52 protein-coding genes and 8 pseudogenes (2 of these 60 only partly in view) are annotated in these 57671 nt (G+C 60.6%); 38 read left to right on the forward strand and 22 right to left on the reverse strand.

Translation table 11 applies throughout. From position 1 onward, the window contains the following. Both V1293_RS32850 and V1293_RS32855 read left to right on the forward strand, forming a co-directional pair. A pseudogene (locus V1293_RS32850) lies at positions 1-953 on the forward strand (recombinase family protein); its annotated part reaches 1 nt to the left of the window's first position; the annotation flags it as partial. Between the two features lie 263 nt (positions 954-1216). After that, positions 1217-1948, forward strand: a complete 732-nt coding sequence (locus V1293_RS32855) for a recombinase family protein (RefSeq protein WP_334517013.1) — start codon at positions 1217-1219, stop codon at positions 1946-1948. An 84-nt stretch (positions 1949-2032) separates the two neighbouring features. Here the strand turns inward: V1293_RS32855 and V1293_RS32860 are convergent, their stop codons facing one another. Then, positions 2033-2470: a hypothetical protein gene (locus V1293_RS32860; RefSeq protein WP_334515545.1), complete on the reverse strand. Its 438-nt coding sequence runs from the start codon at positions 2468-2470 to the stop codon at positions 2033-2035. Between V1293_RS32860 and V1293_RS32865 the strand changes: the two genes are divergently transcribed. Next, on the forward strand, positions 2469-3032 hold the full coding sequence (locus tag V1293_RS32865) for a thermonuclease family protein (RefSeq protein ID WP_334515547.1): 564 nt from the start codon (positions 2469-2471) through the stop codon (positions 3030-3032). The two genes, V1293_RS32860 and V1293_RS32865, sit on opposite strands and share 2 nt — an antisense overlap. Positions 3033-3672: 640 nt before the next feature. On the opposite strand, the pseudogene V1293_RS32870 reads toward V1293_RS32865, so the two are convergent. Beyond that, positions 3673-3879, reverse strand: a pseudogene (locus tag V1293_RS32870) (hypothetical protein); the annotation flags it as partial. A gap of 116 nt (positions 3880-3995) precedes the next feature. Here V1293_RS32870 and V1293_RS32875 point away from each other — a divergent pair. From V1293_RS32875 to V1293_RS32890, 4 genes and pseudogenes are all read left to right on the forward strand, one after another. Beyond that, positions 3996-4183, forward strand: a pseudogene (locus V1293_RS32875) (ArdC-like ssDNA-binding domain-containing protein); the annotation flags it as partial. Positions 4184-4185: 2 nt separating this feature from the next. Then, positions 4186-4592 (forward strand): annotated as a pseudogene (locus V1293_RS32880) (TrbI/VirB10 family protein); the annotation flags it as partial. A 421-nt stretch (positions 4593-5013) separates the two neighbouring features. Continuing rightward, on the forward strand, positions 5014-5562 hold the full coding sequence (locus tag V1293_RS32885; protein ID WP_334515548.1) for a haloacid dehalogenase: 549 nt from the start codon (positions 5014-5016) through the stop codon (positions 5560-5562). A gap of 780 nt (positions 5563-6342) precedes the next feature. Then, complete coding sequence (locus tag V1293_RS32890) at positions 6343-6519, forward strand: hypothetical protein (RefSeq protein ID WP_334515551.1); 177 nt, start codon at positions 6343-6345, stop codon at positions 6517-6519. 208 nt (positions 6520-6727) lie between these two features. On the opposite strand, the gene V1293_RS32895 is transcribed toward V1293_RS32890, so the two are convergent. The 3 genes from V1293_RS32895 to V1293_RS32905 are packed head-to-tail and all read right to left on the reverse strand — an operon-like array spanning position 6728 to position 13120. Further along, on the reverse strand, positions 6728-9634 hold the full coding sequence (locus tag V1293_RS32895) for an NHLP bacteriocin export ABC transporter permease/ATPase subunit (protein ID WP_334515554.1): 2907 nt from the start codon (positions 9632-9634) through the stop codon (positions 6728-6730). Beyond that, the gene (locus tag V1293_RS32900) at positions 9631-11847 is read right to left on the reverse strand and encodes an NHLP family bacteriocin export ABC transporter peptidase/permease/ATPase subunit (RefSeq protein ID WP_442894388.1); all 2217 of its coding nucleotides are present in this window, start codon (positions 11845-11847) and stop codon (positions 9631-9633) included. The genes V1293_RS32895 and V1293_RS32900 overlap by 4 nt, the downstream gene beginning before the upstream one ends. A 4-nt stretch (positions 11848-11851) precedes the next feature. Beyond that, entirely contained in the window at positions 11852-13120 is a 1269-nt protein-coding gene (locus V1293_RS32905; RefSeq protein ID WP_334515557.1) for an NHLP bacteriocin system secretion protein, read from the reverse strand. A gap of 254 nt (positions 13121-13374) precedes the next feature. Here V1293_RS32905 and V1293_RS32910 point away from each other — a divergent pair, with 254 nt between their 5' ends. The 7 genes and pseudogenes from V1293_RS32910 to V1293_RS32940 form a co-directional block, all read left to right on the forward strand. Further along, positions 13375-13959 (forward strand): hypothetical protein, encoded by a 585-nt coding sequence (locus tag V1293_RS32910; RefSeq protein ID WP_334515560.1) that lies wholly within the window; start codon positions 13375-13377, stop codon positions 13957-13959. A gap of 707 nt (positions 13960-14666) precedes the next feature. Then, complete coding sequence (istA, locus tag V1293_RS32915) at positions 14667-16208, forward strand: IS21 family transposase (RefSeq protein WP_334507423.1); 1542 nt, start codon at positions 14667-14669, stop codon at positions 16206-16208. 19 nt (positions 16209-16227) lie between these two features. Continuing rightward, the gene (gene istB / locus V1293_RS32920; protein WP_334507425.1) at positions 16228-16989 is read left to right on the forward strand and encodes an IS21-like element helper ATPase IstB; all 762 of its coding nucleotides are present in this window, start codon (positions 16228-16230) and stop codon (positions 16987-16989) included. Positions 16990-17461: 472 nt separating this feature from the next. Next, the gene (locus V1293_RS32925) at positions 17462-17653 is read left to right on the forward strand and encodes a hypothetical protein (protein WP_334515562.1); all 192 of its coding nucleotides are present in this window, start codon (positions 17462-17464) and stop codon (positions 17651-17653) included. Positions 17654-18282: 629 nt separating this feature from the next. Beyond that, on the forward strand, positions 18283-18462 hold the full coding sequence (locus tag V1293_RS32930) for a bacteriocin (protein ID WP_334515566.1): 180 nt from the start codon (positions 18283-18285) through the stop codon (positions 18460-18462). Positions 18463-19223: 761 nt separating this feature from the next. Continuing rightward, positions 19224-19397: a hypothetical protein gene (locus tag V1293_RS32935; protein ID WP_334515569.1), complete on the forward strand. Its 174-nt coding sequence runs from the start codon at positions 19224-19226 to the stop codon at positions 19395-19397. 264 nt (positions 19398-19661) lie between these two features. Further along, positions 19662-19754 (forward strand): annotated as a pseudogene (locus V1293_RS32940) (Ku protein); the annotation flags it as partial. Positions 19755-20969: 1215 nt separating this feature from the next. Here V1293_RS32940 and V1293_RS32945 read toward each other — a convergent pair. Continuing rightward, positions 20970-21225 (reverse strand): annotated as a pseudogene (locus tag V1293_RS32945) (transposase); the annotation flags it as partial. Positions 21226-21774: 549 nt separating this feature from the next. Between V1293_RS32945 and V1293_RS32950 the strand changes: the two are divergent. The 3 genes from V1293_RS32950 (at position 21775) to V1293_RS32960 (ending at position 22472) form a co-directional block, all read left to right on the forward strand. Beyond that, positions 21775-21966, forward strand: a complete 192-nt coding sequence (locus V1293_RS32950) for a hypothetical protein (protein ID WP_334515572.1) — start codon at positions 21775-21777, stop codon at positions 21964-21966. Between the two features lie 66 nt (positions 21967-22032). Then, entirely contained in the window at positions 22033-22227 is a 195-nt protein-coding gene (locus V1293_RS32955) for a hypothetical protein (RefSeq protein ID WP_334515573.1), read from the forward strand. A 53-nt stretch (positions 22228-22280) separates the two neighbouring features. Then, entirely contained in the window at positions 22281-22472 is a 192-nt protein-coding gene (locus V1293_RS32960) for a hypothetical protein (protein ID WP_334515574.1), read from the forward strand. A 799-nt stretch (positions 22473-23271) separates the two neighbouring features. Here V1293_RS32960 and V1293_RS32965 read toward each other — a convergent pair. Next, entirely contained in the window at positions 23272-24726 is a 1455-nt protein-coding gene (locus V1293_RS32965) for an acetamidase/formamidase family protein (RefSeq protein ID WP_334515576.1), read from the reverse strand. A gap of 774 nt (positions 24727-25500) precedes the next feature. On the opposite strand from V1293_RS32965, the gene V1293_RS32970 reads away from it, so the two are divergent. Continuing rightward, on the forward strand, positions 25501-26265 hold the full coding sequence (locus tag V1293_RS32970; RefSeq protein ID WP_334517016.1) for a Crp/Fnr family transcriptional regulator: 765 nt from the start codon (positions 25501-25503) through the stop codon (positions 26263-26265). 192 nt (positions 26266-26457) lie between these two features. Further along, positions 26458-26898, forward strand: a complete 441-nt coding sequence (locus tag V1293_RS32975) for a hypothetical protein (protein WP_334515578.1) — start codon at positions 26458-26460, stop codon at positions 26896-26898. Positions 26899-27189: 291 nt separating this feature from the next. On the opposite strand, the pseudogene V1293_RS32980 reads toward V1293_RS32975, so the two are convergent. After that, a pseudogene (locus V1293_RS32980) lies at positions 27190-27849 on the reverse strand (SOS response-associated peptidase family protein). A 257-nt stretch (positions 27850-28106) separates the two neighbouring features. Between V1293_RS32980 and V1293_RS32985 the strand changes: the two are divergent. From V1293_RS32985 to V1293_RS32995, 3 genes are all read left to right on the forward strand, one after another. Further along, on the forward strand, positions 28107-28304 hold the full coding sequence (locus V1293_RS32985; RefSeq protein ID WP_334515580.1) for a hypothetical protein: 198 nt from the start codon (positions 28107-28109) through the stop codon (positions 28302-28304). An 843-nt stretch (positions 28305-29147) separates the two neighbouring features. Then, positions 29148-29915 (forward strand): SDR family oxidoreductase, encoded by a 768-nt coding sequence (locus V1293_RS32990; RefSeq protein WP_334515582.1) that lies wholly within the window; start codon positions 29148-29150, stop codon positions 29913-29915. Between the two features lie 282 nt (positions 29916-30197). Next, positions 30198-30413, forward strand: coding sequence for a hypothetical protein (locus V1293_RS32995; protein ID WP_334515585.1), 216 nt, complete (start codon positions 30198-30200; stop codon positions 30411-30413). Here V1293_RS32995 and V1293_RS33000 read toward each other — a convergent pair. Continuing rightward, entirely contained in the window at positions 30410-31318 is a 909-nt protein-coding gene (locus V1293_RS33000; protein ID WP_334515588.1) for a LysR family transcriptional regulator, read from the reverse strand. The genes V1293_RS32995 and V1293_RS33000 overlap by 4 nt on opposite strands. An 85-nt stretch (positions 31319-31403) precedes the next feature. On the opposite strand from V1293_RS33000, the gene V1293_RS33005 reads away from it, so the two are divergent. Further along, positions 31404-32465 carry a YeiH family protein gene (locus V1293_RS33005; protein WP_334515590.1) on the forward strand — a complete coding sequence of 354 codons (1062 nt, stop codon included), beginning with the start codon at positions 31404-31406 and terminating at the stop codon, positions 32463-32465. 27 nt (positions 32466-32492) lie between these two features. On the opposite strand, the gene V1293_RS33010 is transcribed toward V1293_RS33005, so the two are convergent. Continuing rightward, positions 32493-33335 carry a nitroreductase family protein gene (locus V1293_RS33010; RefSeq protein ID WP_334515592.1) on the reverse strand — a complete coding sequence of 281 codons (843 nt, stop codon included), beginning with the start codon at positions 33333-33335 and terminating at the stop codon, positions 32493-32495. A 124-nt stretch (positions 33336-33459) separates the two neighbouring features. Here V1293_RS33010 and V1293_RS33015 point away from each other — a divergent pair, with 124 nt between their 5' ends. Together V1293_RS33015 and V1293_RS33020 are read left to right on the forward strand one after the other, a co-directional pair. Further along, a complete protein-coding gene (locus V1293_RS33015) occupies positions 33460-33867 on the forward strand; it encodes an acyl-CoA dehydrogenase family protein (protein ID WP_334515593.1) in 408 nt (135 codons plus the stop codon). Continuing rightward, positions 33864-34670 (forward strand): acyl-CoA dehydrogenase family protein, encoded by an 807-nt coding sequence (locus V1293_RS33020; protein ID WP_334515595.1) that lies wholly within the window; start codon positions 33864-33866, stop codon positions 34668-34670. The genes V1293_RS33015 and V1293_RS33020 overlap by 4 nt, the downstream gene beginning before the upstream one ends. Before the next feature lie 14 nt (positions 34671-34684). Here the strand turns inward: V1293_RS33020 and hemN are convergent, their stop codons facing one another. From hemN to V1293_RS33040, 4 genes are all read right to left on the reverse strand, one after another. Then, the gene (gene hemN / locus V1293_RS33025) at positions 34685-36037 is read right to left on the reverse strand and encodes an oxygen-independent coproporphyrinogen III oxidase (protein ID WP_334515597.1); all 1353 of its coding nucleotides are present in this window, start codon (positions 36035-36037) and stop codon (positions 34685-34687) included. 89 nt (positions 36038-36126) lie between these two features. Continuing rightward, a complete protein-coding gene (locus tag V1293_RS33030; RefSeq protein WP_334515599.1) occupies positions 36127-36990 on the reverse strand; it encodes an SUMF1/EgtB/PvdO family nonheme iron enzyme in 864 nt (287 codons plus the stop codon). A gap of 63 nt (positions 36991-37053) precedes the next feature. Then, positions 37054-38181 (reverse strand): copper-containing nitrite reductase, encoded by a 1128-nt coding sequence (nirK, locus tag V1293_RS33035; RefSeq protein ID WP_334515601.1) that lies wholly within the window; start codon positions 38179-38181, stop codon positions 37054-37056. 229 nt (positions 38182-38410) lie between these two features. After that, entirely contained in the window at positions 38411-39133 is a 723-nt protein-coding gene (locus V1293_RS33040) for a Crp/Fnr family transcriptional regulator (RefSeq protein ID WP_334515603.1), read from the reverse strand. Positions 39134-39348: 215 nt separating this feature from the next. Between V1293_RS33040 and V1293_RS33045 the strand changes: the two genes are divergently transcribed. The 6 genes from V1293_RS33045 (at position 39349) to V1293_RS33070 (ending at position 44662) form a co-directional block, all read left to right on the forward strand. After that, the gene (locus V1293_RS33045; RefSeq protein WP_334515604.1) at positions 39349-39789 is read left to right on the forward strand and encodes a pseudoazurin; all 441 of its coding nucleotides are present in this window, start codon (positions 39349-39351) and stop codon (positions 39787-39789) included. A 583-nt stretch (positions 39790-40372) separates the two neighbouring features. Continuing rightward, positions 40373-41551 (forward strand): NnrS family protein, encoded by a 1179-nt coding sequence (locus V1293_RS33050; protein WP_334515605.1) that lies wholly within the window; start codon positions 40373-40375, stop codon positions 41549-41551. A 358-nt stretch (positions 41552-41909) separates the two neighbouring features. After that, complete coding sequence (locus V1293_RS33055) at positions 41910-42899, forward strand: hypothetical protein (protein WP_334515608.1); 990 nt, start codon at positions 41910-41912, stop codon at positions 42897-42899. Between the two features lie 35 nt (positions 42900-42934). After that, the gene (locus V1293_RS33060; RefSeq protein WP_334515610.1) at positions 42935-43438 is read left to right on the forward strand and encodes a DUF2249 domain-containing protein; all 504 of its coding nucleotides are present in this window, start codon (positions 42935-42937) and stop codon (positions 43436-43438) included. Then, on the forward strand, positions 43435-43749 hold the full coding sequence (locus V1293_RS33065) for a metal-sulfur cluster assembly factor (RefSeq protein ID WP_334515612.1): 315 nt from the start codon (positions 43435-43437) through the stop codon (positions 43747-43749). Before V1293_RS33060 ends, V1293_RS33065 begins: the two co-directional genes overlap by 4 nt. A gap of 16 nt (positions 43750-43765) precedes the next feature. Continuing rightward, positions 43766-44662, forward strand: a complete 897-nt coding sequence (locus tag V1293_RS33070) for a 4Fe-4S binding protein (RefSeq protein ID WP_334515615.1) — start codon at positions 43766-43768, stop codon at positions 44660-44662. A gap of 46 nt (positions 44663-44708) precedes the next feature. Here the strand turns inward: V1293_RS33070 and V1293_RS33075 are convergent, their stop codons facing one another. Further along, positions 44709-44864, reverse strand: a complete 156-nt coding sequence (locus V1293_RS33075) for a hypothetical protein (RefSeq protein ID WP_334515617.1) — start codon at positions 44862-44864, stop codon at positions 44709-44711. Positions 44865-45031: 167 nt separating this feature from the next. Here V1293_RS33075 and V1293_RS33080 point away from each other — a divergent pair, with 167 nt between their 5' ends. The 6 genes from V1293_RS33080 (at position 45032) to V1293_RS33105 (ending at position 50629) form a co-directional block, all read left to right on the forward strand. Beyond that, entirely contained in the window at positions 45032-45607 is a 576-nt protein-coding gene (locus tag V1293_RS33080; protein ID WP_334515619.1) for a cytochrome c oxidase subunit 3, read from the forward strand. 3 nt (positions 45608-45610) lie between these two features. Continuing rightward, positions 45611-45883, forward strand: a complete 273-nt coding sequence (locus V1293_RS33085) for a cytochrome C oxidase subunit IV family protein (protein WP_334515621.1) — start codon at positions 45611-45613, stop codon at positions 45881-45883. A 124-nt stretch (positions 45884-46007) separates the two neighbouring features. Continuing rightward, positions 46008-46460: a c-type cytochrome gene (locus tag V1293_RS33090; protein WP_334515623.1), complete on the forward strand. Its 453-nt coding sequence runs from the start codon at positions 46008-46010 to the stop codon at positions 46458-46460. 37 nt (positions 46461-46497) lie between these two features. Then, positions 46498-47844, forward strand: a complete 1347-nt coding sequence (locus tag V1293_RS33095; protein ID WP_334515625.1) for a cbb3-type cytochrome c oxidase subunit I — start codon at positions 46498-46500, stop codon at positions 47842-47844. Between the two features lie 58 nt (positions 47845-47902). After that, complete coding sequence (locus V1293_RS33100) at positions 47903-48712, forward strand: CbbQ/NirQ/NorQ/GpvN family protein (RefSeq protein WP_334515627.1); 810 nt, start codon at positions 47903-47905, stop codon at positions 48710-48712. A 3-nt stretch (positions 48713-48715) separates the two neighbouring features. Next, positions 48716-50629, forward strand: a complete 1914-nt coding sequence (locus V1293_RS33105; RefSeq protein ID WP_334515629.1) for a nitric oxide reductase activation protein NorD — start codon at positions 48716-48718, stop codon at positions 50627-50629. A gap of 50 nt (positions 50630-50679) precedes the next feature. On the opposite strand, the pseudogene V1293_RS33110 reads toward V1293_RS33105, so the two are convergent. Beyond that, positions 50680-50862, reverse strand: a pseudogene (locus V1293_RS33110) (PIN domain-containing protein); the annotation flags it as partial. Continuing rightward, the gene (locus tag V1293_RS33115; protein WP_334515631.1) at positions 50859-51143 is read right to left on the reverse strand and encodes a type II toxin-antitoxin system Phd/YefM family antitoxin; all 285 of its coding nucleotides are present in this window, start codon (positions 51141-51143) and stop codon (positions 50859-50861) included. The gene V1293_RS33115 and the pseudogene V1293_RS33110, both read right to left, overlap by 4 nt. A gap of 365 nt (positions 51144-51508) precedes the next feature. Here V1293_RS33115 and V1293_RS33120 point away from each other — a divergent pair, with 365 nt between their 5' ends. Further along, entirely contained in the window at positions 51509-51814 is a 306-nt protein-coding gene (locus tag V1293_RS33120; RefSeq protein ID WP_334515633.1) for a hypothetical protein, read from the forward strand. Here the strand turns inward: V1293_RS33120 and V1293_RS33125 are convergent, their stop codons facing one another. The 5 genes from V1293_RS33125 to V1293_RS33145 all read right to left on the reverse strand — a co-directional run. After that, the gene (locus tag V1293_RS33125) at positions 51815-53317 is read right to left on the reverse strand and encodes a glycosyl transferase family protein (protein ID WP_334515634.1); all 1503 of its coding nucleotides are present in this window, start codon (positions 53315-53317) and stop codon (positions 51815-51817) included. Positions 53318-53320: 3 nt separating this feature from the next. After that, a complete protein-coding gene (gene wecB / locus V1293_RS33130; RefSeq protein ID WP_334515636.1) occupies positions 53321-54508 on the reverse strand; it encodes a non-hydrolyzing UDP-N-acetylglucosamine 2-epimerase in 1188 nt (395 codons plus the stop codon). Positions 54509-55219: 711 nt separating this feature from the next. Next, on the reverse strand, positions 55220-55429 hold the full coding sequence (locus V1293_RS33135; RefSeq protein ID WP_334515638.1) for a hypothetical protein: 210 nt from the start codon (positions 55427-55429) through the stop codon (positions 55220-55222). A gap of 198 nt (positions 55430-55627) precedes the next feature. Then, a complete protein-coding gene (locus V1293_RS33140; RefSeq protein ID WP_334515640.1) occupies positions 55628-56332 on the reverse strand; it encodes a PEPxxWA-CTERM sorting domain-containing protein in 705 nt (234 codons plus the stop codon). A 435-nt stretch (positions 56333-56767) separates the two neighbouring features. Then, positions 56768-57671 carry the 3' portion of a hypothetical protein gene (locus V1293_RS33145; protein ID WP_334515642.1) on the reverse strand. The gene runs 113 nt beyond the window's last position, so 904 of the gene's 1017 nt are visible here — the last part of the coding sequence; the start codon falls outside the window, past its right edge — the gene reads right to left on this strand; the stop codon is at positions 56768-56770.

Consider the following 57671-nt stretch of genomic DNA (forward strand, 5'->3'; position numbering starts at 1 on the left):
TGGTCAATGCGCTCGTCATTCGCCGCAATACGCAACTGGCAAAGGCTCAGAAGGCGCTCCGCGCGGCGCAGTATGTTCGAATGTCGACCGAACTTCAGCGCTATTCGATACAGAACCAGGCGGCCGCCATCGCAGCATACGCTCAGCAACGCAACCTGACTATCGTTCGGACTTACGTCGACGAAGGACGCAGCGGAGTGAGGATCAACGGGAGGGCAGGCCTGATCGAATTGATCGAGGATGTTCAATCAGGAAACGCGGACTTCGATCACATCCTGGTCTACGATGTCAGTCGGTGGGGACGCTTCCAGGACGTTGACGAGAGTGCGCACTACGAGTTTGTCTGCAAGCGAAACGGCATCAAGGTCGCCTATTGCGCTGAGCAATTCGACAATGACGGAAGCCTGCTGTCGAGCATCGTCAAGAACATCAAGCGTGTGATGGCGGCTGAGTATAGCCGAGAGCTGGGCGTGAAGGTGCACGCCGGGCACTGCCGGATAGCGGGCCTCGGCTATCGCGTTGGTGGCCCGCTCACGTTCGGGCTTCACAGGGAGATGGTCGATGAGAAGCAGCGTTCGAAGGGCAAACTGGCGAAGGGGGAGTGCAAGGCCCTGAAAACGGACCGTGTGCGGCTCCGGCCAGGGTCTGAAGAAGAAATCGCAGTCGTCAGATGGATATTTCAGCAATTCGTTGTCGAGCGAAGAACGTACGTTGACATTGCACGACAGCTCAATCGAGTGAACGTGGCCAATCACCATGGGCGTCCTTGGACCGACATCATGGTCGAGGTTATTCTCAAGAACGAGAACTATGTCGGGAATCTCGTCTACAACCGTACGTCCCGCCGTCTTGGACAGAAGCTGGTAAACAATCCTCATCACCTGTGGGTTCGGAGCGCGGCGGCGGTGGACCCGATGGTCGACCAAGACCTCTTCGCACGTGCGCAAAAAAACATGGCCGAGCGGTATATCTCTATCCCGGAAGACGAGATGTTGCGCCGGCTGCGATTAACGCTCGCTCGCAAGGGAAAGCTTAGCGATGGCATCATCCGCAATACGGCCGGACTTCCCTCTACCCAATGTTACGTCAAGCATTTTGGCTCGATAAGAAAAGCCTATGCGCTCATTGGCTATAAAGCCTCACGGGACTGCGCTTGGTATGATGCGCGACAGCATTCTCGGAAAGACGCCGCTGCCGTATCTGGACCCGCGGGAACATCGCCAATCACCATGGGCGACCTTGGACCTACATCATGGTCCATTCTATTCTCAAGAACGAGAACTATATCGGCAATCTCGTCTACAACCGAACGTCCCGCCGTCTCGGACAGACGCAGGTAAACAATCCCGATCATCTGTGGATTCGGAGCCCAGACGTGGTGCCGCCGGTGATCGACCAGGATCTCTTTGCATGCGCTCAGAAGATCATGGCTGAGCGGTACATCTCGATCCCGGAAGACCAGATGCTGCGGAGACTCCGCTTGACGCTCGGTCGCAAGGGAAAGCTCACGACCCGCATCATTAAAAATGCGCCCGGCCTTCCTTCTGTCGCATGCTACATCAAGCATTTTGGCTCACTACGACAAGCCTACGCGCTCATCGGCTATCAAGGATCCCGTGACTGCGAATGGTTTGACGTGCGAGATCATTGGTCCGAGCTTTTGTCAAAGCTGGCAGGGCAGGTTGCGGAGGCGCTGAGGACCGATTTCGGAATTCAGTTGAATCTCACCGACGATGGTGCAGGGCTTGCACGGCACGGAAGCAGCAAGATCATCTCGTTTCAGGTAGTCCGGCGAATGGCGCAGAGAACTCCAAACCATGTTGCTCGGTGGAGAGCTCACCTGAGGAAGGAACAAACCAAGCTGTGTGTATTCTTGCGGCTGAAGGAGGCCAACAAAGTGGTTCAGGACTATGTGCTGTTGCCCGCACCAGGCACTGCGAAGCCATAACGCTTTCAGATGGCGCATTGGCCCGCCACAAGGCCGTTCGCGTAGACACTGTGAACGAACTTCTTCGTAACATCAAAGCGAGGTTCACTTCGTCCAGCCATGCCGCCCCAGCCAAGCTACTGCGACCGAACAAGCGAAGGAAACCAAGCCGGCCCAAAACCAGGAACGTCCGCGCGCGGCACTGACGGAGCGCAGATAAAGAATTGCGCCCAAAACCTTGCCGTAGTTTCTTCTGAAATCGCCATTGAGCTTCGAAATCTCGACGAGCTCGGAACACCGGTCGGACATAACGTTCTCCTGGAAACATCCCAGGTGCCCCATAAAACACTGATTTGCCTGACCAGTCAATTGAAATTTCTGATTTTCCGAAGTTGCGGAAGCCCGCTGCCGATCGGCTAGATGCTGACGGCATCGAACAAGCTGACGCCACGAGCCTGAGAATCTGCCATCACTAAAGCCGCTCGAGAACTGGCCGAAATCCAGCCCGCGCGACTTGCGATGACCACCAGTACAAAACGCCATGATCAAGCGCCGAACATTGGTATTGATGCTTCTTCTGCTGTCAGGCGGCGCGCGGGCCGATGATTTTGCTGGTCAAGCCAGTGTCGTTGATGGCGACACACTGGAAATTCATGGAAGGCGCATTCGGCTCTGGGGTGTCGATGCGCCGGAGAGCAGCCAGCTATGCCGCGGCGAGGACAGTTCGCAATATCGTTGTGGTGCGCAGGCAGCAAACAACCTCGACGCATTCATTACCGGACGTCCGGTTAACTGCTTGCCCGCTAGCTTCGACCCATATGGCCGGACAATTGCGATCTGTTCAGCCGGCGGCACTGATCTCGGCGAATGGCTTGTGCGCAAGGGCCTGGCGCTGGATTGGCCCCAATACTCCAAAGGCCGATATGGTAGCACTCAGCGCGACGCCGAACACGCCGGCCGCGGAATGTGGAAGGGCAGCTACGTCGAGCCGTCGCTCTACCGCGCCTGCATCCGCGCAAGCGGAAGCTCTCCGACTGTTCGGACGACGCAAATGCCCATCCTTGATGAACTCCAATGCGGGGCGTTCAATCCACAACGACGGTGACCTATCCCCACAGTCGCGCAGGTGGCTCTGGCGTGGTTTGGGCGACTCACGCTAACCCATCAATCTCAACCGCCTCACTGCACAAAAGGACAAAAATGGTTGCAGCCAACCGTGAACTGCCGGCTTCTGGTTATGCGCTCGAAGTGGACGGCCGACTCAAAACCGAATTTGCAACCAAAGACGGCGCAAGGGCAGGTGGAGAAGAACTATAGAAACGTTTTCCCATGCTTCAGATCAGGATCTATGACGCTCAGACGAACGCACGCGAGGAAATCTAGTCTAAGCTGATTCTGCTTGTGCGCATGCGGCTTCCGCCGCACCGGGCTCTCGTGAACCGAGCCGCTGGCGCATCTCGGCCGTCCGGCGTCGATCCCTTGCGCGATACGGTGTCGCTCGCCGGAGGCACTCGCGTTAGGGGCCGCCGGCATTGCATGCCGGCGCCGCTATCACTGCCCCGAACGCGGGTGCCTTCTTAACCGGTCTCGCGACTGCAGTCGCCTCGGTGCCCGCGGGCATTTCATGCCCGCGTCGCTATCACTGCCCCTTCGTCGGCTGCCTTCTCTCTTGCCTCCGCTGCACTTCGGCGTCGAAGGGACGTCGTTGACCAGTCGTACTCCGCGCGTGCTAACGGTGTGCTCCGTCTGCGGTTCGCGGGCTGCCAAGCCAATTGTATTGGGGTCGTCGCGGGGCGTCGGCCCGCCTTGGCGCATTTGCGGCTGCGCAGCCGGCTGGCGAGATCGTGCACGAAGGTGGTCGGCGGATGCTTCATCGCCGCGAGGTTGACATCGCTCGGCGTCTTGCAGCGCGCGCACCTGATCTCAAGCCAGGGGTGGCCTCCATTTACGGCGAATGCGCAGTCCGTGTCCCCGTCACCGCCGTGGAGAGTGAGAGTGCGGGTCGGGTCCGACGCGACGGGTTGAAGATCGGGGGAGAGGCCTCCGGCGCCCGTCGCGGAGAACCGCGATGTCTGGACATACCGCCCGAGTTCGTGCCGGCAACGACCGAACGAGCCTTTACACCGAAATCACCGACAAGATCATAGCCGAGCTGGTGGCCGGCCGTATTCCGTGGGTTCAGCCCTGGGGACGGCGGCGATCAAGGCGCCGCTCGCGATGCCGCGCAACGCGTCGACGCAGCGCGGATATTCCGGGCGCAGGGAGCGCGATTGATCGGCAGTTACGATAGCCAAGTCGCATTTGGGCAGTCCCGCGTACTCCTGGTCTGGACCCGGCTCGCTCCATCGTGCTCGAACGCCAGCCAGGCGCCGATACGGCAGGCAATGCGGGTCTTGAAGACGAGGTCGATAATCACTGGCGTGAACTCTTCAAAGCTGCGGCGCTTTCGACGTTGCTTGGCGCTGCGACGGAGATCGGCTCCAGTGGGACTGACAATGACATCATTCGGGCTTTGCGCCGCGGCACAGGGGATACCCTCAATCAGGCCGGTCAGCAGGTGGTGCGTCGCAATCTGAACATTCAGCCGACGCTAACAATAAAGCCGGGATTTCCAGTCAGGGTAATCGTCAATCGTGATCTTATACTCGAACCGTACCGAGGATGAGAGATTGCCACACACCGTCGCTTATATCGGTGCGGCTGGTAAGCCATAGTTACGAACGAACCACTCCTAATTGCAGCTTGCGGAGGTGCAGACATCGCGCCGGTTATCCGATGTATGCCATCCGCAAGGCGGCGGAGTGAACCGTGGTAGGGCGGGGACAAAGCTGCGCAGTCTTGCTGGTTTCATCGGTGATGTCCGGGTGGCGATCGCAGGGGCTGTTGGAGCGGCAGCGGCTTCTAGATACCCTCGCCCGGCAAGTTGGTAGCTACCTGGAGGCGTACCACATACTGGTCGATGGCGACCGTGATGGCTTGGACGAAGTCGATTTTCGGGCGAGGTGCACCTACCTCGTGAGGCTCACCGCATTTCGACGCGCTCACCTTCGACTGTTACTGGCACCCTGATCGATTAGGAGAGCGGGATGGTCGAGGCCCTGAAGGGCCTTAGCGATCGCGCGCCGCGGCCGCTCGCCCGCGACCAAATCCTCGAGGCGCACGCCCGTCACGAGTCTAGCCAGCAGCGGTATACGCCGGCAAAGGGAAATCGGGACTTGTTGCCGATCGTCTACAAGCGCCTCGCCGAAGGAGTGGGGCGTCCACGTGTCCCACGAGGACTGCGTCGAATACGGTCGGTCGGTGGGAAATTGGCCGGCGTTCGAAGATTCTGCCGGTGCGCTGCAGTACCTGAAGAAGTACTTCAAACTCGTCATCCTTTCCAGCATGGACAACGAGACCTTCCAGGCGAGCAATTGCAGGCTGCAGGTCTCGAGTTCGACGCGATCTACACTGCGGAAGACATCGGATCGTACAAGCCCTCAGCCCGCAATTTCGAATACATGATCGAGAAGCTGGGAGAGATCGGCGTCCAGAAGGAGAAGATTCTGCACACGTCCGAAAGCATGTTCCACAACCACAAGCCGGCAAACGAACACGGCTTGAAATCGTGCTGGATCTATCGGCGGCACGCTTAACAGGGCTTCGGAGCGACCATGAATCCTGGCCAGTTACCACACTTCGACTTCAAGTTCACCAGCATGCACGAACTGGTTAAGTCGCATCAGGAGCAACTGCGGGTCAAGTGACCCCGGCGCGTCGCTCGATTGATAATTGAATAACTGGCCGCGAGAGAACTAAGCCCGCGCGTTGCGCGCGAATGTCATACTGATCTCGCTTCGCGTCTTGCTGACGTTCGAGAGGATTTCGCCCATTAACTTTAAGCTACTGGCTAGTGGGGATCCGCCTACCACTAGATCAAGTTCATCGTTAGTTAGCTCTGGCACCTGTACTGCCTGCTCCTGCGTACGGCCTTTAAAAATCATGGTGTCCTCCGATGAGTTGCGCAGATAAACTCGCTCATGAGTGGTATATGTTCCGAAACCGTCTGTTCGACTGTGACGACCATCACGTCTCGCGGACGCTGCCCATTGCGATACCATGATGTTGGCGGCTGCCATGCGCGTCACTCGCAAGGCGAGCCGTACGAGCGACGAAGCCACACATATTGAAAACGCGCGTCGATTAGGCGCCCTCCTTCCAACGCCATCGCGCATGGAAAAGGTATGAGCAGTCGGCCTCATCACGAAGCAGCTGTGCCTGGTAAGGACGTGCTCCTATAAGCGCGCTACGCTCCCCCAGCACGCTCAGCGGACCCTAGTTGCGGTTGCCAGCGTGATCCTCATCACGGTGAGCTCATTGCCCTTCTGCTCACATTGGGGCCGCATCAACTCAGCTTTGAAGGACAGGAGATTAAAATGAATACCGCAACTCACGAACTGGACATTGAGATGCTTGATGTGGTCGCGGGAGGTTTTAAATGGCAGCCAAACACCAAGAATGACGACGTCATCGATGCGCGTGGAGGCCAGATCAAGATTCTGGGATTTACGATTACGTTGGACATCAAGGGCAACCCTAGCAGCATCAGCTGACTTGATGACACCGCGCGGCGTGTTTTTAGAGCGAGGGCTCCTGCTGCGCGTACCCAAATCGAGGGGCAGCGATTAGCTATCGTTGCGGTACTCTGCCTCCAATTTGCTAGGACACACCGTCACTCGCTCTGGCGTCGCTCGCGATCGATAATCCACCCATTCGCGCGGCTGCACTGGACGGCGTTCCGTTCGTACGTGATTCATCTCGCTAAAGTAATTGTCGTTGCGCAAAGGAAGCAAATATTCCGGGGGTGCTGCCGAGCTCCACATAGCTTCCAATCTGCACCACCTTGCCGTCGACGAGCACGATAATGCGGTCAGCTTGACGCACAGTACTGAGGCGATGCGCGATAACGACCCGGGTCACATTGAGATTGCCGAGCGAGTTACTCACTATAGCTTGCGACTGATTATCGAGCGCGCTCGTTGCCTCGTCGAGTAGCAGAATTCGCGGCCGGCGGGCGACGGCGCGTGCGATCATGATTCGCTGGCGCTGGCCTCCAGACAGCGTATTCACGCCTTCGGCGACAACCGTGTTCATGCCCATCGGCATCGCCTTGATGTCGTCGTCGAGGCCGGCGAGCCGCGCCGCCTCCCAGGCTTGTTCGAGCGGGAGTTGGATGCCCCCGCAAATGTTGTCGTAGATGCTTCCGGTCGCTAGTCTGCCGTTCTGCAGCACGACGCCGAGTTGACGGCGCACCGCGCCGATATCAAGCGTGTCAATGGCCTTCCCGTCGAGAAATATTGTGCCTGACTCCGGTTTTTCGAAGCCTAACAGCAACCGGAACAGCGAGGATTTCCCGCTGCCTGATGGACCGACAATGGCGACAGATTCGCCTTGCGCTATCTTGAAGGACACGCTTTCGAGCACCAGTGGATCGGTCGAAGCATAACGAAAGGTCACGCGGGACAGTTCGATCATTCCGGACAATTCACCGGGGGATTTTCGTTCGTCCGAGAGTTCGGTTGCGCCCGAAATGAGAGGCCGCAGACGGGTGATATGAGGAATGGCGGTCAACGATTCGCTGATACCCGAAGCAAGCGCGCCGATCGATGCCATTGCTTGCCCGAATGCAGCAAAAAAAGCGAGAAAGCCGCCGACGTCCTGGAGCAATTTGCTCTTCAGGAATGTAGCCGCCGCGAAGATGATGAGGGTTGCGATCAATGGATACGCTGCCTCAAAGACGCCGAGGGCATTAGAGGCCCGTTGCGATGCGAGGAAATTCCGCTTCTGCGTGGAGAATTGCCGAGACCACACGCCAAGTGCACGAGGAATCGCATCCGCAACGCGCAGCTTTCCTATTCCAGCGATGAGTTGCAGCACGAAGCCGCTAATCTTGCCTTGGTGGCTGAAGTATTTGTTCTCGTGATAGAGGCGTATCGCGCTGACGGCAGTAATCAGAAACGCTCTGACCAGCGTCAATAATAGCGCGATCAAACCCAACCTGACGTCATAATAAAGCATCAAACCGATGCTGAACCAGGCGAACAAACCAGCCATCATGCTGCGCAGCGCGCGCCCGGTGAAGACCCGGCGTGCCGCGTCAATGCCCATCGAGCGGTCGACAAAATCACCTACGGTATATTCACGAAACATGGAGGTGGGCAGCCTTAGCATCCGGTCGATTACCGCCGCCTGCAGCTTCCAATCCATCGTACCTTCGACCCTGAGCATCGCCAGTCCTTGCATGGTTTGGATGCTGGCAACCGCGATGGTTGTAGTGGTAAGAGCAAGCGCGCAAAACGCGAGCTGATCAAGTTCGCTACGGGGTATCACCGAATTGATCAGAACCTCAGTGATCAGCGGCGTAACCAGCGACAACAAGCCGATCGCGACGACCCCAAATGCGATACGAAGGAAATTTCCGGTCGCGTGCCGGAACGAGAAAGTCAGCAGGTCCCGGAATCGAAGCGGGCGCGCTGGAAGGGCCGGATAGAATGACGCAGCTTCTGGCGCCAATTCCATCGCGAGCGACCGGTCAACCGGCCGCTGCGTCCCCGTTCTGGTGTCGAACATCACATAGCAGCGACTTCCGCGGCGAAGCAGTGCGACCGGATTTCGCGCCTCGCCGTGCCAGGCGACCAGCGGGCCCCCATCGTCTTTCCACCACTCGCCGCGCAACAGCGTACGGCGAACGCGCAGTCGCGCAGACCGGGCGATCTCGACAACGCCGGCATACCCGTGTTGTGCCAGAGCAGGTTGTGGTGTAGCGACAAAAGGCACGTGGACCGCTTCCGCAACCATGCGACATGCAGCGAGCAAGGGATCCGCCGGATCCACCGCCAACCCGGCGTGGCCCGCGCGCTGGACAACAACGTCGGCAAGGCGATCGAAGGATTCCACCGTCTGCGCGGTCAATAGCTCGCCGCGGACAACGAGGCGTTGGACCTCGCGTTTGGCGTCGCGGACGATGCAATCGCAGACGCTGCTCGCTACACCTAGATGGAACTTATCGATTGCGCGCCACAGAATCTCCCAATCTGGCACGTCCTCGCTGCCGACTGCGGTGCAGCCCGATTGCCCAGCCTCGATCCACATCCCCGAAGTAAGCGGCAACGGCGGGTCAGCCGCGGCAATCGTGGGGTCGAGCCCCATCGCCTTGGCGGTCCCGGATCCCAAGGAGACCCAGATGATGCTGCGTGCCGGACCGCGGCGGCGCTCACCTGAGGGGACTGTAGCCACATCGCCGTTCGCGACCTCCAGCATATCCCAGTTCGGATTTGCCCCCGCGATCAATCTTGCAAGTCGCCTGATCCACATGGCGACAGGATCGAAGGATTGAATTTCCGCCCGCGGGACAACGAGTGCCTCGGCTCCGGGGCTTCCCACCGCGAGGATCTGGATGTGCGAACCGTGCCCATTGAAACCTTCTTGGAGGTCCAGAATGACCTCGTCTCTCTCCACCCGGAATAGATGGTGCCGAGCGCTGCCCACTTCGCCTTCCACCAGGCGGACAGCGAAAACATCGACATGCCCCTCCGTGACATGTAGCGCGTACCCTCGGTGGTCGAGAAGCTTCGGGTGACGACCATCAAATACCACGCGGCCCAGTGAACGGCTGCTACCCTCCTGGCGGGCCATTGCTTGCGCTTGCTGAAGCAGAGAATCGATCATTCCTGCGCCACGAGTTTCGCGTAAGCACCCTGAAGTCCCATCAACTGTTCATGGGTTCCGCGTTCGACTATCTTGCCCTGCTGCAATACGATGATCTCGTCGCAGTCACGGATCGTGCTGAGGCGGTGCGCGATGATGACGCAAGTGCAACCACGCCGCCGCAGATTGTCATCGATGGTCTTTTCGGTGATGGGATCGAGTGCGCCGGTCGCTTCGTCGAGTACGACCACGGAGGGATTGGAAACCAGAGCCCGCGCTATTTCGATTCGCTGACGCTGACCGCCGCTGAAATTCGCGCCGCCTTCATTGATATAGCAGTCGTAATTTCCGACCCGAGTCGCAATATCCTCGTGAATTGCGGCATCCTTCAGCGCCTGTGAAAGGTTCGCTTCCGTGACTGTCGGGTCCCACAATGTCAAGTTTTCGCGCGCCGTTCCCTCGAACAGGAAGATGTCCTGGTCGACGTAGGTGACCGAGTTCGCGAACACCTGCGGCGGTATCTCCGATAGACGCCATCCGTCGATGCGAACGTCGCCTGCCCATGGCTCGTAGAGTCCGCAGATTAGCTTTCCGAGGGTCGATTTTCCGCTGCCCGAAGCGCCGACAAGGGCCACCCTCGAACCCGGCTGAATGCTGATTGCAATCCCGTCCAGCAGAGGAGCTTCCAGGATCGAATAGCCGAATTTGATGTCGCTGAGCTCGATGCGGCCTGTCAGTTTTGCCGGGAAGCGCTCCGGCCCGACGGAGCAATTGTTTCTGTTTCCGAGAGGATAATTGTACACATCCTCGAGGCGCTCGAGCCCGCCCTTGATTGTCTGCAAGCTGCCGGCGTAGTTGACGAGCTCGGTCATCGGCTCGGAGAAACTCGCCATCAGAGACTGAAATGCCACTAGGCCTCCCAGCGTCAACGATCCTTCGATCACGCGCAAGCCGCCGACGCCGAGGATCGCAGCTACCGTCAATCCAGTGAACAATGTCGGCAACATGTCGAGAAAGATCGAGGAAGCGCCGAGCTCCTGCTCAGCGTTCAATGCCTTCGCCTGTATTCCGGCCCATTGGCCGAATGCCTCGTCCTCCAGGCCGCTTGCCTTGAGGGTTTCGATGCTGCGCACGGCGCTGACGGTGGCGCCGACGAGTTTGCCTTGTTCTAGCGCGAGACTGCGGCTGAGGTCCTGACGGCGTTCCCCAATCAGTTTCAAGACCAGCACGTTCGCAAGCGACATTCCGACGCCAAGCACGGCGAGCGGGAGATCGTAGATAGCCATAGCGGCAGCGAAGAATAAGATCGATGTCAGGTTGAGCGCATTGGCAGCGATGCCGCTCGACAGCAAGCGGCCGATCTGCTCGTTCGCATCCACGCGCGTGGCTATGTCGCCGGCGTGGCGCTGCGTGAAGAACTCAACCGGGAGCGCCATCACATGCCACAAGAAGCGGCTGACCATGACGACCGAAAGCTTGGTCTGTAGTCGCAGCAACAGCGATTGACGTACGAACGTCAGGATTGCACGGATGAGTGCGGTCAGGGCCATGCCAATCAGCAGCGGAATCAACCAGCCATTGGTATGCTTGATGAGAATGTCATCGATAAAGATCTTGGAAAATCCCGCAGCGACGATAGCGGGCACGACCAGTGCGAGGCTAACGGCGACGAGCAGGGCGACGGCCATCTTCGAGGAACGCAATTCGCGCAGCAATAATCGTAGTCCCTGCGGTTTGCTGCCTGACCTCTGGAATGCAGAGGTCGGCTCCATGACCAATGCTACACCCGTGAACGCGAGATCGAGTTCGACCATGTCGGTTCGGCGGCGTCCCACTGCGGGATCGTTGATGTAAACGTCGTCACCGTCGATGCCTTCCAGCACCACAAAATGGTTGAAGTTCCAGTGGATGATGCAAGGCATGGGCAACTCGCGCAGGGTCGCGGGCTCCTGGCGAAAGCCCCTGGCGTCCAGGCCGAAGGTGCGCGCCGCTCGGACAATGTTGCTTGCCTTACTGCCGTCGCGTGACACACCGCATGCGATGCGGAGCTGCTCCAGCGGGATCCATGCGCCATGGTGGGCGAGCACCATCGCCAGTGCCGCTGCTCCGCACTCGACGGCTTCCATCTGCAGGATCGTAGGCGTCCGCCTGACGTTTCTTCGCCAAAACAGTCTTCGTATCCGGTGCCAAAGCGATGGTGGCCGGAATTGGGCCGAAGCTGGTTGCTGCGACAGGGCGCTATCCATCAATTCCGGTCAATCGCCTGAAGAGGGGGACCACGAGATCGAGCGGCCGTTGCCTTCGTGTGGTGATTTCCGCGCGCGTCAGCGTTCCGCTGGTGAGACGAATGGCCGGTCCCTTTCCGACTGCCCAACGGTATCCACTGGGGTTTTCCGGGTCCTGCTCCAGGCTAACCGTCGCAGCATAGGCGGCTCCCTCCTTTGAAAATCGGTTGACCAGATTGTCATTGTGGAGGGCCGCGGCCATGCCTTGGGGCGTGATAGGGAAATCCGAGATCGCAACGACGGTGCCGACCATAGTCCCGAACTCCTCGCGTTTCACCGTGCTCGGCTCGATGCGCACCGGCATCCCGAGCTTTACGTTCTTGCCGCGCTCGGCCGGAATATAAATCAGGGCTTCGAGCTTCTGGCCCTGGCTTTCGATGGCGACCACCGGCGTACCGACGGCAAGCACCGCGCCAGCGGAGATCTTGATTTCGAGCACGCGTCCTTCGATCGGGCTGATGATCTGGGTATTATGGCTCAGTTGCCCCGCCGCGGCGTCCATTTGCCGGCGTGCGTCATTGAGAGCAAATTCGGACGTCTGGCTTTCGCGTTCGCGTTGTGTCTCAAGATCGGACTGTTGTGATCGCAATTTTAGGATCTCGTTTTGGGTGTCTTCCCTTCTCTGCTGCGCGTCAGTGAGGTCTCGACGACGCTCCTCGAAGGTCCGTCGCGTAGTGAGACCTTTCGCCAGCAAGTCGTCGAGATTCTTGACGTCGACCGTCAGAAAGTCGATGCGCTGCGAGGTCGCCTTGATAACCTGATTGAACGCGGCCTCGAGTTTCGCAAAGTTCTGACGTTTTAACGCGAGCTCCCGCTCGGTTTTTTCGATCAGATCTTTGTGCTGGCGTTCCTTTTCGTGGAACACCGCAACGGCACTCGTATAACGTTGCTGAATGTCGGTTTGAACGATTTCTGCGATCGGTTGCCCCTGCACGACATGATCGCCGACCATGACACTGATCGTCGCCAATCGGCCGGCAGCCGCCGATGCCGCTTCAACGACGCGACCACCGCCGCTAATCAGGATTCCTTCCCCAGCTGCGCGGGTAGGGACGCGGCCTACGATACCCCACGTCACGGCGGCGATGAGAGCAATGCCAATGACGAATACAATGATCCAGTCAAGCGGCTTGGTAATGCGAACGAGGTGGTCAAGCTGTTCAGGCGATGCGGCTCGCTGCAACGCAACGGCACGAAATACCCGCTGCGATAGATCGGTCATATTCCTGGGTCCACAACTGGACCGGAAGCCGGCTCCCTGGCCGCGAGCAGTCGCTGATTTTGTTGATCACGCACAGCCCTGTTCCTTTTGGAAGGAATAATACACAAAAAGGCGACCCAGAACAACCAAGCGGCAAGACGCGTCCTTCCAAAGAGCGCGCTCGTCGGAGAAAATGATGCGGGCCGCGTCGATCCACCCTAGCAGCGCACGCAGCAGCAGACTATGCTTCATCGACGAAGTTCGAGGCTGACCCAATGGACGTAACCGCCGTCTGGAAATTGATAGTCGGGGTTGCCGGCGGAACGGCGAAACCGGCCTGCGCGCGGGAAAGCCGGTTTGTTGCCGGCACACGTCCCAGATGGACGCAGCCGTTTGTCCTCGGCGTCGCAATTTTCATGTTCACGACGAACATATCCGAGAGTGGTGTCCTTAGCGAGAACGATTTCAAGAAAGTCGAAACCATCAAGCCGTTGTTTCAGAATTTGATGGCTGATCTCGTTCAGACGTCCAAGCGATCGGATATTTCCAGCGGTGACGCCGATTGCATCGGGTCGACAATCCGAGAACTTCTCCAGATATCCGAGGAGCTTTCCAGTTACGAGTATCTCATCACGATCGAAAAGGAGATAACTGATTTTGGCGACAACAGCCCGGTGAAGGGCGTCGTGAAATTCGCGATCGAAAAATCGAACACGATCCTTGCCGAGGAACGGAAACGACTGACCCAACTGTCGGAGAGGTGTTCGCGTTTTCCGCTGGCCTTGGGCAAGACGCAGCAGGCGTTGCAATTTATTGATACGACGACCAATCTTCTCAATTCGATTCAAGTGCGTCTGTGAGGAGCGCTCTCAGAATGCACAAAGGCTGCCACTGACGCGGCCCATTCAAAGATAAACAAGTCATTGGAGCGGGCTCAACAGGAAGCGTCGGTCCAGTCGATGGAGCAAGCAACGGGCCTTTGAGCAAGCGAGACCATTTCCCGCCAACCGTTTTTCCAAGACAGATGATCTCGCGGAGAGTTGCTGCGATGAAGCGCGGCGCGCGGGTTGCACTAAATCGGAGCACGCTTGCTCGAAGACGACGTGATTTCGGTCGCAGCGAAATAGTTGACCTTAATGATCCTCCAAAGCCCCAACATCATTACATGTACGATGGTGGGATGTTGAGCGGTAGAACGGCACATATGAAAGGAGACAATTAGAGCCAACTCGCGTGCAGCTCTAAATGCTGACGGTCTTGCCTCGTTGCCTGATGTCAGTCTGGACCAAGTTGACGGAGGTTTTCTTCGTCGCTTTTTGCATTCGGAATAGGCTACTGCGTCCTCTATGGAACCCTTGATCCACCCCCGGCCCCAGGGGTAATTTTGCGGAATCCGAGGCAAGGCGGCCACCGATTCCGACGGAAAGCGGTCACCGATTCCGATCGAAAGCGGCCAGCCAATCCGAACGAAGGCGGCCACCCTGTTGATAGGGTGAGACGGGGCGCGTTGTCGGCAATCTGAACGGGGCAAGGTCCTCCTTTTGCGGTCCACGCAATGGGAGGTCTGATGCCCGCCGAGAGATTGCCGATGCGGAAGATTCGAGAAGTTCTGCGCCTGAAGTATGCCTGTGGGGCGAGCGATCGGGTGATCTCCCGATCGGTCGGGATCGGCCGCACGGCGATCGCGGAGTATGTCCGCCGCGCCGCGGTGATCGGCATCACCTGGCCGATACCGGAGGAGCTCGACGACACCGCGCTGGAGCGCAAGCTGTTTGCGCCGGCTGGCTATAACCCACCGCGATCGAAGCCGCTTCCGGAGTGGGGACAGATCCATGCCGAGCTGCGCCGCCGCGGCGTGACGCTGGCGCTGCTGTGGGAGGAATACCGCGGTCATCATCCCGACGGCTACGGATACAGCCGGTTCTGCGACCTCTACGTCGAATGGCGCCACGGGGTCACGGCGACCATGCGACAGACCCACGCGGCCGGCGAAAAGCTGTTCGTGGACTTCGCCGGCGATACCATGCCGGTGTTCGACGGGCTCACCGGGGAGGTGCGCGCCGCCAAGATCTTCGTCGCGGTCATGGGAGCGTCGAATTACACCTTTGCCCAAGCCCGGTTCAGCGAGACGCTGCCCGACTGGATCGGCGCCCATGTGGATGCGCTTAGCTTCCTGGGCGGGGTGCCGAAGGCGCTCGTCTGCGACAATCTGAAGGCCGGGGTGACGGTGGTGAGCCGCTACGAGCCGGGCGTCAACCGGACCTACCAGGATCTCGCCGCCCATTACGGCACCACCATTATGCCGGCCCGGCCGCGCAAGCCGCGCGATAAGGCCAAGGTCGAGGCGGCGGTTCTTATCGTCCAGCGATGGATTTTGGCCCGGCTGCGCAACCGGCGCTTCTTCTCGCTCGCCGAGTTGAACGTCGCGATCCGCATCCTGGTCGACGAACTCAACGCCCGCCTGATGCGCAAGCTCGGTGCCAGCCGCCGCGAGTTCTTCAACACCATCGATCGTCCGGCGCTGATGCCGCTGCCGGCCGAGCCCTATCAGTACGCCGAATGGCGTCGTGCCCGCGTGGCACCGGATTACCACGTCGAAGTTCAGGGACACTTCTACTCGGTGCCATCCCGCCTGATCCGCCAGGTCGTCGAGGTGCGGGCCACCGAGGCTACCATCGAGGTGTTCCATCGCGGCACCCGCATCGCCAGCCACGCCCGCTCGGGCGTGAAGCGCCGCCACACCACGATCCCCGAGCACATGCCGAGCGCGCATCGCCGATACGCCTTCTGGACGCCGGCGCGTCTGCTGGCCGCCGCCGAGCAGATCGGTCCGTCCACGATCGCGCTGTGCGAGGCGATCATGCGGACAAAGCCGCATCCCGAGCAGGGCTTCCGATCCTGTCTCGGCATCCTGCGGTTGGAAAAGACCTATGGGACGCAACGTCTCGAAGCCGCATGCCGCCGTGGGATCAGCATCGGCTCAGCGAGCTATCGGTCGATCGCCTCGATCCTCAAGACCGGCCTGGACAAGGCCTTCCTTCCCGACACCACCCCCGACGCCGATCCCATCCAGCACGGCAACATCCGTGGCCGCGGCTACTACCACTGACCAGCAACAAGGAGACCTTATGCTCAGCAACCACACCCACGAACGTCTCGCCGCTCTCGGGCTCGCCGGCATGGCCAAGGCCTTCGATGATCAGCAACGCCAACCGGACGTCACCGCGCTGACCTTCGAGCAGCGCCTCGGCCTGATGATCGATCGCGAAGCAACCGAGCGAGAGAACAAAAGGCTCATCGTGCGCCTGAAGTTCGCCTCGCTACGGCAGACCGCAATCGTCGAAGATGTCGATCTGCGCGCTCCGCGCGGCATCGACCGCGCCTTCTTTGCCAAGCTCGTCGATGGCGATTGGATCGGCCGCAAGCAAAATTTGCTCATCACCGGGCCGACCGGCGTCGGCAAGAGCTGGATCGCCTGCGCGCTCGGCCACAAGGCATGCCGCGATAATCGATCGGTCTTATACCATCGCCTGCCAAGGCTGTTCGAAGCTCTGGCCCTTGCCCGCGGCGACGGACGCTACGCGCGGCTCCTTAAGACGCTATCGAGGGTCGATTTACTCATCCTGGATGATTGGGGCCTTGCCCCGCTTACTGGCGAGCAGCGCCGCGATCTCCTCGAAGTCGTCGACGATCGCCACCAGCGTGGATCGACCATCATCACCAGCCAGGTGCCGATCGAGCATTGGCACGAGGTCATCGCCGACCCGACCATCGCCGATGCCGTCCTCGATCGCCTCGTCCACAACGCTCACCGCCTCATCCTCAAAGGAGACAGCATGCGAAAAATAGCTGCCCAACGTGCCAATCTTGACGCCGCCAAGAAAAGCTGACCCAACTCCTCACGCCGGCAACGACACCCCGGCCGCCTTCGTCGGAACAGGTGGCCGCATTCGATCGGACCGCATGGTCGCGTTCAATCGGAATCCCTGGCCGCAATCCCCGGAATCCGCATAATTTCCCGAGAGGTCCGAAGAACGTGGTTGATCGTTTAGTGTATTGTCTGACGCGACGTCGTGCCGAATAGGGCGCGGCGTCGTGATTTTTATGTCATCAGTTCGGACTTCTGGCTTTGATCGCGCGTCTGCCGGAACCTGCTCTGCACTGCGTGGGAGCGCCAGTTGAGCACCGCGCCGAATTGGCATGAGAAGCCTGGCCGGCCGTGGTGTTTATGAAAGGTACCGCGATGACCTAGCGCCTGAGTTTACTTTGTGACGTCCGTCACAGCGAACTCCTGTAGAGGCACGTATTCCTCTGATCACGGTTGGCGGGAATGGTCTCGCTCCAGGCAAACGGGAGATGAAAATGACCAAGTTCAAGAATGCAGATCGCAACGAACAGTCGATTCTTATGCTCGACGATGCGCAGCTCGACGCAGTGGTGGGCGGTGCGAAGCTGGATTACCTTTCGCAGCAGCTCGCCCTTGCGGCCTATCCGGTCGGGGGATGGACGATGAAGGACATCTGGACGAAGCCCACGCTCGGCACATACCATTAGGAATTCTCTAGTCCAGTTAGCAGGAGCAAGGTGTAAAAATCCAGGTTGCGAACACAATATGGACGAACGCGATGCAGTGACCGGTGGCAAACTCACCATCGTTGCCGCAGCCCTCTTGCTAGGTCGGAATCAAAGAAATGCCCCGGTGGACTACAGGGCGAACTCGGCGAGATCTCGGCTGGGTTGATCTCTCGCGCGAAGCCAAGAAAGCCCGTCCGCGCTCACCCGGGACGGGCTTTTTGATATCGCTTGAGGCTCACAAAAGCGAGCAGTATTCGACCGGACCCCAGTCTGCCGATCCAAGACGACTGCGCTCAAGCTTCTCAAGATCGAGAACACTACTGGTCGCAATCATATCAAGAAGGTCAACGGAAGCCGTCCTGCCAGAGTGGCAAACGGCAAGCGAGGTCCTGGTCTGTAGCCATATGCTTGCCTGCATTGGCGTCAGGAAGGCGCTACTCTCAAGCCAGACCCGCAAGCCCCATTGTGAGAGCTAGAAAGCTGTAGAGCAATGATCTGCGACGGCCTTGAGTGTGTGACAGTCATCACAGCGACAAACCGCCATTGAGCATATTCCTGCCTTGACGGCCGGCGGGAATAGTCCCGGCCAAGCAAAACAGGAGGCAGACATGACCGAACTCAACAACGAAATTCGTGAAATGACGTTTGAGGAACTCGAACAAGTCAGCGGCGGCGATATGCTAAACAAGATAATCGATCAGACAATGGCAGCTTTGGGCGCCCGTTTATTGGCCGCCGTACGCACGCCAGTGGTAACGCCGACGCCGATCAGTCTACACATGAGATGATTTTGACTGCTCAAAAGAGGTAACGACCACCCCATCGCAGTTTGCGATGTTCGGTCGACAACGCAGGAGCAACAAATGGAAAAGTGTGACGAACTCACGATAGACGAATTGACCGTCGGCGAACTCGACATTGTGTGCGGCGGAAGAATTAGATGGATCGATATTCACATGCCCTACAAGGACTTCATCAAGTGGCCTGGGGGCGATCCGTCGCCGACCAGGTATGCTTGAGATAGTCGGATACCCACAAGCCGAGATGAGAGGCCGCCACTATTGGCGGCCTCTTTCGATTCTCAAAAGCAAAACCCGGCGGGTCCTGAAGTGAGAGCACTCAAGTAGTCTTATCTCTCCAGCCGATGAGTAGGTGACCAGAGGTGTTGGCTTGATCGCTTTTTCACGTTTGGACTTTAACCCTGTGAAGGTTCGGGCCTAGTGCAGTAATCGCTGCAGCTCTGGAGGTATTGCCGCGGGAGCTGCGCAAGGGGAACGGAAGGGGAGCGAAAAACCATTGCACGTGCCGTCTCCCGCTTATCAGTTTGGGTAATAGCAAAAAAACAATGTCCGCTTATCCCCTGCCGGCTCAACCGGTCGACGCTTGCAAGCGAGAACCCCGGCCTAGCGCCGGGATTTTCGGAAGCGGAATAAAACTATCCATCGAGGCGCCCGTGGCAGCGTGACGTCAGTCACAGCATTCGAATGCCCAATGAGCGAAGGTCGTCATGTGGCGAGGTGGTCTCGCCAAAAACCGGAGGAACTTGCCTATGACGACCCTCAACAAGGAAACAGCTAGCATGGAGCTCAACGAGCACGACCTGGAACGAGTGAGCGGCGGCGAACGCACGCTGTTCGAAAACCTCCATCGGCTCTGGTTTGCCCTTACCTGCGACGGCAACCTCGTGGTGAAGGGCGATCAGCTGCAGTGTCGAGCCAAATAGCGCAGGGTGGCACGTGGAGCGTGCCCTCCATCTCTCGTCATCCAGATCAAAATGGTGGGCACGTGGAGCGTGCCCACCATTACGCGTCTGAGCAGCCGGCCTGCTCAAGCGCGCATGGGACTATCTCGTGCCTGGCCCCGCCGAAGGAGCTGGGCCCGTTGCCCGACATCCACGACGTTAGGCGAGCGCTCGATCCTGATCCCTACAGCGCCAGCAACACCGTCTATCGCATCATCACATTCAAACATACCTATCGCCCGCCCAGTGATTCGCGAGACCATTCGCGAGATGAACATGGTCGCCATCGGCCGCGTAGTGCTGACAAGCCGTGAGCATATCATTGGCCTTGAGCCGTTGCCCAGCATCGCGCCGAGTTGTTGACTTCAGCTTCTGAGCCGAAAGAGTTGTTTTACAGACCGAAGTCCAAGCGCAAAATGATGTATCCCCATTACCACATCAAGTTGGTTCCGCATTGTTGTGTTCGCTACGTTACAGACTCCGCTGCCAGGATCTGTAACGTTTTCTCTGCGGGGCAACAAGGTGGCGGCGGCGGCGGTTGCGGACTCGTTGAGGAACCTCCAAGCCTCGACGAGTCCGGTCGCGCAGTTCATCGACTGATCGCGCCGTATTGACGGTGCCAAGACATCCAACCGATGCGCCAGTGCAATGACAATACCTTCAGCCCCGATGCCATTCGCAATGACAGAACTCGTTACCGTGGCGAGCCCAGATTTGCTGCATGGACAACATCATCTCTGCCCAGGATGGCCAAAAGCCGCTCAACCGTTTGCCTGGTGCCGCGCGGGCACCGAGTGAAATGTACTCTCCGAGGATGAGGCCCGCCGGTTTCTCCGCATTTCACCTCCGGCGGTGACACTCACTCCGCATTGACCGAGGCAATTACGTCGAGATAGTCGCAATGAACGGATATTGGTGACTTGTTTCCGTCGAGCAGGACGCGGGCGCAATTTACGTATACGCTGCTCCGTCCGACGATAGTGCCCGCCTTGTCAGCAAGTCGCGGACAGCGTGATGCGCCGAGTGCGCTTAATTGAACACGATCGCCCATAGAAAAATCTGACGTCATGGTGCCAGTCCAGACTGCATGGGATCAGGCTGTGGAGCTTGATCCGTGAGGTTGCTTTCCAGATCGCTCAGTCGTTCAGTTTTAAGCAAATGCGAACCGATTTGTCTAAATTTTTAGTTAAAGGCGGACTGCTGCGCGGTTCAGTTGGGAAGAACATCGTATTGACCGGCATAGGCTTCACAGTCGTGCCGGACACGACAACAATGTTCATATGCGGGTATCGGCGGCCGGCATACTGAGGAAGCTCGGGCAACAGACATTGCACCCGCCAGGTTATGGTCGGTGATGAGCGCCTGCAATTCGGTACCAGTTGACGCGATGATCAATTCGGCAGCTTCGGCGGTCGCGCATTCGATTGCTTCGAAAGACATGCCGTCAGCGAACAATTAACGCCGGGGCCTTTGCAGACTTGCGCCGATTGGTGGGTCCCAGCGAAATACCCTCACGCTGCGCCTTGCTGGCGATCGATGCCGGAGGGCTTTGCATCTCCAGGCTAGTTCGCGCACCTCCTCGCACAACGGCCGTTCGGAACGAATGCCGTTGCAGTAGCCGACCAATAGCATCCGAACGAGCAGCTCGGGATCAATCGAAGGCCGCCCGGTGGAGCTATAAAATGGCGCCAAGTCGCTCGGAACGTCCGACAAATCGACGAAGCGGTCGATCGTCCTCAGCAAGTGGGTGGCCGGAACGTGTCCCTCAATTGAGCAGAGCCGCCTAATCAACCTGTCGCGGACCCAACATCGACTCAGCTTCCACCCATAAGGGAGAATGAATCGGCGATCCCTTTCGGCTTCAACAGCCGAGTTTTTCAACACAATCGGCCATTCCCGGAACTGACGAGCGGCACGCCTCAAATCAGTAGCAGCAGCGCAGGCAATTCACCACAGCGATGAACGTGATACTCATCACAGAAGCGCATTCAGTATTTATGGCATTTGATGATGCATCAACGAGGAACTGCCATGATCAGATCATCGAAATTCGGGAATTGAAAGAGGATGAGCTGTGCGTTGTCAGCGGCGGAAGGACCTGCGTCGCGGCTGTTCCCTTCTTGCCGTGGCCGCTGCAGTAGCCAACGGCATGGAAAATGAAATCAATGTGGCGGCCACCGCGTTTATGAACCAGGTCGGTACTATCGTGCTTTCGACCAACCCAAAGTCGTTGAACTCGCTCTAATCAGGCCGAAGTCATCTGCTCCGTGAAACAGGAGAGAAGCCAATTCGTGGGGCGGATGACGTTGCAGAAACTGACCACTCTTATCCTTCGTCAACGCACTTAGAGGAGAAAACAATGCAGCTCCAGAGCAAGGAAGTAGAGCTGACCGTTTCCGAGTTGGACCAGATAGCAGGCGGTCAGGTCGCAGGCTCACATCATCTCACAGGCGGCACAAAGCTCAATCAGTCTGAGCGGTCCTCACCCCCGCAACTGCTGCTGCATTGCGCAACCGGACAGCATATCAAGGAAGCCACGTTGACCTGCTAGGCAGCGCCTGCCCTGGCGATGATCCTTCACACGTTGGGTACAGCGACCGTACCGTTGGAGACCGATATGACGAATGAGATTCGGGTATTGAAGATGGACGAACTCGACAAGGCTGTCGGTGGAGCAAGCATAGGCCCGCTCACGATTACGGGTGGCAATGGCACATTAGTGATCGGCGTTGCCGGAGTGGGCGCTGTTGGCGTCGACATCAAGAAAGGCCATGTCGCAGCCACTGCTGGTGGTAAAACCTGGACGGCTTAGCGAATTGGGTCGTCCGCTCAATCAAAAATGCGAACGCGAAACGGAGAGGAGCAATGCCAAAGATTACCAAATCAGACCACGATGAGTTGAACCTTGCCGAGCTGGGCGAAATATCGGGCGGATCACGCAACATCGACAATCCCGCCGTTCGGGCCTTCGTCGTTGCTTTCGAGAAGGCGGTGAAAGAAGGACAGAGAGAACTCGTTCGCTCCCTCGGTCCCTTAGGGTCCACAAACCAACTATGATGGGGAAGGTAATGATCAAGCCGCCTAGCAAACATTGCGATCTAAACACCAAAAGTTGCGAATTGACCACTGAGGAGATGGATCGGGCAACGGGCGGAGCGGTGCAGATACGTGAACTCGTGATTAAGGCGGTCGTGGTAACCGCTCCTCCTGCCTCTCCCTCGCCAATGCCTGTGCCAATGCCAAACATCGCCACCAGATCGTGAGTCTTGGAAGTGTCGTCCCCGCAGGCGACACTCATGATGACCGGAAGGTCGAGGCGTTCCGCCTTGAACCTTGGCAAGCATCTCAAGCCCGCCCATTCCGCGTAGTTGACATCGAAGAACCAATAGGGCCCTTTGCCAAGATACGTGAAGAAGCGCAGGAATAACTGACCTCAGCACGGCAAGCGCAGACAATTGTTGCCCTTTTTCGCTACTTCCGCCTTGGGTCAAAAGCGTCGTTTTCACCGTCCGACGAAGATTTCCGGTGTACCCCGGTGAACGGACATCGTCAGGGCCGGTCGGCATGTCTCAAAAGTGCCAGAAGTAGCCTTCTCACTCGATCACCTCGTCGGCGATCGCGAGAAGCATCGGCGGGATCGTGGGGCTGAGCGCCGTTCTCTGGGGTGTCCTCAGGGGCTCGCTCCGGGGTTGGTCCGCGGATTCCAGCGCTTCACGAACCAAAAAAGTATTTCGCCCCCATGGTGGGGTAAACTGGCTATCTCATTCTGGTGCGACGGCTTGGTCCGCGGGCGCATTATTTGGCCTTCCGGTTGTAAACGTCGTTTCTGTAGATGGTTTACGCAGGCAGAAATGGATCAGGCCTCGCCACCAGCGAAGATGTCCTTCTTGATGACCGCATGGACGCCCCAGTTGCCGTCAACCACCTGGGTGATGCCGAAGTCGACGCCGACAGTGATAAGAGAGATTGCCTCATCCTCCGTCAGCTTCTTAGTCGTCATCAGGAACTTGCGCATCTTGCGGAACGCATCGCGCAAGGCAAGATCGACCGATGATTTCGAGTAGATATCGGATTGCGCCTTGTCTCCGAGTTCGTCGAGGTAATTGGCAAAGCTGAAGCCGTGCACGAGCCACTCGTTTTGAGTCTCTAGCATCGGATAATCAAGAGCTTCGAGCGCAGTGGCGGCCAGATCGGCCTTTTTGTGAAGAATGATCTGGAAGGTGCCATTCAGCGAGCATTCGATCGCTGTACCGCACAACTCGGAATCGCCCTGCGAGGCATGCGAGTCGCCAACGGACAGCAGGCCGCCCTCAACCGCGACTGGATAATACATGGTCGCGCCTTTGCCGATCCGCCAATTGTCGATGTTGCCGCCGGTGTAGCTCGGCGGAATCGAATCGACCATGTCAGCCTCTTTAGGTGCCAGCCCGATCACACCGAAATGCGGCCGTATCGGGATACGGACGTTCTTTAGGATGCCATGGTTTTCCTGAATAGTGCCGTGGTCGACCGGGACGCCCGGATAGTCGATCGTCTTATGCACCACACCAGATGGATCCGTCTGCGGCGTCCATCTGAAATTGTATGCCGCTTTCGCCCAGTTACGTCCTCCACTGGCATCGACCTCGTAGATGGTAATGACTTCGCGAGGCTTGGGATCGGTAAGCAGATCCTTGTAGTGGAAGCCCCACCATGCCGCCGCGTTGCTGCCGAACGCCTTGCCGGGATATTTTGGATTGGCGCAGGGCCGAGGCGCGACATCGATAATCCGCAGCTCAATCACATCACCCTGCTCGGCGCCGCGGACGTAGACCGGTCCAGTGAGGATATGGACGCCCAGGCCTTCGCCGGCACCGCGACCGAACAGCGAAGCATCCATCGGCCCTGCGCCCCGCCGGTCGACACCCTTCTTATCCTTGGTCCACAGGAATACGCTCTCGGCACCGAGATCGCCCTTGACCATGCGCTCGGCGTCGTCGTTGGCATGGTGGGTCAACGCCTCGATGGTGATGAAGTCACCTGAATCGATCTCGACCTGCGGCTTCAGTTTTTTGCTGAAGTAACCCCAATGCACCGTGTCGGCGTTTGCGGGCAAATGATGATAGCCGCGCTTGGCCGGCTGATGCCTCTCGGCGGCGGCCGCCATCTCCGGCGTCACCAGCGAAATACCGCCGGCGCTGAGCGCCGCTGCGCCGCCGGCGGCGGCGAAGCTCGACTTCAGGAACGACCGTCGCTCCCGATCAAGCCTTTCCTTGAATTTTGAATGGTGCAGTTCAAATTCCGGACACGTCTTGTCGTCACCTGCGCACATTGCATCGCTCCTCGCGGTTTGATCAACATGCCCCTGCCAGGGAGGCTATCATCTGTTCGAGCTGTTCAGCAATGGTCAAGGGCGCGCAACAAGCGTCGAAGCGAGTGCCTTGGAACAAGGGCAATGTGACTGGAGCAAAGCCGCCGCCTCGGCCCAAACACGTCTGGTCCATCCGGACGAAACTCCAGATCGAAGGCCGTGCTCGAGAACTCGCTATGCCAAACTTAGCAATCGACAGTGAGCTGCGTGCGTCGGCGTCCGCCAGCGTTCGAGGAAGCACGACATATGCATCGCCAAGCACGCACAGAAAAGACAGCGGTGGGTTTTGCCGCGCATTAACGCAGAGCGGCGCTTCCGTATCGGGGAGCCGCACATCTCTGAACGCATTTTCATCCCCATCGCGCTTTGGAATCTATAGTCGCTTTGGGCGGATAATTGGCCTCCTCTAGCAGGCGCCTTACGGACAGGTCCCCCGTATCGGCGAGTCGCCAGCAACAACGAACCGCTGGCTGCCTCTGCGGAACTCGACCAGCGGTCCTGAGGCTGCCGAAGCGGTCCCGCCCGATCACCTGTGACGCCACGTCAAGAATTCGCCGTACCTTTACCGGCGCGGCGCGTTAGGGTACTCAGCAAGTATCGCATCCAAGAAGGCAGTTCAAAGCTGGCACGATGCACGATGAAAGTGGAGTTAGTGTTGGCGCAGCGCAGAAGACATTCCTGCCAAAGACATTCCAGGCGGGCTGCGTGTCCTTCTGAGGGAGGAAGTCTCTCGTGATGGGTCGTTCGGCGAGCGCCGGTAATCGTCTTCTCACCGCGTTGCCGCCGGCAGACCTCGCGTTGCTCGCCCCTCATCTCCAGAAGGTGTCGCTCGAACAGGACGCTGTGGTGATACGAGCGGGAGATCGACGCCACCATGTTTACTTTCCCCATAGCGGGGCCATCTCCTTCATGCTCGGCCTTCCGAGCGGAGAAATGATCGCAACTGCGGTAATCGGGCGCGAGGGAGCGATCGGCGCATTATCGGTGCTGGGACCCTCTTTCTTGTCGTCCGTGACCGCGGTCGTGCGGGTGGCCGGCATCGCATCGCAAATCTCCGTGTCGCGGTTTCATGCAGCCTACATGGAGAGCGGCGCCATCAGACATGTGGTCGAGGCGCACACGAGGTCGATACTCATGCAGTTCCAGCACGTCTCAGCCTGCAACGGACTGCACTCGGTCGAGGCCCGCATGGCCCGGTGGCTGCTTCACCTGCACGATCGAACCGAGGACAACAACATCCTATCATTAACGCAGGAGACGCTTTCGCAGTTGCTCGGGGTGCGACGAACGACTGTGACGCAGGTGATTGCCACACTCCGCGCCTTAGGTGCCGTCAGATCCGTTCGGCGGGGCTTGGTCGAAATCGACAGGGCGCGGCTCGAGGAAGCTACCTGTGAATGCTACGACATCATATGCTGTGCAACCGATCGGATCGTCCCGCATGAAGCCATGGGGTCGCACCCGCATTTTGCGTCGGCCGAAAAACTCCACGGTGTGTGATCATTTTCAACCTTACATAACCGCCTACAGACGGCCGCACGACGCTCAAGAAATCGCAATGTTTTCGAGAAAGCGGCGACGACCTTCGTAGGCCCGAACCGCTTGTGTGACGATCATCACGGCGGCACCGTCGAGGTTGGGTGTAGATCACGAACAAGGGCGGTCCGCCCGGCCGGAAATAGGGGACGATCGATGGACATGACAGGACACTACGATGACTATTTCGGCAAGTACTACGAGCGTTGTTTACGTCGCGCGCGCGTAGCTGGGTATGTGCTACTCGCTGGCCTTTTTGTGGAGGTTGCGAACGGGATCATTTGGTTTCATGGCATAGAAAGCGTGGCTTCGGTGATAGCCGTTGGGTTGATGCTGGGAGGTGCCTCGGGGGAGATCTTCTTTGAATACAGAGCCAAGCTGGCCGACAAGGGCACGCCCACCAGCGCGCTGAGGCAATTCAGCACGGTTCAGCAGTCGGAGCTGAGCTTCAGCAAGTCGAGCAGGGGCTTCAGCAGGCGAGGCGTTGCACGTCAGCTCCGGTCCCGGCGTACTCCTGCGCTATCGAAATACGTCGCCTTCGCCGAACAACTCATTCCAGGTTCATCCATTCCGTCGCAGCCATTTAATCCGGCATAGGCTCAAAACGCGTCATGACTCTAACAGGCGCAACAGGTTAGCACGAGATTCGCTGGAACTTTACGTTGCGCCTTCGCGGAGACGTTAAGCTGGAGCGCGGCTGCGGCCTTCGTCAGGCCGCCCTCGATCACGCTCCGCACCATGGCCTCTCGACCTTGTCAGAGGCGCATTCATATGTTGTCCGTTCGGCCCTCCCAGGATTAGCTAAGCTTCGACAACTTCAACTTCCTCGCTCAGGATCGGATGGACAACCTCCCGAAAGCTCACATCTAGTTTGCGCAGGTGCCGCTTTCACGAAGCAGGAGGCTTATTTTCCTTGTCGGCTCCGCACCTCACGATCTTGAGCGCACCATCTGCCAAGGACCGCGGTAGCGACTTCGCTTCGTCCCATGGCACGCGCAGCCACACTTCGTGCTCTTCTTGGGTCGTGAGCAGTACCGGCACCGCCTTGGGATGGATCGGCGCGACGACCGCATTCGCCGGAGTGGTCAGGAAGCCGTAGATGAGGTGGGGACCAGGAACCGGCTTGGACTTGGTCCCCGTTCGCCGTTGAACTCGGTCCAGATGCCGGCGAACGCGCACAGCGGCCAGTCGTCGTTCAGCGCGAACCAGACGACGTGCTTCTTCTTGGTTTCCGGGTTCGGCTCTGGCGCATATTCAGCGAAGCTGTTGAATGGTACAAGGCAACGGTTCTCGGGGCTTGAGCCAGCCGCGCCAATGCGGCGACGGGGTGTTCCTGATGTTGGTGACCGGCGGCCCGCCCGTCCTTGGCGGCGGTGATCCCCCAGCGCATCATCGTCAGTTCGCGCTAGGCGCAGGCGTTGCGGACGACGGGGCAGGGTAGGGGGCGACGCCCGGCATCGGCGGCCGATTGCCGACGTAGCGGTTGATCACTCTGAACAGAGCGCGAATCGCCTCCTGGTTCGTGGTGATCGAACAAAGATTGCAAATTGACAGAGCCGTGGTGTGTTGGCGGGACTCGAACCCTAATCCTTCGATTGCAGGTACCCGCAAAGCCAGCTGTAACCGCCTGCCATGAGCACGAAGAAGCGGGAGGTCCGCCGTTCAGTTAGCTGAACACTCTCAGGCCCGCCGGTTCACGGCGGCGGGCCCATGTGACAGCCATCACAGCAGTCAGAAACTGTGTTGCGAGATTATGCGATCGCGGATTGAGGGACTGGTCCCTACCGACACAGCAGGAGAAGGCCGTGACCAACACTATTCAGAATGAGACGTGTGAGTTGAAGGATGTGCACGAGCTGAACGACGAGCAGCTGCAGATCGTTTCGGCAGGTTCGTTTTGGCGGGACCTCGCAGCAGGCGTAATTGGCGGCGCCGTTGGGGGCATCCTCGTGAAAGGAGGTGGTGGAACTTCATCAGCTGGAGGGTACTGGTGGGGCTCGTGAAGTTGTGAAACATGGAGGCCGCCTCAGTTGGGCGGCCTCATTCATTGTGTCTCCGTCAGCACTTCGTATTCAAGGATTACCCCGACCAGGGGAAGACGGACCCGACCAATTTACTGCATCGAGCGAATCTTTCGCTTTTGGTCAAAACGCGATCTCGCTGGGACGGCGACTCTTGACGGGCGCAAAGCGGTCGCTCTGCAGCGTAATGTTTCGACCCCATAGCGAAGCTCGAGGTCCCTGCGCCAGACAGAGCGCCGCAGTTCAGCCTCATCGATGCGGCCCTGCGGTACGATGGTGGCGCCGACATGCGCCACCTTTCGTGTTTCCGCGAATTTGGCCGCTTTCGCCCGATACTAAGGTTCGTGGTCCTTCAACGTACGTCTCTAAGGGCGTAGGGCTGAGCCCGCTGCGAGGCTCATCAATCATGCGAAGGATTGGATGAGACATCGTAGGTTTGGTTGGTGTGGGGAAAAGCGGTAGCGCTCCAGTGACTCGAACCCCTGACGGCTCGGATGGATCGATCAACCAACGCTAACGTGGGCTCTAGTTGGATTTTTCGCTATAAGCCATTGATCTCTAATGCTCGGATTTTGGCTCAGTTGGGAAAATTCTCTTGAGAAATCAAGGCCAACAACATGTCTCTTAATCAGCGGGTCCCAGGTTCGAGCCCTGGTGCGCCCACCAAGCCTCGTTAGAAATCAGCAACTTAGCACTGCGCGGAATGCTGTCCCGCCTCGTCTCGGGTCACGCGCGGGTGGGCCGCTGCAAGCATCGGCTGCGCGCTTGGATTGCCAAGGCGATGCCTGGACGCTAATTCCACCCGTACGCATGGAGAGGTCCGCCGTGGCATTTGAACTGTTCAACCTGGCCGGCAAACGCGCGCTCGTCACAGGATCTTCCCAGGGAATCGGGTTCGCGATTGCGCGAGGCCTCGCCGAGCATGGCGCCTCTGTCGTCCTCAATGGACGCGAGCCCAACAAGCTTGAGGCTGCCGCCGCGAGCCTGACCGCCGCCGGGCACAATGTTGCGGTGGCGGCATTCGACGTGACGGTCGCCGAGGACGTTCGCGAAGGCGTTGCCACGGTCGAACGGACGGCCGGGGCGATCGATATTCTCGTCAACAACGCCGGGATGCAGTTCCGCAGCCCCCTGGAGGATTTTCCCGCCGAGAAGTGGGAGCAATTGCTGAGGACCAATGTTTCGAGCGCCTTCTACGTCGGCCAGGCCGTCGCGCGCCACATGATCCCGCGCGGCAAGGGCAAGATCATCAACATCGCCTCCGTTCAGAGCGAACTGGCTCGTCCCGGCATTGCGCCCTACACCGCGACCAAGGGAGCGATCAGGAATTTGACCCGCGGCATGTGCGCCGATTGGGCGAAGCACGGCCTGCAGATCAACGCGATCGCACCGGGCTACTTCAAGACTCCCCTGAACCAGGCGCTGGTGGACGATCCCGCCTTTTCGGCCTGGCTCGAAAAGCGGACACCGGCGTCCCGATGGGGCAACGTCGACGAACTGATTGGCGCCGCCGTCTTCCTGTCGGGCGGCGCCTCATCCTTCGTCAACGGGCATACGCTTTACGTCGACGGCGGCATCACGACCTGCCTGTAATCGCTGCTTTCCAAAAGCCTCAGATTGTCGCCAGCAGCGTCCGAACCGCCGGCAGCCGAGCGGCGAAGTGAAGCGTTTCGACCACGGCGAGACCTGCGCTGACTGCCTGGAATTCTGTAGTCGCCGAACTGCAGCCTGGCCGGCAAAGAAAAAAGCCATTCCGCAACCGGTCCGCACGGAAATGCGCTTCCATTCCATGGTTTGAAAAAGCAAATCGCTTCCATTGCCCCATCGGCCGGAAACGGCGACATTTGCCTTGCAGATAAGCAGATTGGCCGCCCAATGGAACGCCTGAGATACGAGCCGTTTGGCGAGCGCCTGGCGCCCGAAGGGGAAGCCGGGCCGCGTTCGCGCGCGTCCAAATATCTGTTGTGGGCCGGAACCGGCCTGTTCTGGTCACTCGTTGGGGCTATCGTTCTCGCCCGCGCCGTCTTCTTCGAGCCGGGCATCTTCGATTTCAGCCGCGTTGCAACGCTCGTCAAGGCCGCGATCTTCTAAGCCACTTCCGCAACGCGCTTGTCCTGCCAGATCATCCGCTCGAACGCGGTCGCCGCAGGAATTTCTATTCGCCCGGGCACCTTCAATTGCCACAGCGTGCGCTCGATCTGCAGGTCACGCATCGGCACGACCTTGAGCCGGCCAAGCGTAACCTGATCGGAAATCGTGGCGCTGGAGACGATGGCGACGCCGAGGCCCGCGGCTACCGCCTGCTTGATCGCCTCGGTGCTGCCGATCTCCAGTGTGCGCCTCGGTTCGATGCCCCCGGCAGCGAGCGCCTGCGCCACCACCTCGCGCGATCCGGAGCCGGGCTCGCGCACGATCAGGACTTCATCGCAAAGCGCCGCGCCGTCGATCCCGCGCTCGGCCGCCGCGAAGCGGTGCCGCGCATCGACGATCAGGCTCATCACGTCGGTGCGCCAGGCGTGGCTTTCGAGTTCGTCATCTTCGACCGGACCTTCGACCAGCGCGATTTCGATATCATGCGCCAGCATGAGATCGGCGATGTCCCTGGTATTCGCGATAATGAGATGCAGGTCGATCCCGGGATATTTTCGGTGAAACGTTCCGAGATAGTCCGATATCATGTAGGTGGCGATCGTGGTGGATGCGCCGATGCGCAGCGATCCGCTGTCGAGATTGCGTAGCGACAATAATTCGTCCTCCGCTGCGCGCTCGGCCGCAAACAGCGCCTCCGCATGCCGCACCAGCGCCTTTCCTTCCCGCGTCGGCCGCACGCCCTTCGGCGTCCGGTCGAGCAGGCGGCAGCCGACCTGAAGCTCGAAATCCCGCACCCCCTTCGAGATTGCGGGCTGGCTGATATGGAGGGCGTCGGCCGCGCGCGAGAAACTCCCGGTTCTCACCACCGTCGTGAACAGGCGCAGCAAATGCAGGTTCAAGGACATAACTTCCCTTCATCGGGCCAGATCGAAAAGATATTACCTAACTATCGCGATCCGACGCATAAATTTTTCTCCCCGGGAGAAATTAGTGCCGCAGGACGAGGAATTTTCCGCCCCAGGAAATGGGCCGGCCAACAGTGTCAGCCGCCTTGCAGCGCTCATTCCCGGCGTTCTCCTTTGCATCGTCATAGCCGGCGTCTCGGCAGCGCTCGAAGCCGCGGAACGGCGCTTGTTCGCGCACCCCTATGTGGAGGCGCTGGTATTGGCGATCCTGCTCGGCATGGCCGTGCGCAGCTTCTGGAATCCGTCCGAGCACTGGCAGGCCGGCATCGCCTTCAGCGCCAAGCAGCTGCTCGAGGTGGCCGTGATGCTGCTCGGCGCGTCCATCAGCTTTGCCGCGATCGCAGCGTCGGGCGTTGCGTTGCTCGGCGCGATTGCCGCGACCGTCGTCGTGACCCTGGGCCTCAGCTTCGCCGTCGGCCGCATGCTCGGCCTGCCGACGCGGCTCTCGATCCTGATCGCCTGTGGCAACTCCATCTGTGGCAATTCGGCGATTGCAGCGGTCGCGCCGGTCATCGGAGCCGATGGCGACGATATCGCATCCTCGATCTCCTTCACGGCGATACTCGGCGTGATGATGGTATTGGGACTGCCACTGCTCATTCCGCTTTTGCAATTGTCCGCGACGCAATACGGAATTCTTGCCGGCCTCACGGTCTATGCCGTCCCGCAAGTGCTTGCCGCAACTGTACCTGCCGGGCTCGTGAGCACGCAGATCGGCACGCTGGTGAAGTTGATGCGCGTGCTGATGCTTGGGCCGATCGTGGTAGGGCTTGCGTTGCTCGCTCCGCGTCTGCGTGGCGGCGTGCAGGGCAAGACAACGGTCGGCTTCTTCCGGCTGGTGCCCTGGTTCATCCTTGGCTTTCTCGCGCTTTCCGTTCTGCGCTCGCTCGATATCGGACCCGTGACGGTGGTCGGCCCGTTGACTGCGATCACCGGCTTTCTCACGGTCGTGTCGATGGCGGCACTCGGCTTCGGCGTTGACGTTCGCGTTCTCGCTACCGTCGGCGGCAGGGTGACGGCAGCCGTGACGCTGTCGCTGATGCTCCTGCTTGCGATCAGCATCGGCCTGATTCATCTGTTCAACTAATGCGCCGCGCGGGATCGTTCGAACCGATCAGTCCAGCCTGAAGCCGATGCGCCTCACATAGGCGCCGAAGTCCGCGCGCTCGGGGTGGGCGTATTGCCGCGCCTTATCCTCCGACCAGCCATAGGTTTCGGCTGCGCCGAATTCCCTGACATAGCGTTGAGCCGCATAAGGCTGGGCTGCCTCGCGGCGCCGATCATATGCCTCGATGGCATCATCGAGCCCGTCTTCCAGAAATGTGTTGTGATGCACGGTCACCGACAGTGGAAGCCGCATGCTGAGCTGCGGCGGCTCTGCGGGGTATCCTGCGGCGAGGCCGGCTACCGGGAAAACATGGTCGGGAAGTTTCAGGAGCCGCGACAGCGCGTCCGAGTGAATGCGGACCGCGCTGACCGGACAGACGCCTAAGCCTTCCGCCTCCGCCGCGATCACGAACGCGGACAAGGCTATCGCCGCATCGACCGCGGCATTGAAGAAGGCATCGAGATGATCGTTGGCGAAAGGCCTGTCGCGCAATCGGTGGATTCGACGCTGCCTTCGATTGTTGCCGCAGAAGATGAGAAGGTTAGGGACGTTTGCAAGCCATTTCTGGCCCAGCGGTCCATCTGCCAGCAGCGCTCCGATCTCGGATTTCAGGGACGGCGCGTCGATGATGATGATGTCGCGCTGCTGGAGATCGCTTTTGGTCGGAGCGCATAGCGCTAGCGCACATAGCCGCCGCAACGTCAGGTACGGAATGGGATCGGACCGGAATTTTCGTACCGAGCCGCGAGCCGCCAACTGACCGAGGAGGGATGCGGCGTCGCCGTCGAATTCCACATCCGCAGCGTCGGAACCGAAGCGATCGACAAGCGGGGTTCTCGAATTGGACATCTCGAAGGTCTCCAGGGCGCTGCCCATGATTTGAAGTCGGGAGCATAAATTAATCGGTTGCGTTTTGTAGCGCTTCGGAGCCGAATGATCGAAAAGACCGCGCCGCTTCCGGAGGATGATTGCAATGGATATGAAACTGTCGCCCGAGCAAATGAAGCTCCGCAGCGCTGCACGTGAATTGGCCGAAACCGAATTCGCGCCGAAGGCGGCGGAGATCGATCGGACCGAAGCCTACCCTTTCGACAACGTGGCTGCGCTGAAAGCCGCGGGCTTCATGGGCTATACGATTCCGACAGCCTACGGCGGTCGCGGAGGAAGTTACTTCGAGGCCGCCCTGATCATCGAGGAAATGGCGCGGGTCTGCGGGGCGACGGGGCGCATTACGGTCGAGGCCAACATGGGCGCCATCTCCGCGGTCATGCAGTATGGCACCGAAAAGCAGAAGCGGCTGGGAGCGGACCCGTTCTTTCGGGCGACAAACCCGCGATCTGCATCACCGAACCGGAAGCCGGATCGGCGGCGACCGAGATGACGACGCGCGCAGACAAGCACGGCAAGACATATGTCATCCGAGGCAAGAAGCACTGGATCACGGGCGGCGGGGTCTCAAAACTCCATCTGATCTTCGCCCGGGTATTCGACGAGCGAGGTGAAGAGCAGGGGATCGGCGGCTTCCTCGCACTCAGGGGGACGCCCGGTCTGATCATCGGAAAACGCGAACCCGCCATGGGCCTGCGCGGCATTCCCGAAACGGAGATCATCTTCGAAGATCTGGAAATCCCTGAGGATATGCTGGTGCTGCCGCCGCGCGGGCTTCGGCGCGGCTTTGCCGACCTGATCGACGCCTATAACAGCCAGCGGGTCGGCGCCGGAACGGTCGCGCTCGGGCTCGCGCAGGGTGCATTTGAGAAGGCCATGACCTTTATGAAGGAGCGCAAGCAGTTCGGACGCCCGATCGCCGAATTTCAGGGCCTGCAGTGGATGCTGGCCGACATGGCGGTGGCGCTCAATGCGGCGAGGCTGTCGCTTCATCAGGCAGCGCTTAGCGCCGATCCTTTTCCGGACCCTCTTCTCGCGGCGCAGGCGAAGATCATCGCTTCCGAGACGGCCAACACGGTCACGAACCAGGCGCTCCAACTGTTCGGCGCCAGGGGCTGCTCACGGGATTATCCGCTCGAACGCATGGTTCGGGATGCCCGCATGTTCACCATTGCCGGCGGCACGGCGCAGGTGCTGAGGACATTGGTGGCGTCGAGGATTCTAGAGACAAAACTCCCGCAGACCCGCAATGGATATTTGGAAGCGTGTGAAGCTCCATCCCTCGCGGCAAAGTAGTCTCTTGTCGCGGTTCACACCGCGCGGCTGTGCGTTGCGGCGGAATGCGCAAGGTGGGCGTCGAACGCTGATGCTACGCTCCGCACCAGGAATTCCGCGCCGTCGCTGATCGAAAGCCGGTTGTCGGTGATCGTCACGGCGCCGTCGGCAATGAGGCTCTCGATCCGCGGCCGATCGACGATCGCGGATCGAAGGTCGCGGCCGTGCAGCCGGGATACCCGGGGCAGATCGACGGCAAAATCGCACATGATCCGCTCGATGATGTCGGCGCGGAAGCGGTCCTCGTCGGTGAACGTATATCCCTTGGCGGTGGCGAGCCGGTTCTCGGCGACGCGCGCGAGATAGTCGCGGGTCGGAACGGCGTTCTGCACGAAACCTTGAGGCATCCGGCCGATGGCGCTGGCGCCGAGACCGATCAGCGTGTCGGCGGAATCGTCGGTGTAGCCCTGGAAGTTGCGCCTCAGCCTGCCGTGCTGTCTTGCGACGGCCAGACTGTCGCCCGGAAGGGCGAAATGATCGAGGCCGATGCGGACGTAGGCGGCATCCTGCAGGGCTTCAGCGATGGTTTCGGACTGCAGGTGCCGCTCGATGCTGTCGGGCAAGGAGGCTTCGGCGATCTTGCGCTGATGCTTCTTGAACGACGGAACATGGGCGTAGCCGAACACCGAAAAGCGGTCCGGCCGGAGCTCGACGCATTTGGCTACGGTGTCGAGACACGAGTCCACCGTTTGCAGCGGGAGCCCGTAGAGCAGGTCGAAATTGATCCGGCCGACGCCCATCCGGCGCAGACGCTCGACGGAATCTGCGGTCTGCTCGAAGCTCTGCAGCCGGTTGATGGCGCGCTGCACGGCGGGGTCGAAGCTCTGGACGCCCAAACTCGCGCGGTTGACGCCGCAGTAGCCGAGCGCCTCGGTCATCGGCTCCGTCAGCGTGCGCGGGTCGATCTCGACGGCGATTTCGGCATCAGGGAGGACAAAGAACGAATAGCGTAGCGCGCCGACGAGGTCCACGAACGTCTCGGGCGACATGATCGTTGGCGTACCGCCGCCGAAGTGAACATGAGAGATCGGCATCCTCCGGCCGATCGCATCGGCAACAAGCTGCGCTTCGCTACGCAGGCCTGCTGCATAGGTCGCGATCGGATCGTCGCGTTTCGTGACCGAGGTATGGCATCCGCAGTACCAGCACATGGATCGGCAGAACGGCACATGCAGATAGATCGAGGCCGGCTCTCGGACCGGCATCGACTTCAGCCAGCGCCGATAATCCTTCTCGCCAATCGCCGGCGAAAAATGCGGGGCCGTCGGATAGCTGGTGTAGCGCGGCAGCCGGTCCTGCCCGTAGGATTTGGCCAAGTCCGATCGCATCTGCTTCTCTCCTCCACTTCCGGATCAATTACCGGACTCGCGGCGGAAGGACTTTGCGCTGGCTCAACCCGCCGCCAATCGCCGGGCGGCTATGTTCGCCGCAGCAGCTTCGCGACGCTCCGGACGAGCGTTGCGGCGACCGGCCGGGAAGGTTCGGCGACGAGCCTGAAGCCGAGATTGGCCGGCGGGACGCCCGCAGCGCAGCCGCCGGACCTGGGATCGCGGATGAAGTCGGTCATGTAGGAACGATGGGCTCCTTCCACGACGCGGACGCCGCAATTCGTGTTGGTGATCCGCTCGCGTCCGCCGTCGAGCGAAACGCGAACGAAGCAGCTATCCGTCCACTCCCAGATATTGCCGGCCAGGTCGTCCAGCCCGTTGCTGTTGGTGCCGAACGTGCCTCCCGGCTGAGCGGCCGTTGCGGCCGGCCGGGAGCGGGCGGATTCAGCTTCGTAGCGGGCGATCCAGGCCTGAGCCGGATCGGAGGGGTCGACGAGCGGCATCGCTTCGTCGCGCGCCTTCTCGGCGGCTGCGAATGTCCACTCCTCGTCGGTCGGCAGCCGATGGGTGACACCGGTTTTGCGCGACACCCACGCGGCGTAGGCCGAGGCATCGTGCCAACTCACACCGACGACGGGTACGTCGTGCGCGCCGGCGGGAAGGGCGATACTCGGGCAGGCCGCTTCCCCGACACAGCGCATGTACTCGGCGACAGTGACCTGCCGCTTCGTGACGATGAGGTCCGTGGGAAGGCGAAGCGCGCGCAGCGGTCCTTCAACCGGACGGCCGTTTCGCGAGAAATCGCCGGCAGCCCGGTAGCTGAAGGAAGTCGGCGTCAGGCGCAGCGCTCCGTCCTGGTCATGGGGTGGTGTCGGCGCGAACGCGGTTGCCAGCATAGGCGCGGCCAGCGCGCCTGCGAGCATCGCCGTCTTTATTTTCATCAGGATGAGCACGTCGGCTCCTCTTCTTCGTGCGACGGCCCGCGGGCGGAACCGCGGGCCGTCATTTCGGCTCCACTAGCGGGTAACGGCCACCGGTTCGGCGGCGCCGACCTTGTCAGGCGGGATCGGGCCGGGAGGGGACACCTGCTTCATGAGGTCCTCGTTCCACTTGCCCTCCACCTTGATATGGGCGCTGGCGCCGAGTTCGACCGCCTCGATCAGGTTGTGGTTGACGTAGGCGTAGATGCCCGGTTCGCGGAAAGTGTAGAGGGCCGCGCCGGCCGAGCCGCCGCGAACGAACCAGGTCTCGAGATCCTTCTGCGGCGGATTGTTGAACTTGCCGGCCTCCCAGACGTAGTCGCCATGCCCGCCGATCAAATGGGGCCGGGTGTCGCGGTTGGCCTGCGAATGCACGAGCATGACGGTCTCGCCGACCTTCGAGGTCATGGCGTTTTTGCCGGTGAGCGATCCGACCCGGCCGTTGAACACCACATGCGTCGGGATCAGCTTGCGCATGACCTCGGTCGTGTCGGCATAGGACTCACCGATCGTCTCGTAGGTCTTGTACTTGCCGTTCTCGTCCTTCGGCACATAGAGGTCGTTCTCGCCGATATAGAAGATCTTGTCGTAGCGCAGCGCCTTGCCCTCGGCGTCCTTCAGGCCATCACGCGGCAATACCATCACCGTGCCGTGCATGCCGGAGACGACGTGCCAGGGGATCATGCCTTCCGGGGCGCAGTGATAGACGAAGACGCCGGGGCGCGTCGCCTTCCAGCGCAAGGTCGCCTGCTCGCCGGGATTGACCTTGGTCAGCGCGCCTCCGCCGAGAGCCCCCGTCGCCGAATGCAGATCGATGTTGTGCGGCATCGCATTGGTCGCGGGGTTGACCAGCGTGAGCTCCATGTAGTCGCCCTCGTGGACCACCATCATCGGGCCCGGCATCGATCCGTCGAACGTCATCGCATGGAATTTCGTGCCGGCATCGTCGATGACGACTTCCTTCTCCCGGATCGTCAGCTTGAATTCGACGATCTTCGGTCCCGCCTTGGTCGCCTGTTCGTGGGCGTGCACGAAGGGCGGGGCAACCAGTTCGATTTTCTGGCGCGGCAGCTTGAGGTCGTCCGCCGCTTTCACCGTGACCGGCGCGGCCATCATCAGGGCCGCGATTGCGGTGCCCATTAAAGCAGTCCTTCTCGTCAGCATGATGCTCTCCATCGCTTCGTGTGTACTAATTCGATGGATGCAGAATGCGCGATGTGGCTGCGAGACTCTTTGCGCTGGAACAAGGAATGACGCTTTATCGATCGACGGAGGGGACTGTCCGGAAATTTGCGCGGGAGCAATGAGGACTGGTAACCACCGTTTTACGGTAGTTGCATGAAAAAAGATGCAGGGCTCACCGCGGATCTGATGCTTGACACGGTGCCGCAGCCTAAGGCCCGGGCTTGCGCCCCTGAGCGGCTTCTGCACCTTCGGCGAGGCCATGTAGCCTGTGCGCATCGCGCAGGACGATTCGCTGCCTGCCGCCTTCGACCAGTCCCTGCTGCTCCCACACGCTGAGAATCCGGCTGACAGTGTGCAACGTTGTCCCTGTCATCTCGGCGACGTCCTGCCGGCTGATGGGAAAGTCGATCTCGATGCCGGCATCGACCTTCCTTCCGGCCTGCTTGGCCAGACGAAGCAGCGCGTGCGCGACGCGCTGTTCGACCTGCTCATTCGACATCTCCAGGACGCGGGCCTGCGTATCCTGCAGCCGGCTGCCGACGGTCTGCAACGCGCTTGAGGCGAGGCTCGGATATTTGGCGATCAGGCGATTCCAGGACGACGAGGGCCAGGCGAGCGCGATGCTGTCCACGGCGGCGACGGCAGTCGCCGGATAGTGCGTCAGGTTCATGGCCTGCGCGACGCCGAACAACTCGCCGGCCGAGACATAGCGCACAACGGACTGCTGCCCCTGCGGCGTGACCTTTTCGACGCGAAGATGCCCGTGAAGCAGGAGATAAAAGTGATCGGCTTGCGCGCCCTGCTCGAAGACGGCGCTGCCTTTCGGATATCGAATCGAGCGCGCTTCCCGCAACAGTTGGTCCTGTTCGTCGGGCGCAAGCCCGGCAAACATCGGCAGGTTCGCGACCAGTGAGCGGTCGACTGAGGCCATCGATATCCTCGTTCCAACGCGCCGCAGAGAGTATCCGCGGCCGAAGCAAGCCTCAACGGGCTTGCCAAGTTCTTAGCCCAGGATTCCGCCCGGAGATTGCGCTGGCGCAACATCGGCAGGATCAAGCGGCGATATCTGTTGCCCGGGAGCCCCGGGAGATCCCGGGCGCACAGTTCCAGGAAACGGGAAAGAAACGGGAAATGAGAAAGATTGCGATGCTGGCCGCCGGGGCGGCTCTAGTCCTGGCCGGGGCCGCACGGGCCGCGGAGGTCGAAATCAAGCTCCTCAACAAGGGAACCGATGGCGCAGTGATGGTGTTCGAGCCAGCCTTCGTGAAGATCGCACCCGGCGATACCGTCAAGTTCCTGTCCACGGACAAGGGCCACAACGCAGAGTCCATCAAGGGCATGCTCCCCGAGGGCGCAGCGCCATTCGTCGGCAAGAACAACGAGGATATCGCCGTCAAGTTCGAGCAGGAGGGCGTCTACGGCATAAAGTGTCTGCCTCACTACGGCATGGGGATGGTTGCGTTGATCGCGGTCGGAAAGCCCGGCAACGTCGACCAGGCCAAGGCCATTCCGCAGGTCGGAAAGGCAAAGCAGGTCTTTGCGAAGCTCTTCGACCAGTTCGAGGCCAGCAAGACTGCATCCAGATAGCGATCTTGGCGCCAGCTTCTCCAGTGCGTTGGATGGATGAGCAGTGCCTCGTCCATCCAGATATTGTACCAGACGCTGGACTTGCGTCGGCACGGGAAACGCAGCGCCTCAATCCCCGCCGCGCGGACGTCAGGAGCAAGCGCGATCAAAAGCCAGCCATCGTGGGGGGAGAGCGCTGTACATTGGCGATTATTCTGTCGCCAAAAGCGAAGGGCATATTGATCCAGCGCAAGGCCGGCTACTGAGGCGCTTTTTCTTCGGCCGAGCAGCAGGAACAGCAGGCAGCCTGGCTCCCGGCGAGAATCGGAATCGAGGTTTCGTCCTCAAGTTTCCGCAAGAGATCGTCGGTAACAGCCTCGAAAATCCTGCGTTCGATGGCGCTCTCGCTTCGGCTTCGTCCTCGTAATCTCTCGAAAATCCGCATCGTGTTCTCCGTTGACGGCGGAACCGACAATGCAGGTCGAAGGCGGCACGATCTTTGTCGGAGATCAAACACCTAAGGGAACGATGCTGCAATTTGTGCTCCGACAAAGAGCTTCGATCGGAACGGCGTAGCATCACCGTGAATAAGCAAGGAGCGTCCATGGCGACGATGCAGAAATTAAGAGCCTATCAGGGGCCGGCGCTGTTCTCCTACGGCTTCCGGCCGTTCTTTCTGTTTGGCGCGATCTATGCCGGGGCCATGGTTCCGCTATGGCTCGTAGTGTTCGCTGGCGACGTCTCGCTGCCGACTACATTCGCGCCGCGGGACTGGCATGTCCATGAGATGCTGTTCGGCTATGTGAGCGCCGTGATCGCCGGCTTTCTTCTGACGGCGGTGCCGAACTGGACGGGCCGCCTCCCGATTCAGGGCGTTCCGCTCGCGATCCTGTTCGGCGCCTGGCTTGCCGGCAGGTTGGCCGTGACATTTTCCGGTTTCATCGGCTGGGAAATCGCACTGGTGATCGACGTTGCCTTTCTGCTGTTACTTGCTGCTGCGGCCGCCCGCGAGATCGTAGCTGGACGCAAGTGGAACAATCTGAAGGTGGTCGGCATCATCTCGCTGCTGGCCGCTGCCAACGTCGCGTTTCATGTCGAGGCGCATTTCAATGGTCTGGCGGAATATTCCACGCGAGCCGGCGTCGCCCTCGTGGTCACGCTGGTCTGCGTGATCGGGGGACGGATCGTTCCAAGTTTCACGCGCAACTGGCTGGCGCGGCGCGAACCGGGACGGCTGCCGGTCCCTTTCAGCCGCTTCGATGCGATCGCGATGGTCGCGGGCGTCTGCGCCATGATCGCGTGGGTGGTGGCGCCTTCGGGCCGTTTCGTCGCAGCCGCGCTCGGCGTCGCCGGTTTGCTCCACGTCGTGCGCCTGGCGCGCTGGGCCGGCCATCGAACCGTGTCGGACCGCCTCGTGCTGATCCTCCATATCGCCTACGCATTCGTGCCGGCCGGGTTCGTTCTGGCGGCGCTATCGGCAGTGGATATTGTCGCCGCCAGCGCCGGGATCCACGCCTGGACCGGTGGCGCGATCGGTTCGATGACGATCGCCGTGATGACCCGCGCTTCGCTCGGCCACACGGGGCAGGCGCTTTCGGCGACCGTTGCCACCCAGTTCGTCTACGCTTCGATCGTCGTCGCGGCGCTGGCCCGGGTATGCGCGGCGCTTGAGCCGGCCCATTCGATCCCGCTGCTGATGATCGCGGGCGTCGCGTGGGCAGCGGCGTTTCTGGGCTTCGCGCTCGCTTACGCCCCGCTCCTGTGCAGCACACGCAAGTTCTGAAGGGGCACGATGATCGGCGCCAGCATATCACGATGGACGATGAGCTACTTCGCGATGGCGCTCGCGTGGTTGCTCGTCGCGCTGGCGCTGATGGTCGCAGGCGTCGGCTATCCGGCGGCGCATCTCGCATCGCCCGATACCCTCGTCCTGGTGCACGTGGTCTGCATCGGCTGGCTCAGTGTGGCGATGTGCGGCGCGCTGTTCCAGTTCGTGCCTGTCCTCGTGGCAAAGCCGCTGTTTTCGGAGAAGTGGGCTTTGCCGGCGCTTGGCCTGTTGACCGCCGGTCTCATCTCGCTGCTCGCGGGTTTCCTGGGATTGGGCGGCCGGCTTCCGGCCTGGCTCTGGCTGCTTCCGCTCGGTGCGGTCCTGCTCATCGCGCGGGTTCGGCCTGATCGTCGTCGATCTCGGGCTGACGGCGTGGCTGCGGCCGACCGGTCCCGCACGCTTCGTGCTGGCAGGGCTGGCCTCGCTCTGTGCCACCGCAACCTTCGGCACGATCTTTGCGTTTGCGCATGCGGGGTGGGCGGGATCCATCGGGCAATCGATTTTGGCAACCGGGGTCCCGCTGCACGCGATCGCGGGTCTTGGCGGCTGGCTCACGTTGACGGCCATGGGTGTGAGTTACCGGCTGCTATCCATGTTCATGCTCTCGCGCGATGTCGACGATCGGAAGAGCAATATGACATTGGCGGCCGGCGCGCTTGCCATCGCCGTCGCGGTGATTGGCGGAATTCTCGCGATCTGGCTCGTTTCCGGATTGAACGTCGTGTTGTCGATGGTCGGCGCCCTTGGCCTGGCGACGATCGCTCTGTATGGACGCGACGTGATCGGAATCTTCAGTGGCCGCAAGCGGCGGCAGCTTGAGCTCAACACGCGGATGGCGGTGCTATCCTTCGCCAGTCTCGCGGGGGTGGCCCTCCTGGGTGTGGGGCTCATCTTGACCGGAGCTTTCGCCGCGCAACTCGGCGCGTTTGCCTTTCTCGCCATATTCGGCTGGCTGTCGGGCCTCGTACTCGCCAAGCTCTACAAGATCGTGGCGTTCCTGACCTGGCTCGAGACCTACGGTCCCGTGATGGGACGGGCCCCGACCCCGCGCGTTCAGGACCTTGTTTCGGAGGCGAGGGCGTCGAAATGGTTCGTGATGTATTACGTGGCCGTCTGGTTCGGCACACTGATGCTGCTGGCCGGCCAACCGTCGGCGTTCCGGGTGGCCGCGGCGATGATGATCGTCGCAATCGCCGGCATCGTCCGTGAAGTGATCCGGGCGCGACGGCTTGCGGACGTCGCGAGCCGGCTGCGCCTTCCGGACGGCGCGTGCGCGCCGCATCTGCTGTTTGCCAGAAACTAAAGATGAGAGCTGAGGATGAAACGGAAGGAGCAAGCATGACCGAATACATCGATGTCGACGTCCGTCCGATCCTGCGCGCAGGCGGTGAGCCGTTCTCTGTCATCATGTCTGCGCTCGAACGCCTCGAACCGGGGCAGGGGCTCCGCCTCTACGCGACGTTCAAACCCGTTCCGTTGTTCGCCGTCATGGCCGATAGAGGATTTGCGCATTCCGCGCAGGCGCTCGATGCCGGCGAGTGGGAAGTGCTGTTCACGCCCGCGGCGACGAAACAGACCGCGTCTCCCTCCGGCGCCCCGGTTTTCGACGCTTGGCCCGAGCCGGCCGTCAGGCTCGACAATCGCGACCTCGATCCGCCGGAGCCGATGGTCCGGATCCTCGCAGCCGCCGAGAAACTGGGGCCGGGCGAAACGCTTTCGGCGCTGCTGCGGCGCGAGCCCGTCTTTCTGTTCCCGCAACTCGAGAAGCGTGGGTATCGCTGGCTTGGCGGGTTCTCGCCGGACGGCGCCACTTACGAACTGACCGTCAGGGCTCCGTCATGACGGACAAACTCGTCGACCGCATCCGCGACGCCCTCCGCGTCGTGATCGATCCCGAGCTGGGTCACAACATCGTCGATCTCGGCTTCGTCTACGACATCTCGGTCGTCGACGACGCCGTTCGCATCACGATGACCGCGACCACCCCGGGGTGCCCCGCCATCCGTTTCCTGAACGAAGGCGTCGCGAATGCTGCCGCCCAGGTGCCGGGCATAGGTTCCGTCGACATCGTGATGACGTTCGATCCGCCATGGACACCGTCTCGCATCGAGCCGGTCATCCGGGCCTCGCTTGGCTTTGCCGCGGTTAACTAGAGTCGAGGACGGCGAAGTGGCGCTTACCATCGAGATCAACCACGCGAAGACGCGCGCCAAGGCCGCTGCGGCATCGGGTCAGCCGGTCATGCCTCAGGCCGTCAACGGGCGGATCCGGCGGATCAAGTGGATCGTCCTGCTGCTGACGCTCTCGATCTACTATGTCACGCCGTTCCTTCGCTGGGATCGCGGCCCCAACGCGCCGGACCAGGCTGTGTTGCTCGATTTCGCCCATGGACGGCTCTACGCTTTCTTCATCGAGATCTGGCCGCAGGACCTCTATCTGGTCACGGGGCTTCTCGTTCTGGCCTCGACCAGCCTGATTCTCACCAACGCGCTGGCGGGACGGCTGTGGTGCGGCTTCGCTTGCCCGCAGACAGTCTGGACCGACCTGTTTCTGCTCGTCGAAGGATTGATTGAGGGCGACAGGCGCCAGCGCTCGAAGAATTTTGGCGCGCCGCTTGACGCCGAGCGGGCGATGCAGATCGTCGCGAAGCATGCCGCCTGGATCTTGATCTCGCTGGCTACCGGCGGCACGCTGATCTTCTACTTCACCGATGCGCCGGAACTGCTGCGGAGCTTCGCGCATGGCGACGTTTCGGCCACCCACATCTGCGGAACGCGCGCGATGGCCAACATCACGGTGTCGCCGGGCCGCAGCGGCCCGGTCGAAGTTCTGGTGCAGCTCGAGGACGGGGACGAGAAGCCTCTCGTGGCCGATGCGCTTTCCGTGACCCTGTCCAATCCCGACAAGGGGATTGCTTCCGTCAGCGCGACGGCCGAGCGCATGGGAGCCGATAGCTGGCGCGTCCGCCTGACGGCCGCGGCGAGCGGGAAGTGGTCGCTGTCGCTCGGCATCGACCTGGCGAAGGACGACCGTGTCGACATCGCCGCCCCGATACTCATCGAATGACACGCGCGGCGGCGGATACTGCGGAATACGGATTTGTCCGATCGCCCTACTGCGTCGTGAACAGCACCACGGCAATGGCGATCGATAGTCCGATCGCGGACACGGTAGCCACGGTGGAGAGGACGCCCATCGCCCTCAGGGTACCAGCGAAAGCGATGATGATGGGTGTGGCGGTAAGCAGGCCCAGTTGTGCGTCGCTCATGGCTTTCCGTCCTCGTTACTTCAAAGGTCGTCTTATCTAACGCTCACGAAGGCTACCGACATTGCGCTCCAGCAAGGAACGGCGCGATAGGCCTGACCGCCTCCGTGTTTGCTCGGCGACAAAGACCGCTTTCTGTCGGGGATGATAGGCATCGACCGGGAGATCGGATGTCTATTGCGGATTGCGAAGGCGAGGAGTCGGGGTGGGGGGTCTTCGAAGGGCTCCCGGGCGACCCGATGATGTGGGTGCTCGTCTTCAGCGAACTCGTGGCCTTCGGTCTTTTCCTTGGCGCATTCATTGTCGCCCGCGCTGTCACGCCCGCCGTGTTCGCATCGGGACAGACCGCGCTCGACCTGGTGCTTGCCGGATACAATACGATCGTCCTGGTGGCCAGCGGCTGGGCCGCCGCGAAGGGCGCAGCAGCGGCACGCGCTGATGATGGTCGTCGCGCGCGACTTTGGCTTGCTCTCGCCATGGCTCTCGGCGGCGCCTTCGTGACGATCAAACTTGTCGAGTATGCGCACGAAATCGCCGGCGGCATCGGCCTCGAGACGAGCGTGTTCTTCACGCTGTATTTCCTCCTGACAGGCTTTCACCTGCTGCACGTCTGCCTCGGTATAGTCATTCTCGCGGTCGTCTGCCGCGGCGCCGATCCCGTCCATGTAGAGACCGGAACGGTGTTCTGGCACATGGTCGACCTGGTCTGGATCGTGATGTTTCCGATCATCTACCTGGTGCGCTGAAGCATGCGATACTCGCCGGACCGCCTGGATCTCACGCTGGTTGCGCTGATTGCGCTCGCGTCCGCGACCATGGCGCTCGCCGGCGCGGCCCGGGATCCGGTACTGGTCGATGGCGCCGTTCTCGCCCTTGCGGCAATCAAGGGGCGCAGAATCCTGCTCGATTATCTCGATCTGCGGTCCGCGCCGGCGCTCTGGCGTGGGCTCGTGACCACCTGGCTGATGCTCATCGCGGGCTTCGCCTGGGCCGTGTCCGCCGTCTCGGTCCTGCTGTCCTGACCACAAAATCCTGGAGAACGCGCCGGGATCGTCGAGATCCTTGATCCGGCGCAAAGAGCGCCGGACGCAGGCAAATAGATTGGCGCGACCGCAACTACAGCACACGAACCGGAAAGGATCCGTAATGGCTGAACGCCTTACTAAATCGGCGGCCCGCAACGTCTTCTACGGCGGATCGGCTTTTTTCTTCGCCATCTTCCTCGGGCTGACGGCGCACAGCCACTACTACATGGTGACCACATCGACGGACGCGACGACGCTGACCAGTTCGGTGGCGCGCGGCAAGCACGTCTGGGAGAAGCACTCCTGCATCAACTGCCATACCTTGCTGGGTGAGGGCGCGTATTTCGCGCCCGAGGTCGGCAACGTCTGGGATCGCTGGGGCGGCAAAGAGGATCCCGCCACCGCCAAGGAAATCCTGAAGTCATGGATGCAGGCGCAGCCGTCGGGCGCGCCGGGCCGCCGGCAGATGCCGCAGTTCAACCTCACCGACCAGGAACTCAACGACCTCGCCGATTTCCTGCAATGGACCAACAGCATCAAGACGCAGAACTGGCCGCCGAACAAGGCCGGCTGAGCATCCCACCCCGACAGCCCGTTTTAGGAACCTCACGATGAGATATGAAACCCAGAAAGTCGCGATGCTGTATTTTTATGGCGCGCTGACGCTCTTCCTCGCGCAGGTGCTCTTCGGCGTTTTGGCCGGAACCATCTACGTCCTCCCCAACACCCTGTCCGTTCTCGTGCCGTTCAACATCGTCAGGATGATACACACCAACGCATTGATCGTGTGGTCGCTGATCGGTTTCATGGGCGCGACCTACTATCTTCTGCCGGAGGAAACCGAGACCGAACTGTTCAGCCCGCTACTGGCAAAAATCCAGTTCTGGCTGTTCTTCGGCGCGGCCGGCATCGCCGTCGTTGGCTATCTTTTCCATTACCACGAGGGCCGCGAATTCCTCGAGCAGCCGTTCGTGATCAAGGTCGGCATCGTCGTCGTCTGTCTCATGTTCCTGTTCAACGTGACGATGACGGCCTTGAAGGGAAGGAAGACCACGGTCACCAACATCCTGCTGTTCGGCCTGTGGGGTGTCGCGATCTTCTTCCTGTTTGCGTTCTATAACCCGGCAAACTTGGCCGTCGACAAGATGTACTGGTGGTACGTTGTGCACCTGTGGGTCGAAGGCGTCTGGGAACTGATCATGGCCTCCGTGCTGGCCTTCCTGATGATCAAGCTCAACGGTATCGATCGCGAGGTGGTCGAGAAGTGGCTCTACGTCATCATTGGTCTCGCGCTTTTCTCCGGCATCCTGGGCACCGGCCATCACTTCTACTGGATCGGCGCGCCCGGCTACTGGCAGTGGATTGGTTCGCTGTTCTCCACGCTTGAGGTCGCGCCGTTCTTCACCATGGTGATCTTCACCGTGCAGATGACCTGGAAGGCAGGCCGCAAACATCCGAACCGGGCCGCGCTGCTCTGGTCGGTCGGCTGTTCCGTGATGGCATTCCTCGGCGCCGGCGTGTGGGGCTTCCTGCACACCCTGTCCTCGGTGAACTACTACACGCACGGCACCCAGGTGACGGCGGCGCACGGACATCTCGCGTTCTTTGGCGCTTACGTGATGCTGAATCTCGCTGTCATGGCCTACGCGATCCCGCAACTGCGCCAGCGGGCGCCGTACAATCAGTGGCTCAGCATGGCGAGCTTCTGGATCATGTGCACCGCCATGATGACGATGACCTTCGCGCTGACCTTCGCGGGCGTGGTGCAGGTTCATCTGCAGCGCGTGCTCGGCCAGAACTTCATGGAAGTGCAGGACCAGCTTGCGATGTTCTACTGGGTCCGGCTCGGTTCCGGCATCTGCGTTCTGGTCTCGGCCCTGATGTTCGTGTGGGCGGTTCTGGTGCCGGGCCGCGAACGGCAGGCGGTCGCCCCCGGCGCGCTGCAGCCAGCGGAATAGGCGTCAGGCGGCCGGTCATCGACGTGGCCGGCCGCCGCTTCAATACTGGAGAATCGAAATGAAGGTCGCACTTCACGCCGTCGCAGCGGCACCCGAGCTTCCGGCTTACGTCCCGAGCGGCAACGAGTGCACGCTGTTCGAACAAGCCTGGCAGCGTCGCCTGCCGGTTCTGCTGAAAGGTCCGACCGGCTGCGGCAAGACCCGCTTCGTCGCCCACATGGCGGCGCGGCTCGCCTTGCCGCTGCACACGGTCGCCTGTCACGACGATCTCACGGCGGCCGATCTCACCGGACGCTATCTGCTCAAGGGCGGAGACACGGTTTGGGCCGACGGTCCGCTGACCCGCGCCGTGCGGGAAGGAGGCATCTGCTATCTCGATGAAGTCGTGGAAGCGCGCAAGGACGTCACCGTCGTGCTGCACCCGTTGACGGACGATCGTCGCATCCTGCCGCTCGAGCGCACGGGCGAGGAGTTGGTCGCGCCGCCGGGCTTCATGCTGGTCGTGTCCTACAACCCCGGTTATCAAAGTCTCCTGAAGGCCTTGAAACCATCGACGCGCCAGCGCTTCGTCGCGATCGAATTCGGCTTCCTTCCGGCCGAGCAGGAGATCAAGGTCGTCGCCGCCGAGAGCGGACTTGCCTCCGACCGCGTGCGACCGCTGGTGGCGCTTGCAGGCCGGCTGCGTGCGCTCAAGGGACAGGACCTTGAGGAAGGGGTATCGACGCGCCTGATTGTCTACTGCGCGACGCTGATTTCAGCCGGCATTCCGCTTCTGGATGCCGTGCTTGCCGGCATGATCGAGCCGCTCACCGACGATGCCGACGTCAAGGCCGCGCTGCTCGACGTGGCCCGCGCCGTGATCGGATGAGGCATGCTTGACTTCCTCGAACTTGAGGAAACGGTTGGCCGCGCCTGGCATCGATTGGTCGGCGCCACGGCGAGCTATCCCGCTTATCCCAGCGACGCCGCGACACTTGCGGACGTGCAAGGACAGATCGCGATCATGTTCCGCGCGCTGGGCGGGGAGGCGGGCGTGCAGATCGCTGGCGCCAAATCGCGAAAGTCCGGCCATCGGCTCGGCTGGCGGCAGCGCATCGGGCTTGGCGACGAGAGCATCGATCATCCCGGTCGCGACGGGGCAACCGTCTTCCTGCCGGACCGGATCGCCCTGTTTCCGGATCGCGAGCTCAACGCCTTGCTCTACCGCTGGCTGGCCGCGTGGTTCGCCACAACGCCGGCTGCAACGACGGACGAGATCGATCCGCTGCGGCGCGATCTCCTGACCTTGCGGCGCGCCCGCGAGACGGTCGGAAAACTCCACGCGCTATTCCCTGGCCTGATCCGTCCCTATGAGCGGCTCGCTGCGGCCACGGCGCAAGCGCGCCCGCGCAGACCGCTGCCGCGGGCTGAACAGGAAATAGAACGGATCGTGCTGGCCCTGCTCGGCGCCGATGCGCCTCCGGAAGGCCGGCTGTGGCCGGCCGTGATCGGCGCCGCCGACTTGCCGGCAGAAGCGCCGCCCGGATACCGACCAATGCTGCCTTGTCCGCTGTGGGGGGATTGCTGGACACGCGAGGCCGTTGCTGCCCCGGCCGGTGACGACGATGCGCCCGTGCCGGTTGATGAGGCGGACGCGCCGGACACGCGCAAGCGCAGGGCCGTCCGCGAACGCGACGACGGCGGCAAGCGCGATCCGTTCATCCTGAACCGCTTCGAGAAGATCCTCGCGATGGCGGAGATGGTGAACGTCGATCGCCCCTCCGATGACAACGAGGACGACGACGCCCGCAAGGCGGCCGACGATCTCGACGAACTCGCAATCAGCCGACGCCGCGGCAAGCCTGCGACCAAGCTGAAATTCGATCTCGACCTGCCGCCGGAAGCCGTCGATGCAACACGGCTGAGCAGCGGCCGCCTTTATCCGGAGTGGGACTATCGCGCCGGCGTCAATTTGCCGGATCATTGCCGGGTGTTGACGGGCCCGGCGCCGGAGCTTGGAGAAAGCTGGACTCCGGACGCGAACATCCTGCGGCACGTCCGTCATGTGCGGCGGCGCTTCGAGGCGCTGCGGCCGCAGCATGACGTGATGCGCGGCCAGGCCGACGGATTCGATCTCGATCTCGATGCGCTGGTCCGCGCGAGATGCGATCTGCGGGCGGGTAGCGGATCACTCGATCGGGTCCACGTCGCGATGCGGCCGCAGCGGCACGACCTCGCAGCGACGCTGTTGGTCGACGTCTCGCTCTCCACTGATGCGTGGGTCGAAGGCCAGCGCGTTCTCGACGTGGAGAAGGAGGCGCTGCTCGTCCTCGTCCACGGGCTGTCGGCCTGTGGGGACCATCACAGCATCCTGACTTTCACATCGCGACGGCGCTCGTGGGTGCGCGTCGAAACCGTCAAGTCGTTCGAGGAGCCGATGGGCGTTGCCGTCGAGCGACGCATCGGTGCGCTCAAACCGGGCTACTACACGCGCATCGGCGCGGCGGTGCGTCATGCCGCCGCCGAGCTCGCCGGCCAGCCGCAGCGCAAAAAGCTGCTGCTGGTGCTGACCGACGGGAAGCCCAACGACGTCGATCACTATGAAGGCCGCTTTGCGGTTGAAGACACCCGTAAGGCCGTGCGGGAGGCGCGACGGCTGGGCGTTGCGGTGTTCGGCGTCACGGTCGACGCAAGCGCCCAGTCCTACTTTCCTGCCTTGTTCGGGTGCGGCGGCTACGCCATCGTCGGCAACATCCGTCGACTGCCGGCGGCGCTTCCATCGATCTACCGACAGTTGGCCCGCTGACGCACGGCCGCTCAGCGATGCGCCGGGCAACTGCTAATCGGCGTGGGTCCCGCCAGCGCGGCGCGTCGGCGGCCGTCGTCCATCAAAGCAATGCCGCGCCGAAGTTCGGCGATCGAGGCGACAGTGATGAACACCCGGTCCTCGTCGACGGCATCAAGCCAGCCGATCACCTTCAGATCGGGCGCCGGTCGCTGCACCTCCGACAGCACGTTGGTATCGAGCAGGAGGTTCACAGCGTCACGTCACGAGGCGTGTCGCGCTGGCGCTCCAGCTCGAGATCGGCGCCGCGCAGCGGCGATGCGAGCAGGAACTCGGCCAAGGTGCCTTTGCGCGCGGTCTTGCGCGCCCATTCCTCGGCCGAAACGATCACCGCACTCGGCTTGCCGTTGCGGGTGATGGTTTGGGGGCCGGCCTGGGCGCGATCAACCACCTCCGAGAGCCGGGCCTTGGCGACCGCGAGAGTCCAGGTGCCGCCAGGAGGCGGCGAGGAGGGTCTCTTGTTGGCATTTGTCATGTCAAAACCTTCAATGACCAATATGACTATAGTGAATATTGGCCGAAACTGCCCGCGCAATAGGCAAGTTACGCTTCAGAAAGGGGTAATTCCGCCCAAGGAGAGACGGCGCTGCCCGCATCCGTGTCTTGGCGCGGATCCCGGCCGCCCGCCGTGCGGCTTGGCAGCGCGAAGGCTTTGCTCGGCGCTCAAGGCAAATTCGACCGAGTTCATTAGCCTGAAATTATTGATGTCAGGGGAGGCGCCTACCCTCGCATTCGAAAACGGCGAGTTGGATAAAACTGTAACGGTCGGTTTGAGCGGCGGGCAATAGTCCTCCCGCCAAATTCCCCCAGAGCCCGCGAGAGGCTCCCTGGGGGTGTTTGATGTTCTCACGTGACCTGGCCGGCCCGACAAGCAGAGATGCGATTGACGGCTTCAATGCGATCGCGGATGCGCTCGATCGCGGCTTCGATCCCGCCCATAGCAGGAGCTCAAGGCTGGGCGACTTCCTTGCGATCGCGGCAGGCTGGCTCGTTCTCGGCGCGGTTATTTTTTACCCCAGTCTGCAACTCGTCGCGATCGTGATCTGCGCGGCGTTCCTCGGCACGCGTTCGTTCGCGCGCCTCATCCTCGGTCCAAGCCCATCGCGAGGGCAGCTTCGCGAAGACCAGCCTCTGCTGGCCGCCTAGCTATTCCGCTCCTCCTGCGCCATCGGCGGCCACTGCCGTTCGCGGCAGGGTGAGGTCGCCCATGTGAACCGGGTAAGAGTGGGACGTCTTGTCCCAGACGAGGGCGGTGCCGGATATCCGGTGGCCGACGTAGATCCGCACGGCGCGCCACGTTGCGAAGAAGTTGACGAAATTGCCAACGACAAGCCTCGGTGCGGCCATCAGGGCATGACGCAAATTGTAGATCATGCCTGTGAACGTCATTCGGTTGAACAGGCGCCAGACCAGAAACAGGAAGTTTGCGAAAAACATCCAGACCGCCCAGTTTTGGTTGAGCAGGGTATAAACAAACTGCTTTTCGGGATCGAAAACCGCCCGATAGAGTTCGAACACGGTCAGATTGGCGAGCGCAAAATAGGCGAGCATGACCGCAGGGCTGGTGATCACGCCCTTTCTGTCTCGCGCCAGAAAGTACTTGGTACCGAGAGAGCCTTTCCAGCCATGCTCTTGAGAGCCCTGGAACACGATGCCGAGCAGCCAGCGCGCGCGCTGGCGATAGGCGGCCTCGAGGCCTGACGGAAAGAACTCGCGGGTCGCTACCGGAAGGGTGCGGTGGAGAATGCCCGGGTTGCCGCTGTCGATATCGATGTCGATCGCATATTTGGCCGGATAGGCGATAAACGCGGAATTGAACCCGAGCTCAGAGACACGAAACGCGATGTCATAGTCTTCCGTGAACGATGACGTGCGGAAAGCCTCGCCGTGGTTTTGATCATTGAGGTGCTGGATCGCCTCCCGGCTGAAGCATGCGGAGACGCCGGCGCAGGGAATGACGCCGCTGATCCGCTGCCGGACCTCGAGGTCCTTGGTGTGCATCTCGGCGAACTCATCCATATAGAGGCCAGCGATCATTGAAGTGATCGGCCGGGAGAACGAGTAGACCGGCAACTGAATGAAGTCGTAGATGTCGACCAGCTTGTTGAAGAGCTTCAGCTCCAGCGGATGAATGAGGTCCTCGGAATCGTGCATCACGATTCCCGCAAACTTGATGTTCTGCTCGGCCTCGAACATGAAGATGTCGGAGATCGTCTGATTCAGGCAGTCGGCCTTGCTTGTCGGGCCATCGTGCGGAACCAGCACCATATGGATGTTCTTGTACAGCCCCTGCGCCTTGCGCACCTCGGCCTGGGTGAGGGGATCGTTCAGGTATACGCCGACGAAGTAGTGCGCGTGCTCGTATCGGACGAGGCGTGAATTCGATGACAGCATCGAAAAAATGACGTCGTGCTCCTTCCAGCACGGCACCATGATGGCGATGGGACGCTCAGGCAGTTGCTCGAGAATCTCTACGCTCGGCAATTCCTTGGACTTGCTATCCGCCGTGCCCATCAACCTGCTGCTCCAGTACATCAGGTCGACCGCGAGATCGTCGATGCTGGAAATCGCGATGATCACACCGGCGATCAACATCATGATCTCGACGACATAGAGATATTGAAAGATGAAGGAGGGAGCTTGTGTCATGAGTTACGATGCTTGGTGAAGCTGAATGATTTCGGCGGAGCGCATTTGCGGCGGCAGGACGAATTGCCGATAGAGAGCCTCGACGATCCGCTTGCTGGCGTGACCATCGCCATAGGGAAAGACCGGCCGGGCCATGCGGGCGTATTTGGCGCTGTTCTTGTGCAGCTCGAACAAGGCACCGAACACCGCCCCGCGGGAAGTCCCGATCAACTCGACAACCCCGGACGCCACCGCCTCGGGCCGTTCGGTCACGTCGCGCAGCACCAGAACGGGCTTGCCGAGCGCTGGCGCCTCTTCCTGAAGGCCGCCGCTGTCGGTCACCACGCACCAGGCATTCTGTATCGCGGCGACGACGTCGCGGTAGCCCAGCGGATCGACCAGCTTGATCCGGGGATGTCCCGAAAGAATTTCGATTGCGGTTTCGCGCGCATTTGGATTGGGATGAACCGGAAAATACACCGCGACGTCGGGGGTGAGGTCGACGAATGCCCTGATCGCAGTGAACGCGTCCCGCAGCGGCGCGCCAAAATTCTCGCGCCGATGCGCCGTGAGGAGGATGGTCCGCAGCCTGGGAAAGTCGGCGGGCAGTGCCGGCTTCGAGGCCGCAACTTCGAGCAATGAATCGATCACCGTGTTTCCTGAAACGAGGATCTTCTCCCGCGAAATGTTCTCTCGCACCAGATTCTGCGCTGCGGCCGACGTCGGCGCGCAATGAAGGGATGTGGATACGGCGATCGAACGGCGGTGAAATTCCTCGGGGAACGGCGCGTCAAGGCTTGGCGTGCGCAGCCCGGCCTCCACATGCACGAAGGGGATCTTGCGGTAGAACGCCGCAATCGACGACGCATAGGCGGTTGTCGTGTCGCCCTGGGCCAGAACGCAATCCGGCCGAACCTCCCCGAAATATTTGTCCAGGCGGCGAATCAGCAGGCTGGCGAGGACTGCCGGCGTGTGACACTTGCTTCGATGCGGGATCGAGAGGTCCGGGCGGAGGTCGAATTCGGCAAGGGTGCTGTCGAGGAGATCGCTCTGCTGGCCGGACGTCACGACCTTGACGGTCGCCCATTCGGCTTCGCGCAGGCGGCGGATAATGGGGGCCACCTTGATGACTTCAGGACGGGTGCCAATTACGAAGACAAAGGTTCGGACAGGCGTCGAGTGGCTGAAATGCTCTCTGCGAGGGTGATGCATGCCTTGCTTTCAAAATAACCGCATCGTCCCCACGACACGAAATAGCAATCGAATTCCCGTCCCATCGTCCCTGCCCGGACGGCACGGTTAGAAATCGCCGATAATTTAGCCCGCAAGCCTAAATTAGACAATTGATTTAAATGGATTTTTCGGAGATTGCCGTGGAAATCGGGAGAGATTTGGGTGCATGGTAAATGCGCGTGTGCCCGTATTTATGCGGGCGGTATAATGTTTTGATCATCAGCTCGGACGCCGGAATCGATTTTGACGGGCGGGGTGGGACCAGCCGGGCAGGGGACGCTGCGGATGATGCGACTGCCGGCGGTTAACTCCCGCCTCGTTTTAAAAGAGGCATTTGTGGATTGATCGCCTGCGAGCCGGGGGCGTTCGTGCGTCCGGTGTGGCGCGGACGGCTTGACGGACGTGCGGAGGAAATCCTTAAGGCGAGCTCCGCCTTTTGAACCTCCCTGCGAAGCTGCAGAATCTCGAAATAGGCTTTCGCAACGTCGACCGGCATAAATGTGATCTCGACCAAGGGGTTCTGAAGTGAACCACAATCCCATCGCTGGGTTGGGTCACAACGTAACAATGGAACCGCTGCCGACATGTGAAATGCCATACAAATGGGCTTGCAAATGGGCTTGCTTGGTGCCGCGGTTTTTGCCGCGCGCCTTGGCGATGGAAGGCTCAATGCTTGGGACCGTCGCTCGTCTACCGCAGGATGCCGCGCTTCACCGCAAAAACGAAGTGATTGACGAATGTCTCGAGGCCGTCGCTCCGATTTGCCTCGAGATTTGCTGCGGCCGAACGAAGCGAAGGATGCGGCCGTTGTTCGATGGCATCCAAATCCGCCGAAACCGCCTCAAGGGCGTATCGCAATCGCCTCAAATCGGAACTGATTTTTGAATCCACGGCCGCCACCGCAAAACTCTCAAATTAACCAATTAAAGTTAAAATATATGTGATAATATTGTAACGGTCAACGCGCGACAATTAAAAAGTCGTCAGCGATTTTCGAAGCTTACCCGATAAAATCACCCTGCTTTGCTGCGCAGCAGCGGTCCGCCCGGTACAAAAAAGCCGCCTTGCGGCGGCTTTCAATCCAATCGGAAGCGCTGATCAGGCCGCGAGCGTTGCGCCGTTGCGACGGCGATAAGCTAAATAACCTACACCAGCGAAGCCAAGGATCAGCATCGCCCAGGTTGAGGGTTCCGGAACGGGCGTCAGCACGTCGAGCGATACGTTGTCGAAGTACTGCGAGGTAACGCCACCACCGGGTGCGAAGATACGCGTGGCCTGTAGCTGGATGGTATGCTGGCCCGCCGTAAGGTTGGTGGTGAAGTCCAGCGTGTTGCGCAGTGTCGTCGACGTGCCAGGGCCGACGAAGTCAAAGCTGTCCAGCACGACGCCATCCAGCAGAACGCTCATCAATCCGAACGCCGTGAGACCATTCACACGGGTAAATGCCGCGATATCGGCCGAGAATGTCGCCAGACCACCCGTCGTCGTGAACGTCTGCGAGACGCCACCACCTTCCCCGGGAGCGGAGCCATAGATCGGATTGATCTTGCCTGCGTTCAGGAACAACGCGTTCGAAGCGCCGGAGCCCGTCACGTTGAAAGAAACGACCGAGGCGTTCTGCGGCTGCTGAGCGCCTGGCAAGCTCGGAGTGGCCGCGATCGTTCCGTTCGCGGTGGTGTACGAGGTCCATCCCGTCAGACCCGATTGAAAGTCGCCGTTCGTGATCACTTCGACAGCTTTGGCCGGCACAGCGGACAGAACAAGAAGAACAGCGCAAGAAAGTTTAGCGATAGTACGAACCATTTAATTATGCTCCCGTTGAGAACCAGCGCCGAAACACCGAATGTTCCCGCCAGGCTCGGTCGATGACTGCGTCCCAAGGCCGGCCCAAGGGTTTATTTAAATTCGCCAGCTCCAATATTATCTAATGTCGTATTATGACGCGGGAATGATACGTTTACCGTGTTGATCGCCCATGCCTCAGGCAGGCAGGTCCTCTGCCCGCGCAGCACGCCCGTCGCGCAAAGATCTTGTCACTTTCGAGCTGTCCGCATTTTTTAAGAGGCGACCTTCCGCTAAATTGTGGTGCGGAGTCGCTACGGTGCCCGCGCGGCCGTCGGATCACCGTGATCGACGGCAACGCTCAAGGCCGCATTCGGGGCGGCCTTCTCGCTGCTCGCAAACACGCCGCATGACGGGCGCTAATATGTGGGGTGGGCGGACGCAGCTGCGCGTGGCTTAAGAGCCGGTATCGCGCCACACGCTGGCTTCGTAGCCATCGATGACTTGCGTGGTGTGGGTAAATTCCTCAAGCTGACGCAACGGCTCGATGATCTTGCGTGCTACCAGCACGGTATTCGGCTCGGCATTCTTCTGCATATGCCCGGCGACGTCGATGACGCGATCCGAGATCGTCTCGAGAGGGGTGGAATCGTCGAAGTAGACCAGGCCCGCGTTCACGCCGCAGCGAACGGCGAAATCCGCCTTGGACAGTTTCACCTCGCGGTTGAACACCTTGAGACTCTTGATGACGTCCTTGCCCGACTGGCAGGCGTCCTCGACATGGGCGAAGCATGCCATCACGCCGTCGGGCGTCCATGCCGTCTTCAACACGCCTCTGGCGCGAAAGATGCGCTCGACGAGCTTTCGATACTCCTCGAAGTCATATTGAATTGAAGCATGGTCTTCGCCGGCCTTCATCCCGGCCGAGCCGACCACGTCGATAGCAAGGAAGGCCACTTCACGGCCGAACGTGTCGAGCTTCTTCTTGGTTTCGGCAAACACCCGCAACAACTCCTGACGGTTCACGGTCTTGCCGCTTTCCGCCATTCGCAGCGTTGTTTCCAGTTCGGCGTCGAGCTTGGACCCCGGCTTCACGCCCTCTTTGCGGCGCCATGCCTGGGCCGACTTTCGCAGCAGCCGCCGGTTCGAAGCGGTCTGCGCGCGTTGGGCGATTGCGCCTGAGAAAATAGTGACGACAATGGCGAGGCCAATGAGGATCCAGTCGGAGCGATCGCTGCCGGCAATGTTGGTCGGTACATATCGATGCAGTACCGGCACGGATTTACTGAGAACGTATTCGCGCGCTTCGAACAGCTTGGCCGGGACCGTTGCGTTCTTCGGATTGTCGAACAGGACAAAC

Source organism: Bradyrhizobium sp. AZCC 1693 (genome assembly GCF_036924745.1).
Classification (GTDB): domain Bacteria; phylum Pseudomonadota; class Alphaproteobacteria; order Rhizobiales; family Xanthobacteraceae; genus Bradyrhizobium.

Coding starts and splice junctions, on each gene's coding strand:
- V1293_RS32865 (WP_334515547.1), top strand. CDS start 2,469: ATGATCAAGCGCCGAACATTGGTATTGATGCTTCTTCTGCTGTCAGGC.
- V1293_RS32860 (WP_334515545.1), bottom strand. CDS start 2,470: ATGGCGTTTTGTACTGGTGGTCATCGCAAGTCGCGCGGGCTGGATTTC.
- V1293_RS32885 (WP_334515548.1), top strand. CDS start 5,014: ATGGTCGAGGCCCTGAAGGGCCTTAGCGATCGCGCGCCGCGGCCGCTC.
- V1293_RS32890 (WP_334515551.1), top strand. CDS start 6,343: ATGAATACCGCAACTCACGAACTGGACATTGAGATGCTTGATGTGGTC.
- V1293_RS32895 (WP_334515554.1), bottom strand. CDS start 9,634: ATGATCGATTCTCTGCTTCAGCAAGCGCAAGCAATGGCCCGCCAGGAG.
- V1293_RS32905 (WP_334515557.1), bottom strand. CDS start 13,120: ATGACCGATCTATCGCAGCGGGTATTTCGTGCCGTTGCGTTGCAGCGA.
- V1293_RS32910 (WP_334515560.1), top strand. CDS start 13,375: ATGGACGTAACCGCCGTCTGGAAATTGATAGTCGGGGTTGCCGGCGGA.
- istA (WP_334507423.1), top strand. CDS start 14,667: ATGCCCGCCGAGAGATTGCCGATGCGGAAGATTCGAGAAGTTCTGCGC.
- istB (WP_334507425.1), top strand. CDS start 16,228: ATGCTCAGCAACCACACCCACGAACGTCTCGCCGCTCTCGGGCTCGCC.
- V1293_RS32925 (WP_334515562.1), top strand. CDS start 17,462: ATGACCAAGTTCAAGAATGCAGATCGCAACGAACAGTCGATTCTTATG.
- V1293_RS32930 (WP_334515566.1), top strand. CDS start 18,283: ATGACCGAACTCAACAACGAAATTCGTGAAATGACGTTTGAGGAACTC.
- V1293_RS32935 (WP_334515569.1), top strand. CDS start 19,224: ATGACGACCCTCAACAAGGAAACAGCTAGCATGGAGCTCAACGAGCAC.
- V1293_RS32950 (WP_334515572.1), top strand. CDS start 21,775: ATGCAGCTCCAGAGCAAGGAAGTAGAGCTGACCGTTTCCGAGTTGGAC.
- V1293_RS32955 (WP_334515573.1), top strand. CDS start 22,033: ATGACGAATGAGATTCGGGTATTGAAGATGGACGAACTCGACAAGGCT.
- V1293_RS32960 (WP_334515574.1), top strand. CDS start 22,281: ATGCCAAAGATTACCAAATCAGACCACGATGAGTTGAACCTTGCCGAG.
- V1293_RS32965 (WP_334515576.1), bottom strand. CDS start 24,726: ATGTGCGCAGGTGACGACAAGACGTGTCCGGAATTTGAACTGCACCAT.
- V1293_RS32970 (WP_334517016.1), top strand. CDS start 25,501: ATGGGTCGTTCGGCGAGCGCCGGTAATCGTCTTCTCACCGCGTTGCCG.
- V1293_RS32975 (WP_334515578.1), top strand. CDS start 26,458: ATGGACATGACAGGACACTACGATGACTATTTCGGCAAGTACTACGAG.
- V1293_RS32995 (WP_334515585.1), top strand. CDS start 30,198: ATGGAACGCCTGAGATACGAGCCGTTTGGCGAGCGCCTGGCGCCCGAA.
- V1293_RS33000 (WP_334515588.1), bottom strand. CDS start 31,318: ATGTCCTTGAACCTGCATTTGCTGCGCCTGTTCACGACGGTGGTGAGA.
- V1293_RS33010 (WP_334515592.1), bottom strand. CDS start 33,335: ATGTCCAATTCGAGAACCCCGCTTGTCGATCGCTTCGGTTCCGACGCT.
- V1293_RS33015 (WP_334515593.1), top strand. CDS start 33,460: ATGGATATGAAACTGTCGCCCGAGCAAATGAAGCTCCGCAGCGCTGCA.
- V1293_RS33020 (WP_334515595.1), top strand. CDS start 33,864: ATGACGACGCGCGCAGACAAGCACGGCAAGACATATGTCATCCGAGGC.
- hemN (WP_334515597.1), bottom strand. CDS start 36,037: ATGCGATCGGACTTGGCCAAATCCTACGGGCAGGACCGGCTGCCGCGC.
- nirK (WP_334515601.1), bottom strand. CDS start 38,181: ATGCTGACGAGAAGGACTGCTTTAATGGGCACCGCAATCGCGGCCCTG.
- V1293_RS33040 (WP_334515603.1), bottom strand. CDS start 39,133: ATGGCCTCAGTCGACCGCTCACTGGTCGCGAACCTGCCGATGTTTGCC.
- V1293_RS33045 (WP_334515604.1), top strand. CDS start 39,349: ATGCTGGCCGCCGGGGCGGCTCTAGTCCTGGCCGGGGCCGCACGGGCC.
- V1293_RS33050 (WP_334515605.1), top strand. CDS start 40,373: ATGGCGACGATGCAGAAATTAAGAGCCTATCAGGGGCCGGCGCTGTTC.
- V1293_RS33060 (WP_334515610.1), top strand. CDS start 42,935: ATGACCGAATACATCGATGTCGACGTCCGTCCGATCCTGCGCGCAGGC.
- V1293_RS33065 (WP_334515612.1), top strand. CDS start 43,435: ATGACGGACAAACTCGTCGACCGCATCCGCGACGCCCTCCGCGTCGTG.
- V1293_RS33075 (WP_334515617.1), bottom strand. CDS start 44,864: ATGAGCGACGCACAACTGGGCCTGCTTACCGCCACACCCATCATCATC.
- V1293_RS33080 (WP_334515619.1), top strand. CDS start 45,032: ATGTCTATTGCGGATTGCGAAGGCGAGGAGTCGGGGTGGGGGGTCTTC.
- V1293_RS33085 (WP_334515621.1), top strand. CDS start 45,611: ATGCGATACTCGCCGGACCGCCTGGATCTCACGCTGGTTGCGCTGATT.
- V1293_RS33090 (WP_334515623.1), top strand. CDS start 46,008: ATGGCTGAACGCCTTACTAAATCGGCGGCCCGCAACGTCTTCTACGGC.
- V1293_RS33095 (WP_334515625.1), top strand. CDS start 46,498: ATGAGATATGAAACCCAGAAAGTCGCGATGCTGTATTTTTATGGCGCG.
- V1293_RS33100 (WP_334515627.1), top strand. CDS start 47,903: ATGAAGGTCGCACTTCACGCCGTCGCAGCGGCACCCGAGCTTCCGGCT.
- V1293_RS33105 (WP_334515629.1), top strand. CDS start 48,716: ATGCTTGACTTCCTCGAACTTGAGGAAACGGTTGGCCGCGCCTGGCAT.
- V1293_RS33115 (WP_334515631.1), bottom strand. CDS start 51,143: ATGACAAATGCCAACAAGAGACCCTCCTCGCCGCCTCCTGGCGGCACC.
- V1293_RS33120 (WP_334515633.1), top strand. CDS start 51,509: ATGTTCTCACGTGACCTGGCCGGCCCGACAAGCAGAGATGCGATTGAC.
- V1293_RS33125 (WP_334515634.1), bottom strand. CDS start 53,317: ATGACACAAGCTCCCTCCTTCATCTTTCAATATCTCTATGTCGTCGAG.
- wecB (WP_334515636.1), bottom strand. CDS start 54,508: ATGCATCACCCTCGCAGAGAGCATTTCAGCCACTCGACGCCTGTCCGA.
- V1293_RS33140 (WP_334515640.1), bottom strand. CDS start 56,332: ATGGTTCGTACTATCGCTAAACTTTCTTGCGCTGTTCTTCTTGTTCTG.